Origin of the sequence: Streptomyces sp. NPDC015125 (assembly GCF_043080045.1) — a bacterium.
Classification (GTDB): Bacteria; Actinomycetota; Actinomycetes; order Streptomycetales; family Streptomycetaceae; genus Streptomyces.
The window spans coordinates 173015-229422 of the sequence record NZ_JBIBVF010000005.1 but is presented as its reverse complement, the minus strand read 5'-3'; the positions used below and the strand labels follow the sequence as shown (position 1 = coordinate 229422).

Annotated in this window: 51 protein-coding genes and 3 pseudogenes (1 of these 54 cut by a window edge); 32 read left to right on the top strand and 22 right to left on the bottom strand. The window is 70.4% G+C overall.

Translation table 11 applies throughout. The annotated features are described in order from the left end of the window. Window positions 1–26 precede the first annotated feature (26 nt). Window positions 27–260, bottom strand: coding sequence for a hypothetical protein (locus ACF088_RS15240; protein ID WP_392376239.1), 234 nt, complete (start codon window positions 258–260; stop codon window positions 27–29). Window positions 261–698: 438 nt separating this feature from the next. On the opposite strand from ACF088_RS15240, the gene ACF088_RS15235 reads away from it, so the two are divergent. Then, window positions 699–1541, top strand: a complete 843-nt coding sequence (locus ACF088_RS15235; RefSeq protein ID WP_392376238.1) for a GNAT family N-acetyltransferase — start codon at window positions 699–701, stop codon at window positions 1539–1541. Between the two features lie 54 nt (window positions 1542–1595). Here ACF088_RS15235 and ACF088_RS15230 read toward each other — a convergent pair whose 3' ends face one another. Then, a complete protein-coding gene (locus ACF088_RS15230) occupies window positions 1596–2294 on the bottom strand; it encodes an aspartate/glutamate racemase family protein (protein ID WP_392376237.1) in 699 nt (232 codons plus the stop codon). A 567-nt stretch (window positions 2295–2861) separates the two neighbouring features. Between ACF088_RS15230 and ACF088_RS15225 the strand changes: the two genes are divergently transcribed. Continuing rightward, a complete protein-coding gene (locus ACF088_RS15225) occupies window positions 2862–3623 on the top strand; it encodes a chitinase (RefSeq protein ID WP_392376236.1) in 762 nt (253 codons plus the stop codon). Window positions 3624–3881: 258 nt separating this feature from the next. On the opposite strand, the gene ACF088_RS15220 is transcribed toward ACF088_RS15225, so the two are convergent. Beyond that, complete coding sequence (locus tag ACF088_RS15220; RefSeq protein WP_392376235.1) at window positions 3882–4529, bottom strand: AAA family ATPase; 648 nt, start codon at window positions 4527–4529, stop codon at window positions 3882–3884. Between the two features lie 157 nt (window positions 4530–4686). Here ACF088_RS15220 and ACF088_RS15215 point away from each other — a divergent pair, with 157 nt between their 5' ends. The 4 genes and pseudogenes from ACF088_RS15215 to ACF088_RS15200 form a co-directional block, all read left to right on the top strand. Beyond that, entirely contained in the window at window positions 4687–5415 is a 729-nt protein-coding gene (locus ACF088_RS15215) for a Mut7-C RNAse domain-containing protein (protein ID WP_392376234.1), read from the top strand. Window positions 5416–6184: 769 nt separating this feature from the next. Continuing rightward, window positions 6185–7102, top strand: coding sequence for a hypothetical protein (locus ACF088_RS15210; RefSeq protein ID WP_392376233.1), 918 nt, complete (start codon window positions 6185–6187; stop codon window positions 7100–7102). A gap of 127 nt (window positions 7103–7229) precedes the next feature. Then, window positions 7230–7928 carry a class F sortase gene (locus tag ACF088_RS15205; protein ID WP_392376232.1) on the top strand — a complete coding sequence of 233 codons (699 nt, stop codon included), beginning with the start codon at window positions 7230–7232 and terminating at the stop codon, window positions 7926–7928. Window positions 7929–8611: 683 nt separating this feature from the next. After that, window positions 8612–9184, top strand: a pseudogene (locus tag ACF088_RS15200) (MFS transporter); the annotation flags it as partial. Window positions 9185–9338: 154 nt separating this feature from the next. Here the strand turns inward: ACF088_RS15200 and ACF088_RS15195 are convergent. Continuing rightward, window positions 9339–9995: a maleylpyruvate isomerase N-terminal domain-containing protein gene (locus ACF088_RS15195; protein WP_392376231.1), complete on the bottom strand. Its 657-nt coding sequence runs from the start codon at window positions 9993–9995 to the stop codon at window positions 9339–9341. A gap of 89 nt (window positions 9996–10084) precedes the next feature. Here ACF088_RS15195 and hemC point away from each other — a divergent pair, with 89 nt between their 5' ends. Next, the gene (gene hemC, locus ACF088_RS15190) at window positions 10085–11020 is read left to right on the top strand and encodes a hydroxymethylbilane synthase (RefSeq protein ID WP_392376230.1); all 936 of its coding nucleotides are present in this window, start codon (window positions 10085–10087) and stop codon (window positions 11018–11020) included. Between the two features lie 113 nt (window positions 11021–11133). On the opposite strand, the pseudogene ACF088_RS15185 reads toward hemC, so the two are convergent. After that, a pseudogene (locus tag ACF088_RS15185) lies at window positions 11134–11244 on the bottom strand (IS5/IS1182 family transposase); the annotation flags it as partial. 298 nt (window positions 11245–11542) lie between these two features. On the opposite strand from ACF088_RS15185, the gene ACF088_RS15180 reads away from it, so the two are divergent. Both ACF088_RS15180 and ACF088_RS15175 read left to right on the top strand, forming a co-directional pair. After that, complete coding sequence (locus ACF088_RS15180) at window positions 11543–12193, top strand: LysE family translocator (protein ID WP_392376229.1); 651 nt, start codon at window positions 11543–11545, stop codon at window positions 12191–12193. Between the two features lie 355 nt (window positions 12194–12548). Beyond that, window positions 12549–12707: a hypothetical protein gene (locus ACF088_RS15175; protein ID WP_392376228.1), complete on the top strand. Its 159-nt coding sequence runs from the start codon at window positions 12549–12551 to the stop codon at window positions 12705–12707. 83 nt (window positions 12708–12790) lie between these two features. Here the strand turns inward: ACF088_RS15175 and ACF088_RS15170 are convergent, their stop codons facing one another. From ACF088_RS15170 to ACF088_RS15160, 3 genes are all read right to left on the bottom strand, one after another. Next, window positions 12791–13132, bottom strand: coding sequence for an MmcQ/YjbR family DNA-binding protein (locus ACF088_RS15170; protein ID WP_392376354.1), 342 nt, complete (start codon window positions 13130–13132; stop codon window positions 12791–12793). A gap of 77 nt (window positions 13133–13209) precedes the next feature. Then, on the bottom strand, window positions 13210–13707 hold the full coding sequence (locus ACF088_RS15165) for a potassium channel family protein (protein WP_392376227.1): 498 nt from the start codon (window positions 13705–13707) through the stop codon (window positions 13210–13212). 132 nt (window positions 13708–13839) lie between these two features. Continuing rightward, the gene (locus tag ACF088_RS15160) at window positions 13840–14808 is read right to left on the bottom strand and encodes a trypsin-like serine peptidase (protein WP_392376226.1); all 969 of its coding nucleotides are present in this window, start codon (window positions 14806–14808) and stop codon (window positions 13840–13842) included. 476 nt (window positions 14809–15284) lie between these two features. On the opposite strand from ACF088_RS15160, the gene ACF088_RS15155 reads away from it, so the two are divergent. From ACF088_RS15155 to ACF088_RS15130, 6 genes and pseudogenes are all read left to right on the top strand, one after another. Continuing rightward, window positions 15285–15491, top strand: a complete 207-nt coding sequence (locus tag ACF088_RS15155) for an ArsR family transcriptional regulator (RefSeq protein ID WP_392376225.1) — start codon at window positions 15285–15287, stop codon at window positions 15489–15491. A 334-nt stretch (window positions 15492–15825) separates the two neighbouring features. Continuing rightward, complete coding sequence (locus ACF088_RS15150) at window positions 15826–17661, top strand: glycoside hydrolase family 15 protein (RefSeq protein WP_392376224.1); 1836 nt, start codon at window positions 15826–15828, stop codon at window positions 17659–17661. Window positions 17662–17894: 233 nt separating this feature from the next. Continuing rightward, window positions 17895–18794 (top strand): annotated as a pseudogene (locus ACF088_RS15145) (coagulation factor 5/8 type domain-containing protein); the annotation flags it as partial. A 191-nt stretch (window positions 18795–18985) separates the two neighbouring features. Further along, window positions 18986–20371 (top strand): purine-cytosine permease family protein, encoded by a 1386-nt coding sequence (locus ACF088_RS15140; RefSeq protein ID WP_392376223.1) that lies wholly within the window; start codon window positions 18986–18988, stop codon window positions 20369–20371. 524 nt (window positions 20372–20895) lie between these two features. Beyond that, a complete protein-coding gene (locus ACF088_RS15135; RefSeq protein WP_392376222.1) occupies window positions 20896–21993 on the top strand; it encodes a type II CAAX prenyl endopeptidase Rce1 family protein in 1098 nt (365 codons plus the stop codon). Window positions 21994–22542: 549 nt separating this feature from the next. Then, window positions 22543–22980 (top strand): ATP-binding protein, encoded by a 438-nt coding sequence (locus ACF088_RS15130; RefSeq protein WP_392376221.1) that lies wholly within the window; start codon window positions 22543–22545, stop codon window positions 22978–22980. A gap of 471 nt (window positions 22981–23451) precedes the next feature. On the opposite strand, the gene fabV is transcribed toward ACF088_RS15130, so the two are convergent. Together fabV and ACF088_RS15120 are read right to left on the bottom strand one after the other, a co-directional pair. Continuing rightward, on the bottom strand, window positions 23452–24660 hold the full coding sequence (gene fabV / locus ACF088_RS15125) for an enoyl-[acyl-carrier-protein] reductase FabV (RefSeq protein WP_392376220.1): 1209 nt from the start codon (window positions 24658–24660) through the stop codon (window positions 23452–23454). 539 nt (window positions 24661–25199) lie between these two features. Beyond that, window positions 25200–25766 carry a GNAT family N-acetyltransferase gene (locus ACF088_RS15120; RefSeq protein WP_392376353.1) on the bottom strand — a complete coding sequence of 189 codons (567 nt, stop codon included), beginning with the start codon at window positions 25764–25766 and terminating at the stop codon, window positions 25200–25202. A 171-nt stretch (window positions 25767–25937) separates the two neighbouring features. Between ACF088_RS15120 and ACF088_RS15115 the strand changes: the two genes are divergently transcribed. Next, entirely contained in the window at window positions 25938–26321 is a 384-nt protein-coding gene (locus ACF088_RS15115) for a DUF3662 domain-containing protein (RefSeq protein ID WP_392376219.1), read from the top strand. Between the two features lie 433 nt (window positions 26322–26754). Here ACF088_RS15115 and ACF088_RS15110 read toward each other — a convergent pair whose 3' ends face one another. After that, window positions 26755–27051: a hypothetical protein gene (locus ACF088_RS15110; RefSeq protein WP_392376218.1), complete on the bottom strand. Its 297-nt coding sequence runs from the start codon at window positions 27049–27051 to the stop codon at window positions 26755–26757. Window positions 27052–27682: 631 nt separating this feature from the next. Here ACF088_RS15110 and ACF088_RS15105 point away from each other — a divergent pair. The 8 genes from ACF088_RS15105 (at window position 27683) to ACF088_RS15070 (ending at window position 35887) form a co-directional block, all read left to right on the top strand. Then, window positions 27683–28294: a flavodoxin family protein gene (locus ACF088_RS15105; RefSeq protein WP_392376217.1), complete on the top strand. Its 612-nt coding sequence runs from the start codon at window positions 27683–27685 to the stop codon at window positions 28292–28294. Window positions 28295–29169: 875 nt separating this feature from the next. Next, window positions 29170–30174, top strand: a complete 1005-nt coding sequence (locus ACF088_RS15100; RefSeq protein ID WP_392376216.1) for a methyltransferase — start codon at window positions 29170–29172, stop codon at window positions 30172–30174. A gap of 28 nt (window positions 30175–30202) precedes the next feature. Next, on the top strand, window positions 30203–30853 hold the full coding sequence (locus ACF088_RS15095; RefSeq protein WP_392376215.1) for a thermostable hemolysin: 651 nt from the start codon (window positions 30203–30205) through the stop codon (window positions 30851–30853). Further along, window positions 30840–32411, top strand: coding sequence for an AMP-binding protein (locus tag ACF088_RS15090; protein WP_392376214.1), 1572 nt, complete (start codon window positions 30840–30842; stop codon window positions 32409–32411). The genes ACF088_RS15095 and ACF088_RS15090 overlap by 14 nt, the downstream gene beginning before the upstream one ends. Beyond that, window positions 32408–33349 (top strand): TauD/TfdA family dioxygenase, encoded by a 942-nt coding sequence (locus ACF088_RS15085; RefSeq protein WP_392376213.1) that lies wholly within the window; start codon window positions 32408–32410, stop codon window positions 33347–33349. The genes ACF088_RS15090 and ACF088_RS15085 overlap by 4 nt, the downstream gene beginning before the upstream one ends. Beyond that, a complete protein-coding gene (locus tag ACF088_RS15080; protein ID WP_392376212.1) occupies window positions 33346–34023 on the top strand; it encodes an O-methyltransferase in 678 nt (225 codons plus the stop codon). Before ACF088_RS15085 ends, ACF088_RS15080 begins: the two co-directional genes overlap by 4 nt. A 77-nt stretch (window positions 34024–34100) precedes the next feature. Continuing rightward, window positions 34101–34628, top strand: a complete 528-nt coding sequence (locus ACF088_RS15075) for a nuclear transport factor 2 family protein (RefSeq protein ID WP_392376211.1) — start codon at window positions 34101–34103, stop codon at window positions 34626–34628. Further along, the gene (locus tag ACF088_RS15070) at window positions 34625–35887 is read left to right on the top strand and encodes an amidohydrolase family protein (RefSeq protein ID WP_392376210.1); all 1263 of its coding nucleotides are present in this window, start codon (window positions 34625–34627) and stop codon (window positions 35885–35887) included. The genes ACF088_RS15075 and ACF088_RS15070 overlap by 4 nt, the downstream gene beginning before the upstream one ends. Before the next feature lie 10 nt (window positions 35888–35897). Here ACF088_RS15070 and ACF088_RS15065 read toward each other — a convergent pair whose 3' ends face one another. Then, window positions 35898–36407, bottom strand: a complete 510-nt coding sequence (locus ACF088_RS15065) for a MarR family winged helix-turn-helix transcriptional regulator (protein ID WP_176956618.1) — start codon at window positions 36405–36407, stop codon at window positions 35898–35900. Between the two features lie 331 nt (window positions 36408–36738). Here ACF088_RS15065 and ACF088_RS15060 point away from each other — a divergent pair, with 331 nt between their 5' ends. Next, the gene (locus ACF088_RS15060) at window positions 36739–37389 is read left to right on the top strand and encodes a hypothetical protein (RefSeq protein ID WP_392376209.1); all 651 of its coding nucleotides are present in this window, start codon (window positions 36739–36741) and stop codon (window positions 37387–37389) included. A gap of 116 nt (window positions 37390–37505) precedes the next feature. Here ACF088_RS15060 and ACF088_RS15055 read toward each other — a convergent pair whose 3' ends face one another. Next, entirely contained in the window at window positions 37506–38432 is a 927-nt protein-coding gene (locus ACF088_RS15055) for a CAP domain-containing protein (RefSeq protein ID WP_392376208.1), read from the bottom strand. 397 nt (window positions 38433–38829) lie between these two features. Here ACF088_RS15055 and ACF088_RS15050 point away from each other — a divergent pair, with 397 nt between their 5' ends. Next, the gene (locus ACF088_RS15050) at window positions 38830–40362 is read left to right on the top strand and encodes a sigma-70 family RNA polymerase sigma factor (RefSeq protein WP_392376207.1); all 1533 of its coding nucleotides are present in this window, start codon (window positions 38830–38832) and stop codon (window positions 40360–40362) included. A 54-nt stretch (window positions 40363–40416) separates the two neighbouring features. On the opposite strand, the gene ACF088_RS15045 is transcribed toward ACF088_RS15050, so the two are convergent. Continuing rightward, window positions 40417–41745, bottom strand: a complete 1329-nt coding sequence (locus tag ACF088_RS15045) for a M64 family metallopeptidase (RefSeq protein WP_392376206.1) — start codon at window positions 41743–41745, stop codon at window positions 40417–40419. A 504-nt stretch (window positions 41746–42249) separates the two neighbouring features. Between ACF088_RS15045 and ACF088_RS15040 the strand changes: the two genes are divergently transcribed. After that, the gene (locus ACF088_RS15040) at window positions 42250–42711 is read left to right on the top strand and encodes a lamin tail domain-containing protein (RefSeq protein ID WP_392376205.1); all 462 of its coding nucleotides are present in this window, start codon (window positions 42250–42252) and stop codon (window positions 42709–42711) included. 361 nt (window positions 42712–43072) lie between these two features. On the opposite strand, the gene ACF088_RS15035 is transcribed toward ACF088_RS15040, so the two are convergent. The 5 genes from ACF088_RS15035 to ACF088_RS15015 form a co-directional block, all read right to left on the bottom strand. After that, entirely contained in the window at window positions 43073–43438 is a 366-nt protein-coding gene (locus ACF088_RS15035) for a hypothetical protein (RefSeq protein WP_392376204.1), read from the bottom strand. A gap of 206 nt (window positions 43439–43644) precedes the next feature. Then, window positions 43645–44535 (bottom strand): AraC family transcriptional regulator, encoded by an 891-nt coding sequence (locus tag ACF088_RS15030; RefSeq protein ID WP_392376203.1) that lies wholly within the window; start codon window positions 44533–44535, stop codon window positions 43645–43647. Between the two features lie 560 nt (window positions 44536–45095). Then, complete coding sequence (locus tag ACF088_RS15025; RefSeq protein ID WP_392376202.1) at window positions 45096–46559, bottom strand: amino acid permease; 1464 nt, start codon at window positions 46557–46559, stop codon at window positions 45096–45098. A gap of 86 nt (window positions 46560–46645) precedes the next feature. Further along, entirely contained in the window at window positions 46646–47986 is a 1341-nt protein-coding gene (alr, locus tag ACF088_RS15020; protein ID WP_392376201.1) for an alanine racemase, read from the bottom strand. A 148-nt stretch (window positions 47987–48134) separates the two neighbouring features. Next, window positions 48135–49739, bottom strand: a complete 1605-nt coding sequence (locus ACF088_RS15015; protein ID WP_392376200.1) for a PucR family transcriptional regulator — start codon at window positions 49737–49739, stop codon at window positions 48135–48137. 399 nt (window positions 49740–50138) lie between these two features. Here ACF088_RS15015 and ACF088_RS15010 point away from each other — a divergent pair, with 399 nt between their 5' ends. The 4 genes from ACF088_RS15010 to ACF088_RS14995 all read left to right on the top strand — a co-directional run bounded on the left by ACF088_RS15010 (window position 50139) and on the right by ACF088_RS14995 (window position 53517). Continuing rightward, a complete protein-coding gene (locus ACF088_RS15010; protein ID WP_392376199.1) occupies window positions 50139–50477 on the top strand; it encodes a hypothetical protein in 339 nt (112 codons plus the stop codon). A 259-nt stretch (window positions 50478–50736) separates the two neighbouring features. Beyond that, window positions 50737–50859 carry a hypothetical protein gene (locus ACF088_RS15005; RefSeq protein ID WP_392376198.1) on the top strand — a complete coding sequence of 41 codons (123 nt, stop codon included), beginning with the start codon at window positions 50737–50739 and terminating at the stop codon, window positions 50857–50859. 28 nt (window positions 50860–50887) lie between these two features. Then, window positions 50888–52372 carry a cytochrome ubiquinol oxidase subunit I gene (locus ACF088_RS15000; protein WP_392376197.1) on the top strand — a complete coding sequence of 495 codons (1485 nt, stop codon included), beginning with the start codon at window positions 50888–50890 and terminating at the stop codon, window positions 52370–52372. Next, a complete protein-coding gene (locus tag ACF088_RS14995) occupies window positions 52372–53517 on the top strand; it encodes a cytochrome d ubiquinol oxidase subunit II (protein ID WP_392376196.1) in 1146 nt (381 codons plus the stop codon). The genes ACF088_RS15000 and ACF088_RS14995 overlap by 1 nt, the downstream gene beginning before the upstream one ends. A 195-nt stretch (window positions 53518–53712) precedes the next feature. Here ACF088_RS14995 and ACF088_RS14990 read toward each other — a convergent pair whose 3' ends face one another. The 3 genes from ACF088_RS14990 to ACF088_RS14980 form a co-directional block, all read right to left on the bottom strand. Further along, window positions 53713–54525, bottom strand: a complete 813-nt coding sequence (locus ACF088_RS14990) for an endo alpha-1,4 polygalactosaminidase (protein ID WP_392376352.1) — start codon at window positions 54523–54525, stop codon at window positions 53713–53715. Between the two features lie 232 nt (window positions 54526–54757). Beyond that, the gene (locus tag ACF088_RS14985; protein ID WP_392376195.1) at window positions 54758–55432 is read right to left on the bottom strand and encodes a hypothetical protein; all 675 of its coding nucleotides are present in this window, start codon (window positions 55430–55432) and stop codon (window positions 54758–54760) included. Window positions 55433–55654: 222 nt separating this feature from the next. Continuing rightward, a complete protein-coding gene (locus ACF088_RS14980; protein ID WP_392376194.1) occupies window positions 55655–56245 on the bottom strand; it encodes a TetR/AcrR family transcriptional regulator in 591 nt (196 codons plus the stop codon). A gap of 63 nt (window positions 56246–56308) precedes the next feature. Here ACF088_RS14980 and ACF088_RS14975 point away from each other — a divergent pair, with 63 nt between their 5' ends. Continuing rightward, window positions 56309–56408 carry the beginning of an alpha/beta fold hydrolase gene (locus ACF088_RS14975; protein ID WP_392376193.1) on the top strand. 656 nt of this gene lie beyond the right edge of the window, so 100 of the gene's 756 nt are visible here — the first part of the coding sequence; it begins with the start codon at window positions 56309–56311; the stop codon falls past the right edge of the window.

Genomic DNA, 56408 nt, shown 5'->3' with positions numbered 1-56408 from the left:
GGCTGGGCCGGGATCGGCTCTTCGGCTCAGAGGCTCCGCAGGTGGTTACGTTTGGGAGGTGTCCGTCGGTCCTCGGGCGCTGCGCGGCCCTCGCTGTCCCTGTTGCCGGCAGCGCCTTCGCTGTCCGTCTCGGCCTCGCTGACCTCGCCGCTTTCGGCGCGATCGGGCGCGGCGTCGGATGCGGATGGCAGCGTGGGGGAAGTCGTCTGACCTTCGAGTACGGCCATGGCGCGTTCGAGCGTCTCACCGGTGATCTGCATCCGGATCCTGGCCAATCGTTCTAACTCGCTACGCGACACCACGTCAGCCTACCTGCCGTGAGTTCAAACCTCGCTGCGACCCAATAATTTGTGGCGATAGGGGAGTTGGCGGACCTGTCCTTCCCAACCCGGATCGTCCTCAAAGTTCCTCACCCCACCCCCCCCACCCTGACCTCAACCCCCATTCCAACCCCCATTCCAACCCCCATTCCAACCCCCACCCGTACGGCCTGGTGCACGATTTCGCTGCTGGGGCAGTGCAGATGTCCACGGTTCCGTCCGGAGCGGCCTGCGTCCGGACGTCATGCGGCGGCGTAGTGCGGTCGGTCAACGCGGACGGGTAACGCCGTCGGGTGGACGCATTCGGGAAACGCTGTCTGGTGACGCGGTCGGTAATGCGGTGGCAGCGGTGTGCCTCCGACTGTTTGGATGCGCGGCGTGACTTCCTTGGAGCTGGACGATCGTAATCAACTGCTGGAACGCCTTGAGGGGTACTACGACGCAGCCCCCCGCTCCGGAGCCCGGGCCGAGGACTTCGGGGCGCTGACCTTGTTCGTCCGGGAGGGGCAGGGCTGGCCGTTCTATGCACGCCCGGCGTTGGGGTGGCAGGGAGAGGTGACTGCTGCCGAGGTGAACCGGGTGCGCGTCCGGCAGCGGGAGTTGGGTATTCCGGAGAGTTTCGAGTGGGTTGCCGAGACCGCGCCCGGGCTGCGGGCCGCGGTCGAGCAGTCGGGGCTTTCCGTGCACGCACATCCCTTGATGCTGCTGGGGCCGGACGTCCCGACCCCGGAGGTGCCCGAGGTGGCCGGCGGTGTGGTGCTGCGGACCGTCGGGCCGGACGATCCGGTGCTGCCCAGTGCGCTGACTGTCCCTCACCTGGCCTTCGCCGAGCCCGGGACCGGAGTCGGCGTGGCCGGGATGGCGGAACTGGCCGAGGCGGTGTGCGCCGGCGCCGGGGACGGGTCGGTGGAACGCTCGGCCGCACGCATCCGTGCCGGTCTGACATCCGTTGCCGCCGCGGTGGAGGGCGGCAGGGCGCTGTGTGCCGGTCAGCATCAGCCGGTCGGGAAGGTCAGCGAGATCGTCGGAGTGGGAACTCTGCCGGCCGCACGCCGTCGTGGCCTGGGGCTCGCGGTCACCGCGGCGCTGGTGGCCGATGCACGATCACGGGGCGTCGAGACCCTCTTTCTGTCCGCGGGCGACGATGATGTCGCTCGGATCTACGCCCGGCTCGGCTTCCGCTCCGTGGCCACCGCAATGATCGCCGAGCCCGTCGAGTAGCGGGTCACGGAGCTCCGTCATCCGTGCTGCTGTGCTGCGCGACGGCCGTACGGATTACGGGCCGTCGGCAAGCGCGTGCGTGACGGCTGCTTCGGCGTGCAGCCGGGTGGTCGGAAAGAGCGGAACCGGACTGTGCTCCGGCTCGATGAGCAGCTCGATCTCGGTGCAGCCCAGCACGATGCCCTCGGCCCCGGCGTCGACGAGATGGTTGATGACGGCCTGGAACGACTTCCGGGATTCCTCGCGGACGATGCCGAGGCACAGCTCCTCGTAGATCACGCGATGGACGGTGCTTCTCCCGGCGGCGTCCGGGACGAGCACGTCCAGCCCATGGCTTTCGAGCCGGCCGCGGTAGAAGTCCTGCTCCATGGTGAAAGCGGTGCCCAGCAGCCCGACGCGGCGCAGACCACTCGCACGTACGGCGTCCGCGGTGGTGTCGGCGAGATGCAGCAGCGGGACGGTCACGGCAGCGGAGACCTGGTCGGCGACCTTGTGCATGGTGTTGGTGCAGAGCAGCAGCATGTCCGCGCCGGCCGACTCCAGTGCCCTGGCGGCCTCGGCGAGTACCTCTGCGGCCTGCTCCCAGCGTCCTTCGACCTGCAGCCGTTCGATCTCTGCGAAATCCACGGAGTAGAGCACGCACTTCGAGGAGTGCAGACCGCCCAGCCGCTCGCGCGTCAACTGGTTCAGCAGCCGGTAGTACTCCGCCGTGGACTCCCAGCTCATGCCCCCGAGCAACCCGATTGTCTTCATCGGGCCACTTTCGCACAGGGCGTGTGTTGTTGCGTCGCCAGCACCTGGTCTGACGCCATGATGCCGGGGCGGGTTGGCCCGACTCGGGCCGTTCGCGGGGCGGCGGGGGGTTCGATCCGGGGGGAGTTGCCGCGCAGTCGTCAATAGTGAGCGCCGATGGATCGACGCATTGGTATGGACATGCTCAACATGCGCGCCATAACCTGGTGTTGGTCTAGACCGCGACCCTGGTGGTCACGGCCGCAGTCCTAGGTGCAGTTGAGGTTGCAGGGGAAGTTGCAGGTGTAGTTGCACGTGCAGTAGTTGTCGTCTCGCTCGCTCGCGCTCCGTGAGCTCGTCGTTGGATCGCCCGCACCCCGAGGCCCGCACTTCGGGGGCGGGGTCGAGGTGATTCCGGCGATACGGCGACACGTCGCCACGGCAGTACGGCAGTACGGCGACACGGCAATAGGGCAAGTGCGGTGGCACGGCAACTGGCGTAGTTCGTAGGGCACGTTGTTCGCGAGGTCATCCCCCCACGCCGTGGCCCCTCCTGTCCGGAGCCCGGCCGCGCGAAGGAGCGCCGTCATGAGATCACGTATGGTCGCGCTGCTGAGCGCCGCCACCGTAGCCGCGAGCCTGGCCGTAGTCGTTCCGGCGGTGCCTGCGGCAGCCGCAGTGGGGTGTTCCGACTGCGCCGCGGTCCGGGGCGGTTCTGACGTTCGCGACGAGGGATTCGTCGTCAGCGAGGCGCAGTTCAACCAGATGTTCCCGAACCGGAATGCGTTCTACACCTACAGTGGCCTGACCGCGGCTCTCAGCGCATATCCGGAGTTCGCGAACACCGGGAGCGACGCCGTGAAGCGACAGGAGGCCGCGGCATTCCTCGCTAACGTGAGTCACGAGACCGGTGGCCTCGTCTACGTCGTGGAGCAGAACACCGCGAACTACCCCCACTACTGTGACGCCGGCCAGCCGTACGGGTGCCCGGCAGGTCAGGCCGCCTATTACGGCCGCGGTCCGATACAGCTCAGCTGGAATTTCCACTACAAGGCGGCGGGTGATGCGCTCGGCATCGACCTGCTGCACAACCCCTCTCTGGTGGAGCAGGACGCCGGCATCGCCTGGAAGACCGCGCTTTGGTACTGGAACACGCAGACCGGGCCGGGCACCATGACCCCGCACCAGGCCATGGTCAGCGGCGCCGGGTTCGGTGAGACCATCCGCAGCATCAATGGCTCTCTTGAGTGCAACGGCGGCAACCCTGGTCAGGTGCAGAGCCGGATCAACAGCTACCAGGGCTTTGTGCAGATTTTGGGAACCACGCCTGGTGACAACTTGGGCTGCTGACGAGGTTGCGGTCGGGATCTCCACGGTCGGGATGCCAGCGGTCGGCATACCCATGGTCGGGGCGCGACACTGTGGGCCGCGCGCCCCGGGAATGTAGCGCTCCGTAGGGTCTTTGCTCGGTTCGGCCGGTGGCTTGGGCTGGCCGGTGGCTTGGCCCGACCGTAGCTTGGCTCGGCCACCGCTTCGTACGGCCACCGCTTCGTACGGCCATCGCTTCGTAAGGCCGTCGCTTCGCAAGGGCAGCGCTTCGTACGGCCGTCAGCGGCGGGCGTGGGCGGTGATGTCGGCGCTGAATTCGTCGGTCATTCCGGGGGTGACGGTCGGCCGGCACCAGGTGATGGCGGCGAGATGGCCCTCGGTGCTCGCCCCGAGCCGAGCGTGTGCGCCTGTACCCAAAGCCGATCGCCTCCAGGCCCCGCTCGAAAGACGTCTGGGCGGCCACCCGGGCGGCGTGCTCGATGCCGGCCGGGGCGCAGGAACGCCGGGTCGAGCGAGCGGATGGAGTTGGTCGCACACCAGCAGCCGTTCGTCCCGCTCCCGGAAACCGGGTAAGAGCTTCAGCAGCTCATGGGTGACGCCGTGCAGCCTGCCCGGCTGAGCGGCCTCACTGCGGACCGGCGCTGTCTCCTCGACCTCGTCGATGAAGACGAGGGCCCGCTCCAGCTCCGCGATCCGGGCGAACGCGCTGCGCACAGCCGCCGCCAGATTGCCCTCGTCGGCCGGACGGGAGGTAAGCAGCTCGACGAACGGCCAGCCGAGCTGGGCCGCGATACCCCGGGCGAAGGTGGCCGTGCCGGCCGGCGGACCGGACAGGGCGATCGCCCGCGGTGGCCGGACGCTGTGCCGGGCGGCTCGCTCCGGCTCCGCCGGCAGCGCACTCGCCGGTCCCCGGCCACGCCACGCCACGCCACGCCGAAGAGATCGCGATCCGCATCACCCAGCCGGCTCGGCCGGTGGCTCGGCACTGCAGGTTGGCGCGGCGCACCCGAGGCATGGTTATCCCTGCTGTGACCGGCCGGAATCCGCTGGCTGGCCAGTCCCGCCCGATGGCATGCTGTCCGACGTGAACGGACCCGAGATCCATCTACGCTTCGCCCCTGAGCTGCACCTTTTCGTTGCATCGGTGCACACCACCACCGCCCCCGCGCCAGTGGTGACCGATGGCTCATCGACGCTCGGCCATGTCGTCGAATCGCTTGGTGTCCCGCTCACCGAGGTCGGGCGACTCGTCGTGGACGGGGTTGAGGTTGCCGTCTCCCATGTGCCGGGGGCAGGCGAGAACGTCGAGGTGCACGCCGTCGAACGCCCGCAGCGGATCGCCGGCGCGCCCCTGAGGTTCCTGCTCGATGTGCACCTCGGCACCCTGGCGCGCAGGTTGCGGCTGCTCGGCGTCGACGCGGCATATACGAACGAGGACCCTGGTGATGCGGCACTGGCCGCGCTCTCGGCGAAGGAGCGACGGGTACTGCTCTCCCGGGACCGGGGGTTGCTGCGACGCCGGGAGATCTGGGCGGGGGCATTTGTCTACAGTGACCGGCCCGATGACCAACTCCAGGACGTCCTGGGCCGCTTCGCCCCCACGCTCGCCCCGTGGACACGCTGCACCGCCTGCAACGGCCGGCTGGCGGACGCTGACAAGAACTCGGTCCGGGAGCACCTTGAGCACGGCACTCAGCGTACGTATGACGTCTTCGCGCAATGCACTGCCTGCGGGCGCGTCTACTGGCGCGGGGCACACCATGCGCGGTTGGAGGCAATCGTGGAGAAGGCGCTCCGGGACAGCACGGCCTGAGGTGAGGTGAGGTGAGGGACGGAGTGGTGGCCTCGCCTTTTCATAGGACGCAGGAGACTGCCTGCCTGCCTGCCGGCTCGGCCAGTCGGCCGTACGACTTTCTCACGCGTACTGGGAGTGAGAGCTGTGACCGCCGTTTCCGATCGGCCTCCTTTTGCTCCGTCGGACGCCGGAACGATCCTTCCCTGCAGGGGAGTTGAGTTCCTCTCCTGTTCTTCGCGGAGTGCGGAGTGACGGGAGAAGCGACTGCATAAGTGACTGCACGGGCGACGCGCATGAGGCGACTGCACGAGGCGACTGCATGAGTGACGCATCCCTTGAGGGCTGCTGTGCGACCGCAGGACGCACGGCCCGTCAGCCGCGGCCGCATCGAGTGAGTGGCGCTCGCTCTCGAAAACCTCTCGTCCAACGCCGTCGTGCCGGGGCGTCACCACGGGTCTCACCGTGGGCGTCACCGCGGGCATCGCAGTCGTCGGCGTGTCGCGGAGAAGCCCGCTCGACGGGCTCGTTCGGGGCTGAATTATGGCGCCGTGGAGGGCCGCAAAAGCACCTCTAGCCCACTCGTTACGCGACACGCCGACGACGCGCGCCATCCAACGGGTGAATCCACTGCCTTCGGCCACCCGAAGAGCCCATGGCGTCCCTCGAATGCGACATTCTCCGGTGGTGCGAGGCTGCGATCCGGCTGACGGTGATCACGTCGCCACTGCGATCCGATGAGCCGGCAAAGAGTCAGCCTTCGCAGTCGCACCGAAAGGAACATGTCCCCATGCGCACTGCTCGCACCCTGTTCGCCTCAGCCGCCGTTACGGCGGTGCTCGCAATCTCCGCCCCCGCTGCGAACGCCATGATCACGGCGGACATTGCCTCGGACAGTACCTCTTCCGTCAGCAACAACGACCACGACAGGAACGGCGACCGCGACCACGGCCGCGGCGGCGACCGTGACCACGGCCGTGGCGGCTACGGTGACCGCGACCACGGCCGCGGTGGCTGGGGCCGTGACAACTGCCGCGACAACGGCCGCGGTGGTTTCGGCGACCGCGACCACGGCCGCGGTGGCAACGGACGCGACAACGGACGCGACAACGGCCGCGACAACGGCCGCGACAACGGCCGCGACAACGGCCGCGACAACGGCCGTGACAACGGGCGTGACAACGGGCGTGACAACGGCCGCGGCGGCTACGGTGACCGCGACCACGGCCGGGGCGGCTGGGGCCATGACAACTGCCGCGACGACCGGATGCCGAGCGGTGGTGTGCACACCGGCGGCGGCGCCATGGCGGCCAAGACCGTGCTGGGCGACTGGGACCAGACCAGCGGCTACGGCGACGACCACGACAAGGGCGGGCGCGGCGGCGACCGCGACCACGGCCGTGGCGGCGGCGACCGTGACCACGGCCGCGGTGGCGGCGACCGCGACCACGGCCGTGGCGGCGGTGACCACGACAAGGGCGGCTACGGCGGCCGCGACAAGGGTGGCTACGGCGACCGTGACCACGACGGTGGTGGCTACGGCGGCGGTGGCGAGTACCGCAGGCCGCACGGCGGCATCCACACCGGCGGTGGCGGCCTGGCGACCGGTGGCGGTATGGCTGCCGGCTCCGTGCTGATGCTCGGTGGTCTCGGTGCTGGTGCGTACATGCTGCGTCGTCGCAACACCTCGGGCGCTGCGGCGGCCTGATCCGGCTGCCCCATACGGGGGCCGCTGTGCTCGCGGCCACCGTTCCTTGTGAACGGTGGCCGCGGCGATTGCATCACCGGTGGCCCTCATGTCGCGCCGCCGCCCCGTTCATGAAAGGCACCTGCACATGACCGCCCAGCAGTCGCCCCAGCCGAATTCGAACCCCTCCCGGACCTCCACCGCGTCCCGCCCCGTCGGCCGCGGCCTGCTGTGGTCCGCGGGAGCGTTTCTGCTGGGCTCCCTCCTCGTCTACAACTCCGTGGACACCTCGGCAGACCCCAAACCGCAGTCCCAACCGGCCGTGGCATCCTCCGCCACCCCGAGTGCCTCCGCCGCCGCGGCGCTTCCTGATCTGACCCTGCCCCGGTCCGCCCCGAAGCGGGTGACGATCCCGCAGATCGCCGTGGATGCGCCCTTCACCCAGCTGACCATCGGCCCGACCGGGCAGCTCAACGCCCCGCCCCCGATGAACAAGAATCTCGTCGGTTGGTACAGAGATGGCGCGTCGCCCGGCGAGCGCGGCTCGGCGATCATCGCCGGTCACGTGGACACCAAGATCGGACCGGCGGTGTTCCTGCAACTGGAATCGCTCAAGCCCGGCAACTCGATCAACATCACCCGCGAGGACGGCATCATTGCGACCTTCAGGGTCGACACCGTCGAGACCTTCAGCAAGGCGAAGTTCCCCAACGACCGGGTCTACGCCGATGCCTCCACCGCGCAGCTCCGGGTGATCACCTGCGGTGGTGCATACGACAGGAAGGTCAAGGACTACGTCGACAACATTGTGGTCTTCGCCCACCTCGCCTCGTACCGACACGTCTGAGCCCTTCCGGGACGCCCCAGGAGACCGCTCCCAGGAACCGCTCGCAGAGACCGCTCCCAGGAGGCCTCTCCCGGTGGCCTCTCCGCCCCTCCCGGAGGTGCCCCAGGCGCCCCGGAACGAGCCCAGGCCGACCCTCTGGTCGGCCTGGGCTTTGTCATGGGCGGGAGGGCGCCGGCCTCGCGGGAACCCACGCCCCCGAGGGGCGGTGGGAGTGCGGCCCGACCCCTAGGAACTGCCGGTCTTCGGCGAACGGGGTAATGCCCCGAGCGCGCAACTTTTCCGGTTTCGCGTTGCCGGTCCGGACCCGGTACCCATGGCCATACCGGATCGCGCGCTCTGCCACCCCTGGCGGAGAACGGAGACGAGGAGAGGCGGGCACGGGGCGTGAGACATGAGGGATGAGGCGTGAGACATGAAGCGTGAGGCGTGAGGCGTGAGACATGGGGACAGCTCGCTGCTGTGGGGGCGGCGTCTGTAGGGGGCGGGCCTCTGTCCGCGGCCATGAAGCCGACGGCTGTCAGCCCGGGCGACACGCGGCGCCGTGACCTTCTATCGATACGGATTGCCCGGGGAAATAATGAACCGTCGGAGAAACCTATGGGTGAGCCGAGCCCACGCTGTGCCGATGCGCCATCATGAGCAACCCTATGAGCAACCCTTTTTCGCCCTGGTGACGGGATGAAATGAGCGCTGGACGCCAAGGGCCGTCGAAACCGGGAAGGGGCCGGAAGCCGGCCCGTGGAGGTACTCCCGCCACCGACCGCATGCTCCGCATTCTGCTGCGCCGCCGTAAACAGCCGCTGAGCGCCGAGGATGTGACGATCACCGATAGGCCCGCCGTACGCAAGGCGGTGTCGGCAGCGGCACTGGGCAACACCATGGAGTGGTTCGACTTCGGGGTCTACGCCTATCTGGCCGGCACCTTGGGCAAGGTGTTCTTCCCGTCGAGCTCCCCGGGGCCCAGGTCGTGTCGACCTTCGCCACCTTTGCTGCGGCATTTCTCGTCCGGCCGCTCGGTGGCTTGGTATTCGGTCCGCTCGGCGTCCGTATCGGCCGTAAAACGCGTCCTCGCCGCCACCATGATCATGATGGCGATCAGCACCTTCGCCGTCGGATTTCTGCCCACCTATAACAGCATCGGTTTCGCCGCGCCGATTCTGCTGCTGATCTGCCGTCTGGTCCAGGGGTTCCCCACCGGCGGGGAATACGCGGGAGCCACCACCTACATCGCCGAATACGCACCGGACACCCGCCGCGGATTCCTCGGCAGCTGGCTCGACGGCACCTTCGTCGGATATTCGTTCGGCTCCGGACTGGTGACCCTGACGAAGGGCCGGAGGCCCAGCGGGGTGACGGCGCCCGTCGCTCACCCGGCCGGCGCAATCGCCCGGGCCGTACCCTGTGCCCGAGTCATCCCCGAACGCTGCCGTACCAGCGCCAGGCGGTGCGGCGAGGGCGCCCCGGCAGTTCGGCGCGCCCGGTGGCCCACAGCAGGGTGCGCCAGGGATCGGCGGCCTCCGGGACATCCGGAAACAGCCGGGTGAGCACCCGTGCGCATACGTCGGCGGGCGGGTTCCAGGCGAGCTGGAGCCCCTCCGTCAGGTCGTGGGTGTGCACCAGCGTCTCCACGGTGCCCATTGCGGCGAAGCCCCCGGGGTCCGAGACCCCGAACACATGGTGGGCACGCACCCGCGGCGGCGTCGTACGTACCATGGCCACCAGCAGAGCGCCGCTCGCCTCCAGCACCTGCAGCAGCCCGGCCGGACCCGCTGCACGGTCGGCGTGCACGGCGTTCGAGGGACCGCCCGGCCGCCGGCTCTCCCACACAAACGGCACCGGGCCCTCCAACGGCGGCCTCCGGGGGCCCAGTTGGACGGCGTAGGCGAAGAGATCGTCGCTGAGGTGTTCCACGGTCTCCCAGCAGTCCCACTCCAGCGAGCCTGCCTTGCCGTCCCACGCGGCCGAGGGCGCCTCGCGCAGCACGGCCACCGCGAGCTGCACGGCGCGGTCGAGATCGTCCGCGGCGACAGCGGACGGCAGGGTGTCGGCTTCGGTCGATCGGGTCATGCGGGGACCGTACCGTGCGGTGCGGAAGTGCGGGCGGGCCGGGCCCGTTGGTGGCGGGCCGCGCGGACCTGACGGTCTATCGTGGGCGCATGTCCGTCCCTGAACTGATCCGTATCGTCTCCCGCGACTCGCCGATGGCCCTGGCCCAGGTGGAGCGCGTCCGCGCCGAACTCGGTGCCCTCCATCCCGGCATCGCCACCGAGGTCGTCCCGGTCAAGACGACCGGCGACCGCTGGATGGGCGCTCTGTCCCAGGTCGAGGGGAAGGGGGCGTTCACCAAGGAGGTCGACGCCGCCCTCCTGGCCGGTGAGGCGGACCTCGCGGTGCACTGCGTCAAGGACATCCCGGGTGACCGCCCGCTGCCGGCCGGCACCACCTTCGCCGCCTTCCTCGCACGCGATGACGTCCGGGACGCACTGATCCACCCCGGCGGGCTCACCCTCGACGAACTCCCCGAAGGCACCCGGATCGGTACCTCGTCGGTCCGCCGGATCGCCCAGCTCGCCGCCTCCCATCCGCACCTGCAGTGTGTGCCGATGCGCGGCAACGCCAACCGCCGTATGGAGAAGCTCGCGGCCGGCGAGGCGGACGCACTGCTGCTGGCCGTCTCCGGTCTCGAGCGCATCGGCCGTACGGACGTGATCACCCAGATCCTGTCGGTGGACGAGATGTGCCCGCCCATCGGCGCGGGCGTGCTGGCGCTGCAGTGCCGCGAGGACGATACCGACACCATCGATGCCGTCAGCGGCCTGGGCCACCCCCGGACCTTCCAGGAGACCACCGCCGAACGCATGCTGCTGCACGTGCTGCAGGGCCACTGCAACAGCCCGATCGCCGGCTACGCCAAGACCGACCGGCGTGGCGAACTGTCGCTGCGGGCCTGCGTGTTCACCCCGGACGGCAAGACGGTCCTCCATGCGCACGAATGGGCAGGCCCGCTCACCCCGGAGACGCTCGGCACGTCCGTGGCCGTCGCCCTGCTGCGTCAGGGCGCCCGCGAGCTGATCGACGGCATCGCGCACTGAAGCCCGTGCCCCGGGGCAGATGAGCGTCGGCCGATGACCGGCACTCGCCACCCGCTGCCCGAGGGGCGGACGGACGGCAGGCGCCCTGTCCACCCCCACGCCGGCCGTCGGCTCCCCGTGTGCAGCACGAACAGGATCCCCTGCAGGCATCCCCGGTCATCGAGTGGTGGACGGCCGAGCTTGCGAAGCCGTTGTTGCCGCGTCGGCAGCAACGGCTCGACCCGGCCTCACTGGTCGTCCGACACAAGCCCCGAGTGGGACACCAACGGCGTTCTCTTCCCCACGACCTCCTCAACGAGCGGCGGAAGAAACGGCCATGGGCCTCTCCTCCTCGCAGCCGGTGTTCTCATTGCCATGTCTTCCGCTGTGCGAGGGTCAACTCGTGCCGCGACTTCTCCGGTCTCGATCTTGGTGACAGTTTGCGTGGCGAGGTGACAGCTGTCGCGGCTCGACACACCGAGCTGCACGTGGCCGTGGGCTGCTAGGTTGCGTCCAGGCGAACGTGTGTACGGAGGTAGCGCTGTGATCGGGCCGGGAGCAATAGCGGGGATCGCGGTGGTGGAGCTCGGCATGGTGCTGACGCCGGGGCCGAACATGATCTACCTGGTCTCCCGCTCGATCGCCCAGGGCCGCCGAGCGGGGCTGATCTCGCTGGCCGGGGTCTTCCTCGGCTTCCTGGTCTACCTCTTCGCCGTGTCCGCCGGTATCGCCGCCGTCTTCGCGCTGGTGCCGGAGATCTACCTGGCGATCAAGCTGGCCGGAGCCGGCTACCTGCTCTGGCTGGCCTGGAAGGCCGTCCGGCCGGGCGGCCGATCCGCTGTCGCGGCCCAGGAGTTGACGCAGGACGGGGCCCGCAAGCTCTTCCTGATGGGCTTCCTCACCTGCCTGCTCAATCCCAAGGTGGCCATCCTCTACATCTCGCTGCTGCCGCAGTTCGTCGACCCGGCGCACGGCCATGTCGGCCTGCAGGGACTGCTGTTGGGGCTGACCCAGATCGCGGTGGGGGTCGCGGGCAACGCGTTCTTCATCGTGACGGCCGGCTCCGTCGCCGGGTTCTTCGCCCGGCACCCGCTCTGGCAGCGCCTGCACCGCTATGTGATGGGCACCGCGCTGGCGGGCTTCGCCGTCAGGATCGCCACCGAACGAACGGGCGCGGCGGTCGCCCTGCGCTGACTGCCGACTGCTGCCAGCAGACAGCTGGGCGCTGAGGGAACCCACCGCAGGTCAGCTGACCGATCGTCCGGGACGTCCCCGCGGGCCGGGGGGGCTTCGGTCCTTGACGCGAATCGTCCCCTCACCTGCTGTTGTGGGGTGAGTGAAGCGTGCAGGGGTCTCGGGCACTGGGATGATCTTTGCGTGCTCGCCGCGCTCATGACACGATGTCCAGCGCCCGCGCGGGGGAGCGGCGGACGAGTGGGGACAACCTCCCTTTGTGCACCGACTATGCAACTGTGGTGCTCCCTACTTCCCAGGCGGCGAGAAGCCATCAAGCCGCAGTCACAGAATCTCAAGGGAACGGGACACCGACATGACCACCTCCACACACAACTCCAGCCCTACCCCCATCTACGAAGAGCTCGTCGAGGAGCACGGAGACATCCTCGCCGAAGCCCGTGAGGCCGCCGAGCGTTCCCAGCAGACGGCGTCCCAGGCGCTGGACTGGAGCGACTTGCGCCGCCGCCATTGAGGGGCGGCCTTGCCGACGGCCCTCGTCCGATGAAATGCGATGCGATGAGCCGTGCGGCGTTGGCTTGGCCATGCCCCGTCGGATCAGTCCGTCCGGGGAAAGGCATCCACGAGCCGCGTGGGAGCTGCTTGCTTCCAGGAGTCCACGAGGATGTCCCGCAGTTCGTCGATGTCCTCCAATTCCGCCAGCCGTACCCTCACCCAGGCGGAGCCGGCTTCGTGCGGCGGCACCCAGAACTTCGCCGGTTCCGCGGCCATCAACTCTTCCCGCTCATGCCTCGGGCATCGCACGGCGAACGATGTCTCATCGTCGGGAATCGTGAGGAACATCTTTCCGGCGACCCGGAATGTCGGCATTTCCCAGGCAACCTTCTCCACCGTCTCGGGCAGGGAAAGGGCGATACGGCGGACATCAGCGGAATCCATCACGGCCACCAGCTTAGACAAGCAACCGCCCGCTGAGACACGCAAGGAGCCAAGGCAAGGACCGCAACGCTCCTCGGTCAAGAGGGGGAGTGGGAACCTTTGTCCCGGATCAGGTTCTCCACGTGGTCGAAGCGTGCGTGCAGCGTATGCAGTTCCGAGCGGAGCGCCTCCGCGTCCTCGCGTGCGTAATTCCCCACCGCCTTGCCCACCCGCAGCACGTCCTGCTCCGCGCGTCCGACGAACCAGGTGGCGAGGGCTGCCGTGATGACCCCGAACGCCGTAATGGCGCTGAGCATCAAGAGGGAAGCGATGACGCGGCCCCACAGCGTGACCGGAAAGAAATCCCCGTAACCGACTGTGGTCGCCGTCTCGATCGACCACCACAAAGCCCTCGGGTAGGACGTGATATTGGCGTGCGGCGCACCGGATTCGGCGACCACGACCAGAGCGGCACCCCCGAGAAGTACCGCGGTCATGACCAGCGTGACCCAGAGCGCCGCTTGTGCATGAAGCCGGCGCCACGATTCATTGCCGAAGAGGCGGTTCAGCACGGACAAGAGAAACGACGGCACCAACGGGCGTCACCTTCCACTGCGGGTCTGGTGGGAAACCAGCCATGAGCCATCGCTGACATTAACGCCGACAGCAAGGCCGACAGCAAGGCCGACATTAACAGGGCTCAAGGAAATGCCCGGAGATGTCCACGTTCACTTCGACGGCGGATCCTGGCGCGGTGCGGCAGGAGTATCGCCGCGGACCGCGTGCGCATAGAGCGCCAGTGTGTCGGTCGTGAAGTATGAGCTGTAGGAGACGTCCGGGAAATCGCCGCCGGTGTGGTAGCCGCCGATGACGCCGATCAGGGCGTAGCCCGTGAAGTCCCGTACCAGGAACGGCCCGCCGGAGGTGCCGCCGATATAGCCCGCGCAGGAAATCTCCAGGAAGTCTCCGGGGGCGGCCGGGTCGGTGCTGGTGTAGCGATGCGTGGAGGAGGTGCAGTCCAGGGGCTTGGGGTGGCTGGTGTCGCTGTTGCCGGGGTAGCCGATGAGCCGCACCTTCCGGTGGTCGTACCCCGGGTACGGGAGCAGGTCGAAGCCGCCCGTCACGTCCTCCACCTCCCACCCGTCGTTCCTCGCCCCCAGCCGCACCACCGCGTAGTCCCAGCGGGCCCCCGCGTTGGTGCCGAGGTCGTAGTACCGCTGGTCGAGGTAGAAGCGGTCGACGGGGTAGATCCCGTGTGGTGTGAGCCCGTCGTGGTATTGCGGCACGAACGAGAAGTGTCGTTTCGGGTTGGGGGAGCGCAGGCAGTGTGCGGCACTGACCACGAGGTCGCGATGCGGGCTGCGCACGACGGTGCCGCCGCAGAACCGGCCGGTGTTGCTGCCGTCCGTCCAGAAGAAGGTCCCCACCTGGGGGAGGCCGTCGAACGGGTGGCTCGGCGGAGTGGGGTCCGCTGCCGGGCGGGGTGCCTTTGCGCTCCTGGTGACGACGGCGGGCTTTGCGGCCCGCATCCGCTGCGCGGTCCAGTAGGTGTCCGCCGACGCGGCTGGGTGAGCGGGGCCGTCCGGCGCACCCGCTGCGTGTGCGAGGGACCCGGGCGGGAGGGCGAGCGACACTCCGACAAGCAGGGTGGTGAGCAGGAGGGTGAGGCGGCTGTGTGCAGCAGTCGGTCTGCTCATGATCCGGGTCCTTCCCAGGGCACGGGCGTACGGGACGGGGGCAGGTGCGAGACGAGCGGGATGAGCGGGATGAGCGTGCCATCGTCCTACGGCGGAAGGGTGCAGAGCGAGAGGCCGGGCCGGAAAATCCTGGTGGTGGGGGGAGAGAGGGACACCGGGGGGAGGGGGCCGGTAGCGGGCGGCCCCGCAGTTACGGGGGTACCAAGACCCGGGCCTCCACACCGCGTTGAGGCCGAGGCCGGCCCGGGAGCCGCGACACCGCGCCCAGCCGCGAGGTGACGGTGGGAGGACCCTTCGGGACCGGAAGGAGGCCGGCTGCACGAGAGCTGCTGGGAGTTCGACGCACCGTACGAGCAGGACATCCGGCTACGGGGGCGCGCCGTGCTGCTTCTGCCCACGTTCCACTGGACCGGCCGCCCCCTCCTCTCCCCCTGCCCGATCGGCCCCTGACCCTGACGTACCCGGCCGGTCCGGGGGTGCCGCTTGCGCCGGCCGCGGCGGATGGCACGGACGACGCGCTCGCCGCGGTGCTCGGCCGCACGCGTGTCGAGCTCCTGCTCCTGCTCGCGGAGGAGCACACCACCAGCGACCTCGCCCGGCGGCTGACCGTCAGCGATGCCACCGTGTCCGCCCACACCACCGCACTGCGCGGGTCGGGCCTGATCGCCACGGTCCGGGCCTGATCGCCACGGTCCGGGCGGGGCGCGCGGTCCTGCACCGGCGTACCGCCCTCGGGAGCCTGCTGGTGCGGCGCCGGCATGGAACACGCGGTGGGTACGACTGACCGGAGGCACCCCGGGCAGCTCTGGGCAGTTCTGGGCCGTTCCGGGCAGTCAACGTATCCAGAACCGGTCCGGTGGCTGCCGCAGCGACCTCGCCGACTCCCGCCGTGAACATCGATCACGCACAGTGACGCGACCGGGGCCTGCCTCGGGCGCGCACCGCTCGCTCGCCGCCCGCAATGGCGCGGAGGTAACCTGAATCAACTGCTCCTGCAGCCCCGCCCGGGGAGGTCGCATGACCGCCGCTGTGAGCCTCCGCCCCAGCAAGGCGGACGCACTCCGCTACACCCCCATCGCCGAGCACGGCCTGATCGGGGACATGCGTACGGCCGCACTCGTCGGCACCAACGGCACAATCGACTGGTACTGCTGCACACGATTCGATGCACCCAGTGTCTTCGCGGCGATCCTCGACGCCGACCGCGGCGGCGCCTTCGAGCTGGCCCCGGACGTACCCGCCCGGACGAAGCAGTTCTACTTCCCCGACACCAACATCCTGATCACGCGGTTCTTCGCGGACCACGGTGTCGGCGAGGTCCAGGACTTCATGCCGATCGTCGACGACTCACACGAGGCGGACCGCCACCGGCTGATCCGGCGGGTGCTCTGTGTGCGGGGGGCGCTGCCGTTCACCGCCCGGGTGGCCCCACGCTTCGACTACGGGCGCAGCACGCACACCGTGAGTACGCGGCATGGCCAGACCGTATTCGACTCCCCGGATCTCTCTTTGGCGCTGACCTCCAGCGTTCCGGTGGAGATCGACGGCCCGGACGCCACTTCCTCGTTCATGCTGGGCGAGGGGGAGTCCGCGGTTTTCGCGCTCGACCGGATCGGCGGCGGGGTGGAGCCGAGGGCCTGTCCGCTGATGGAGGCGGAAGAACTGTTCGGTGCGACGGTCCGGTATTGGCGCACCTGGCTGTCGCGCTCCCGCTACCGAGGGCGCTGGCGGGAGATGGTGCACCGCTCCGCACTCACTCTCAAGCTCCTCACGTACGCCCCGACCGGCGCCATCGTGGCCGCTCCCACGACCAGCCTGCCCGAACAGATCGGCGGCGAGCGCAACTGGGACTACCGCTATGCCTGGGTGAGGGACGCCGCATTCTGCATCTACGCACTACTCAGACTGGGCTTCACCGACGAGGCCAAAGCCTTTGTGCACTTCCTGTCCGAGAACATCGGCCTCAACAACGGTTCCGACGGTCCGCTGCAGATCATGTACGGCATCGACGGCCGCAGCGAACTCCCCGAGGAAGAACTCCTCCACCTGGAGGGCCATTTGGGCTCCTCGCCCGTCCGTATCGGCAACGGGGCCGTCAACCAGCTCCAACTGGACATCTACGGTGCCCTCATCGACTCCCTCTACCTCTACGACAAATGGGGTCAGCCGCTGTCCAGCGACCACTGGGCCACCGTCGGCACCCTGGTCAACTGGGTGTGCGACAACTGGGACCAGCCGGACGAAGGCATTTGGGAGACGCGCGGCAAAGCCCAGCGCTTTCTGTACTCGCAGCTGATGTGCTGGGTGGCGATCGAGCGCGCGATGCGGATCGCCATGCACCGGGGCCTGCCGGCGGATATGCCCCGTTGGGCCCATGCCCGCGATGCGATCTACCAGCGGATCATGGAGTGTGGCTGGTCCAGCGGGCGAAAGGCATTCGTCCAGCACGAGGGCGACGATGTCCTCGATGCGTCCGTCCTGATGATGCCGCTGGCCAAGTTCATCTCTCCCACCGACCCGAAATGGCTCTCCACTCTCGATGCGTTGGGCGAGGAGCTGGTGTCCGACTCCCTGGTCTACCGCTATGACCCCCGCCGCAGCCCGGACGGGCTACGGGGCGAGGAGGGCACCTTCTCGGTCTGCTCGTTCTGGTATGTCGAGGCGCTGTCCCGCGCCGGCCGGGTGGACGAGGCCCGGCTCGCCTTCGAGAAGATGCTCACCTACGGCAACCACCTCGGCCTGTACGCCGAAGAAATCGGCCACACCGGCGAACAGATCGGCAACTTCCCCCAGGCCTTCACCCATCTCGGCCTCATCAGCGCCGCATTCAACCTCGACCGGGCCCTGGGCTGACGCACCGCACAGCCCCGCAGGGGGCGGGCGGCGGGCGGTGCGCACGGGAGCGACACGGGCGCCTCAGGACTTGGACGTCCCCTCAGGACCTGAGACGTCGGCGCAGGACCAGGACATCGGCTCAGGACCTGGGGCGCCGGCTCAGGTCCGGGCGGCCGGGGCGGCCGGGGCGGCCGGGGTGGCCGGGTTCGCGCTGCTCCTCGCCCCACCACAGGTGCGGCGCGAGGTACGGGTTCTATGTGGCCAAGCCCGGTGTCGACGCGGCGACCCTCAACGCCGCGCTGGCACAGGGCCTGAACGTGCTTCTCACGCCCGGGATTTATCACGTCGACCGGCCGGTCGAAGTCCGGCGCGCGAACACCGTGGTCCTGGGGCTGGGGTATGCGACCCTCGTTCCGGACAACGGTGTGACGGCGTTGAAGGTCGCCGACGTCGACGGTGTGCGGCTCGCCGGATTCCTGATCGATGCCGGCCCGGTCAACTCCACCACGCTGCTGGAGGTCGGCCCCGAGGGCGCTTCCGCAAGCCACGCCGCCAATCCGACCACGGTTCAGGACGTCTTCCTCCGGATCGGCGGGGCGGGCGCCGGGAAGGCGACCACCAGCATGGTGATCAACAGCAACCACACCATCGTCGATCACACCTGGGTCTGGCGCGCCGACCACGGGGACGGTGTGGGCTGGGAGACCAACCGGGCCGATTACGGGGTCCGGGTCAATGGCGACGACGTCCTGGCGACCGGGCTCTTCGTCGAGCACTTCAACAAGTACGACGTGGAGTGGCGCGGCGAGCGGGGACGCACGGTCTTCTTCCAGAACGAGAAGGCGTACGACGCACCCAACCAGGCCGCGGTACAGAACGGCAGCACCAAGGGGTACGCCGCGTACAAGATCGCTGACGAGGTGACCACGCACGAAGGGTGGGGCCTGGGCAGCTACTGCTACTACAACGTGGATCCCACCGTCCGCCAGGACCACGGCTTCGAGGCCCCGGAGAAGCCGGGCGTGAAGCTCCACGGTCTGCTCGTGGTCTCCCTCGGCGGCAAGGGGCAGTACGAGCACGTGATCAACGGCGTCGGCGCCCCCACCTCGGGTACCTCGACGGTGCCGTCGACGGTGGTGTCCTATCCCTGATCCCTGATCCCTGAACCTGAGGTCCCTCAGGCCCCTCAGGTCCCTCAGGTCATCCTGATCACCGACAGCCCTCTGGGGCGGCCCATACCTCCGTTCGGCCATGGCCGGAGGCGCCGTGCCAGGGGGCCGTGACGGGCGGGCCGGCGGTCCGGCCTACCGTAGGGCGGCGCATCTGTTGAGCCTGGAGAGTCATGACCATCGAAGAATCCGCCTTCCGAGGGCGGATGCCTGCCCGGACCGGTGACCTGGCGGTCGAGCGGCACGGTATCGAGCCGGTGCCCGAAAGCAACCGCTACGGGAAATCTGCCCGCCTTTTCACCGTATGGTTCGCCCCCAACCTCACGATGACCGGAGTGTTCTCCGGCACCGTGGGCATCTCCCTGGGGCTGGACTTCTGGACGGCCCTGACGGCCATGGTGCTCGGCACGATCGTCGGCGCGGTGCCCGCCGCATACCTCGGCACCTGGGGCAGCCAGACCGGGACCGGTCAGCTACCGCTGTCACGGCTGGCCTTCGGGCGTGGTGTGGCACTGCCCGGCATCATGCAGTGGCTCTCCTCCGTCGCCTGGGATGCGCTGATCGGCCTCTTCGGCGGTGAGGCGCTGGCCCAGCTGCTCGGCTGGCCGTTCTGGCTGGGCGCGCTGGTGGTCCTGCTGCTCCAGGGAGCCGTCGGCGTCTTCGGCTACGAGGTGCTCCATCAGCTCCAAACGGTGATGACCTTCGTGCTGGGCGCCGCATTCCTGATCCTGAGCGTCAAGCTGCTGTCCGGGGTGCCGCTTCCCGTATCGAGCTCCGCACACGGCGCGGATCGTCTGGGTGCCTTCGTCCTGACCAGCACCATCGCGCTCAGTCTGGCCATCTCGTGGGCCCCCTACGCGTCGGACTTCAGCCGCTACCTGCCCCGTGCGACGTCCCGGCCCAGGATGTTCTGGTACTCCGTGCTCGGCATGGTGCTCTCGTTCGCCTGGGTCCAGGCGCTGGGGCTGTGGGGAGCCGAGCTGTTCACCGATCAGACCGCCGCCGGGGTGCACGGACTGCTGGGCGGCGGGGTCCTCGGCGCCTTCGGCCTGCTGGCCATTGCGGCCGCGGCGGTGTGCAGCAACGCCATGAACGACTACAGCGGCTCCCTGGCGCTCCAGACGGCCGGCATCCGGATACCCCGGCCGCTCGCCGCGGCGGCAGCGGCGGTACTCGGCTTTCTACTGGTGCTGTGGATGCACGCCGCGGACACCGCGGTGCGCTTCCAGAACCTGCTGTTGTTCGTGGGTTACTGGATCCCCGGTTTCGTGGGCATCGTGCTCGTCGACGCGAGGCTGCGCGCCAAGGCCCGTCGTGGCGCGCCGATCGACGTCGCTGCCGAGTTCGCCCGTCCGCAGCCGTGGTGGCCCGCGTGCCTCGCTTTTGTCGTCGCGTTCGCCGCAGCCGTGCCCTTCATGGACACGACCCTGTTCGTCGGCCCGGTCGCGGCCGCACTGCATGGCGCCGATCTCGCGTACTACATCGCATTCATCGTTTCCGTTGCCATCTATGCCCCTTTGAGGCTTTTTGCGAGTGCGCGTACGGCTCGCAAGGGGTAGTAGCCGGCCGTAGCTGCGCCGGGCGCGGGCGGGCGAATGAGCCGGGCCCATGCCCGTCCGGGTGCCGCCGGGCAGCACCGTACGGAGGGCACCGAGCGCACGGAGGGCGCGGAGTGCACGAAGGGTGTGGAGGGCATGGCGCCGTTCTCCTCCGCTGCCGTCATCGGTCCGCTCTGCCCTTCGCGTACGGCTGCTGGGCCGAGGGATGTAGTCCCCGGCCGCGGCAGGTCATGCCGCAGGAGGGTTTGAGGAGCCGTTCGTGTCCAGCGCGCCGTCGGACGGCTTCATGGTCGATGCCGCGGGCACACGTAGCTCTCGAAGAGCTTGCGGGGTGCGGCGGTCCGGTGCCCGCCCGGTGCCCGGTGTCGGGGTGAGGAACCCCACCACCTGCCCGGTTCGATGCGCAGGGACCATTCCGGCGCACGTACCAGGGCGTATCAGGGCGCACCCGGATGCACCCGGATGTCCTCGGACGCACCTGGATGCACTCGGACGCCCTCCCGCCGAACGTGAAGGGAGAGCCGATGGCTACGACGTACGGCACGACGCCGGCTCGGGGCTCTGCGAGGCGGGCCTGGGGGCGAGCGCTCCTGGGCGGCGCGGTGATGGCGTGTGCACTGGGAGCGGGGAATGCGCTGGGGGAGGCGCTCGCCAGGGTGCTCGGTGCCGACGGCTTGGTGCGGCAGCTGTTGCCTGCCGCGCTGGTGAGCGCCTTGGCCGTCCCCACCGTTATGGGGTTGCGGGCCGTCCGGTCGGCACGGTGCGGTCCGCTGGGGCTCGGGCCCCTTTCCTCCGCGCCACTCGGCTTTTTCCGCGGCCTGGCCGTCACCCTCTCCTGTGCTGCCGCCGTGCTCGGGGCCGGGACGGCGCTCGGGTGGGTCCGCTGGGCCGGCCTGGACCCGGCAGCCCTTGCCTCGTTCCTGGTGAGCAATGCCGTGGTGGCCGTGCTGCTGGAGGCGCTGCCCGAGGAGGCGACGCTGCGCGGCTATGCCTGGGCCTCGTTGCGCGACCGGCTCGGCGGAGTGGTCTCCGCCCTGGGGGTGACGGCGGTTTTCCTGCTGGTGCCGGCGGCATCCACTGTGGTGCAGGCCGGGGTGTCCCCACTGGTGGGCGTGGCGTCCGCGCCGATGGGTCTCACCCCCGAGGGGCAGGATCCGGTCGCCTACCTGGTGTTGCTCTCGGTCTTCGGGCTCACGCTGGTGGCCGCCCGTACGGCGCCGGGGTCCGCGCCGCTGTGGGCGGCGATCGGTACCCATGTGGCCTTCCTGAGCGTCAACCGAGTGGTGTTCGAGGGGGTGCAGCGTGGCGCGGGCTGGTCGGCGACGGTCGCCCCGACCCATGCCGCGGTGCTCGAACTGGGGTATCTGGCGGCCACGGCGATGGTCTTCATCGGGGCAAGGCTGGTGTCGTCCCGGATGAAGACGCGGACGCATCGGCGAGGGCAGCCGTCCGCGGCGACCACACACAGCGTGGGCAACTGGACCGGGGCCGGGCCACTGCTCGTCCCGGCCGGACGGGGGCGGCCGCCCTCCGGCGCCGAGCGGGTGTGGCCGTCACACGTCGGCCGGGAGTGGCCGTCACATGGCCGAGGGGCGCGCGTCATTCGACGCGGTGAAGCATGAGGGGTTATAGAGGCTATAGGAGTTTATGTCCGCATTTGTTCGCATGGAGGTAGCGGCGATCTGCCGGTCGATGCCGAGCCCGGCGCGGCAGCCCGCGGCGGGCTCGGCGAGCAATGCGGAAGACTCTTCTTCCCCTGCATGCAAGGGCAGAAGAGATCGGCTTTTACCCATCGGCCCATCAAGCAAACAGGGGTAATGTCCGATTGTTTGCGGCGGATGCGGGCACGCGACTGTCCGGAGGATGATGACGGTGGTTCCGCTTCTGCCGGTGCTGCTTCTTGCGCTGATCATTTCGGCGCTGGAGGTGCACGGCAGGCCTCATGGTCATAGTGGTGACCGTCCTCGCCGTCCAGTTGCCGAGGTGGCGTGAGGTGTTCCACACCGCTCCGCTTTTCCTTGTCCGCTCGGGACGGGTGCGGGGCTGGCTTTTCACCGTCGGGGCGAACAAACCATTTCGTCCGACCTCGGAAAATTGTGGTTGGCAGCCGGGGGAGAGGGAACTCTTTCCGGCCTGAAGGCAAGACGACGCGATATGAGGTGAGCTTTATCATGAGCACCGCCGAGGCTCCTCGCACCATGACGGCGTCGCCGGTGCTGGAGCTTCAACTCGACTGCCGGTCCGAGGCTGTGGGGCCCGCACGGCGCCTTGCCGCCACCTTCCTGGAGCAAATGGAGCCCGCCACGGAGAAGGAGGCGAGGGAGGCGGTGATCCTGGTCGTCTCCGAGCTGGTGACCAATGCGGTGCGGCACGCAGGCGGAAAGACTTGCACGCTGCGGTTGAGGGCGGGCCCGGAGTCGGTGGTGGTCGACGTGGGCGATTCCAGCCCGGTTCTCCCTCGCCCCCGCACTCCGGATGTCACCGGTGAGGGCGGCGGTTTTGGATGGTCCATGGTCTGCCGCATCGCGAGCGCCGTGGAGATCACGAAAGAGCCGGCCGGTAAAACCGTGACCGCGGTCATTCCCCGCCGGGGGCGCGGCTCAGCGTGACCGGCCAGGCCGTGGCCGATGAGCCACGGCCTGAGCGCACAGCGGTGTGCCGCGGCGGACGCCGGGTTGACCGATCGGCCCCCGGAGATGTGGTGGATAGCGCCACGGCTGGACCGCCCGATTGTCCCTATGAGGAACCGGCCGCCTCGGCGGCGAATGGTTCGCCGCCAGAATTCCTTGACGAGGGAATCGAATGCGTCGCGCAAGCCGGGAACTGCCCCGCGTAGCCCGCGCTCAGGACTCGCCCGTCAGCAGCAAAAGTGACCTTGTCGCGGCGGAATATCCGCGTGAAGCGTGCACCCTCTCGTCCACCCGGCGAAGTCGCCTTTCCCGTCAGCTCTCATCAGGTCCCATCAGGGAGGACGGGGGCGGCTACACCAAACCCACCCCACCACAAGAATTCCGGTCGGTGGTGGCGGTGGTGTCGGAGGTGCCGGTGTCTCGGTGATGTCCGTGGTCTCCCGGGGCCAGTCAGGAAATGGCGTTCGGCCAGGGAACCTGAATCGCGGTCGGGGCCGTGTAGTCGATGCCTGGTACCGCGAAACCGTAGAGGCGCTGGACCTCGGCGTGGAACCAGTCGAGGTCGGCGAGGCGGGTGATGGTCTCGGTGGTGGCCGACTCCCACCTTTCGGTGACGGCGGCCTGGACCGCGCTGTTGAGTTCCCAGCCGTCGAGACGGACCCTGCCGTCCTCATCGGTTTCGAGCGGCCGGACGCCCGTCAGTTGGTCCCACAGGCCGGCCAGCTGCGCAATCGGCGGTACCATCCCCTCGCCGAGCGCGCCACGCAGCAGGCCGAGGTAGAGGGCGATGCCGGGGATGGCGGTGGAGGACTGGGTGATGGCCGCGCCGTTGACGGAGGTCACCGCGCGGCCGCCGACCAGCTTGTCGAGGCGCTCGTCGAGCGCCCTGGCGGTGGCTTCGAGGTGGGACTTGGCGGCGCCGATGGTGCCCTGACGGTAGATCCCGTCCGTCAGGGGGGAGCCGATGTACGACAAGGCGGCCGTGGTGAATCCGTCGGCGAGCAGACCACGGTCGGCGAGGTGGTCGACCCACCGTTCCCAGTCCGCGCCACCCATCACCGCCACGGTCTGCTCGATGTCGTCCCCCTCGGCCGGCGGGGTCTCCACCTCCTTGACCTCCGGAGTTCCGTCACCGTCGAAGACCAGGGTCTTGGTGCGGTACGGCTCGCCGATGGGCTTGAGGACCGAGGCGTAGGCGGCACCGGTCTCCGGGTCCGTGCGCCGTGGTGCGGCAACCGAGTAGATCAGGTGGTCCAGCCGCCCGAAACGCTGTCGGAGGAGATCGGAGACCTGCTCCTTCATCTCGTCGGAGAACGCGTCGCCGTTGAGGAACACCATCTCCTGGCCGTGCCGGCGGGCGAGTTCAGCGGTGGCGGCGGTGCGGTACCAGCCGGCCGTGGCGGTGCGGCGCTCGGTGGGGGCCTTCTCGAAGCAGACGCCGATGCCGCGGATCCCCGTATGGGCGAGGCCGGCGATCGTCGCGGCCAGCCCGTAGCCGGCCGAGGAGCCGACGACGAGCGCCACCGGAGCGTCGTCCGATACATGGCTGGGCGAGGGGGCGGCCTGCCACATCTCCTGCACCAGGCGCTCGCAGCCGGCCGGATGGGAGTCGAGGAAGAGGAATCCGCGGCTGCGCGGGGTGATGACACGTTCGCTCATGACGCACGTCCTTCAGTTCGTCCGGTTCATCTAGTTCGTCGCGGAGGTGGAGCGGCCGCCACCGGAGCGCGTACCGTGTCCGCAAGTCTGCGCCTCCATACCTCCCCATGATCGTCTCGGCGGGCACAGTGTTGGTGGGGTGGTTTTGGAGGTTTTCCCCGGGGTGTTCCGCGCACGAATGACGCCGCACCCCACCCCGGCCCGGCGATACGGCGATACGGGTGTCTCGACTCGGTGCGGTCGAAGGCTTCGTCGGCGTGAGGGTGTGGGGGTGAGCCGGTGCCGGACGCTCACGCCGCCTCATGGGGTCGGTCACCACCGCACCACGTCCTGGCCCCGGACGATGAGGCAGCAGGGGCACCCGGGCGGCTGAGCCTTACGGAAAGGCCGGGGGTTTCGAGGGCAGACGACTTCGAGGGCAGACGTCCGGCGGGTCACCGGTCGTCTTGCGGAACTCCCGGTGACCGACCATGAATCTTCCGCGTTCCCGCTGTTTGGACGCTACGTACCCCGTCCGAGCGCTCCCTCGTCGGCGGAGATCACCAGAGCTTGTCGATCTCGCCCGGGTGCAACTCGATGCGGGAGTGCGGGAAGGCGGAGCGGTGACGACGGCTCCGGAGGGAGAAGAAGTCGGCCATGGTGACCTTGTCGAAGCCGGGGCGGTCACTGGGGAACGGGGCCAGGGGCGTCCCGCCGATCAGTACCGCGCCGGGGAGATGGTGCCAGCCCGCGCCTTCGTAGAAGGGCCGGAGCGGGCGGTCGCAAGTGAAGAGACCGAGGTCCGGGCCGCTTGCTGCCATTGCCTCGTGGGCGGCCGTGACCAGACGGCGGCCGTGGCCCTGACCGCGGGCGGAGCCACGGGTCACCACCGTGCTCAGCCCCGCGGCCCGGTAGCGCTCGCCGTCATGGACGATCTGCTTGGTGAGGATGTCCAGTGCGGCGAGCACTGTGGCACCGTCGACGAGCAGCATCGACACCGGCTGCAAGGCCGGGTCGTGGGCGAACGTACCGGGCGCCGAAGGGGAGTTCGGGGGCCAGGCCTCGTCTCGCAGCTCCGCCACCTGCGTACGCAGTGCGGGCGGGACACCGGGTTCCGGGAATGTCATGATCGGCACCCGTCCATTGTGGCTGTCCGTGCAAGGGGGGCCAAGGGATTTCCCTGTGGCCGGACGGCCGGCCCGCCGCCTCGCCTCTTGCGGGTCTCCGACGAGCCAGGACCGGCCTCATGCCGGCATACGCACCCCGCCCCGGGGCAGACGATCTCCATGGGATGGCTGATGCGTTGGGAACGTGTGGTGGAGGAGTACGAGAGCGCGCTACTGGCCAAGATTTTCCGGAACGACCCGGTTCAGCTCTTCGACGCGCTGCGGCGGGAGTGCGATGAGCGTGCGGTCGTCTGCAGCCAGAGCCGCGTCCTCGTGCCCAATGACTACACCGTCGAGCTTGCACCACGGGTGCACGATGAACTGGCCGCACGCGGCGGGCAGGTGGGACGGCACCTGACCGATGTGCTGGCCCGGCACGCCGCCGAGCGTGGATATGAATGGGCGGGCCCCCTCACCGTCCATGTCACCCTCGGCGATGTGCCGAACGGACGGTATCGCCTATCGAGCGCGGCCCTCGCGCACATTCCCGCCGGTGCCGCCGGCCCCCGGGGGTGACCTGGAGCCGGGTTTCGCCGAGCCGGCGGGCCCGGCTCGGCGACTCCGCGTCCCGCAGGGCTCGGGACCCGTCCCGGCCCGGGCGGAACGGACTGGCCAACGGCGCCGCCGGGAGGCGCCGGCCGCCCCGGTGCATCGCACGCCCTACGTAGACCACGTCGGCGTGCTCCGGGGCGTCCCGGTGGCCCTTGAGACGACGACCGTCGTACGTGTCATGCCTTCATTCCCCCCGGCGTGAGCGGCCGTCCCCCTCCTGGCCGCCCGACTGTCCGTCCTGGCCGCCCGGCCGTCCCCCTCGTGACCGGCCGGGCGGCCGTCCCCCTCGTGGCCGGGCGGCCGCCCCCCCCGTGCCCGCGGCCTTGCGCGGGACGGACCGCCCGGTTCGGGTCCGCTGTCTGCGACTACCCGTGAGCTGCCGGAATCGGCGGAGGGTTTACAGGGGCCGGGCCCACAGGTCCCACTGGAGGCCCGAGCCGTCGCAGAAGGGGTCGGCCCACTTGCCGCTGCTGACCAGGTCGGTGCCCGCCGCCTGACAGCCGCTGAGGGTCCAGAACTTCTTGCCGGTCCACACGGTTCCGGGCGGGCCGTCCATCGGCTTGGCCTGGAGGTGGAAGGCGGCCGGTGCGGCCTCGGTTCCGCCGGCGGCGTGTGCCTGAGCGGCGCCGCCCAGTCCGACGACCGTGAGCGCGGCGGCAGCGAGCGCAGTGGTGAGGATTCGCCTGTTACGCACGTGATGTCCTTTCCCCGTAGCGGCGGGCCCCTTGCGGGCCCGTCACCCTGCATACGGATGAGGCCGCTTCGCGGTATGACACGGTATGGTGTGACGCGCGTCACATCGCGGTGCAAGGGGGGGTATGTTCGCCCCTCCTCGCGGGTGAGGCCCCCTTCTTGCGGGTGAGGCCCTCTTCTCGTGAGTGGGGCCCCTTCGCGTGGGCGAGGTCAACCTCCCCTCCTGGTGGGCACCTCGCCTCGCTCTTCCCGTCCCGGTGGTGCCGAAGTGGCCCGGCCGTGAATCCATTTGACGAGGCGTCACCGGTCCGGCCCAGGGCTGCCGGCATCCCCCATGCGCGCCTGGTCGCCAGGTGTGCCCTGGTGTCCGATTTCGCCGCCCGGTTGAAGGTGCCGATACGCCAGTCGCGGTGACGGGGTGTCCGGTGCCTCGCACAGGGGGTGGGGAGCGCAGAAGCGGAGGTGGCCGGGTGAACTATTCCGACCTGCCGGTTTACCTGTTCTTTTCAGGGTGTTGTCCGGAGGCGCTTGCCTTGGGAGTGCGGGCATGGATAGCGTAACCAGCACCTAAAGCTTTCTGAACAGCTTTAGTGAAAGCTAAACATCGTATTGATCCCGGGTGGGGGAGAAGCATGCAGATCAAGGTTGCGGTGGCGTACCACAGTGGATACGGCCACACCGCAAAGCAGGCGGCGGCCGTCGCGGCCGGTGCGGAGAAGGTTCCCGACACTCAGGTACGCCTGGTCTCCCTCGCCGAGCTGAACGACGAACTGTGGGAGGTGCTGCAGGAGTCCGACGCCCTGATCTTCGGCACGCCGACCTACATGGGCGGCAGCAGCGCCGTCTTCCGCGCGTTCGTCGAGGCCACCAGTCAGGTCTGGGGCGACAACATGCGCTGGAAGAACAAGATCGCGGGTGGCTTCACCAACAGCGGCAACATGGCGGGCGACAAGCTCAACGCGCTGATCGACATCACGCTGTTCGCCGCCCAGCACGGCATGATCTGGGTCGGTCTCGCGGAGTACGGCGGCTGGAACACCTCCTCCGGTAGCCCCGAGGACCTCAACCGGCTCGGCAGCTGGCTGGGCGCCATGTCGCAGTCCAACAACGACGAGTCGGCCGAGGTCACCCCGTGCGCCAGCGATCTGCGTACCGCCGAGGCGCTGGGCCGCCGGATCGCCGAGACCGCCCACGTTCACCGGGCCGGCCGGGCAGCCGTCGGGTTCGACGAGGTCTCCGCCTGACCGTCCACGACGCGTACTGAGGCTGCTGCGCCGGGGAGGGGGACCCGATGAACGGCCGTCAGGTGAACCTGGCGCTGTACGCGGACGCGCAGTCCGAGGGTGACCCGCGACCCAGCGTGCAGCCGTCACGCCGGTATCGGGGCGGCTGCCGCACGGGGGTGTGGTGGCTCATGCCACGCCGGCCCCGACAACGACGGTCCGGCGAAGGGAAAGGCGCGCGGAAGCGACCATGCCGTCAGCCGCTCGGTTCCCGAGGGGACGGTCGCGGATCCCGTGGCGGTCCTCGATCTCCGCTCAGGGGCGGCCCTGGGCGCTTCCCGTCCGGGTGCGTCCGGGGCCGGCCGGGCCCGGCGCGTTCCGGGAGACCGTGACGGGGCCCGCGGCACCGCTCCGTCACGCCTGATCACCCGGCCCCGCACCGCACCTTTCCCACCGATTGCACCCCCCGCTGAAAACACTGCCGCCGGGCCCCGCACCGGCCTCGCACACGAAGTCGGCGGGCAAGAGCCGGGCCCGATACGAGGGTTCCGCGATGTCCGGGCGGCGGATCGCCGGTGGCGTTTCCGGCCGGGGTGCGGTGTCGTCAAGGGGCGCCACGGCCGGGCCCGAAAACGGAAACACCACCCGGTGGGCCCGTCCACCGGTGTGCAGTACCACGGCCGCCACGGCGCGGAGTACCTCGCCGCGCCCGCGTGGCACGGCCGGAGCCGGTTCGCCCCCGGGCGTATCCACTCCCCGGCCGGCCGGCTGAAGCTCGTCCCCGTTCGGCAGTCCCATCACCTTCACCGGGCCCGCGGGCCGCCGCGAGCACGGCATGTCCTGGCCGCGTACCGTCCGCGCGGCCGTTGTCACCTGCCATCCCGAGGAGATCAGCCATGTTCAAGACCACCACCGACGCCGAGCTGGCGGGCAACCCGATCGACGAGGTGATCGGGTCCACCATCCGCTACGCGGCACTCACCTCCGCCGCCAAGCTCGGCATCTTCACCGCCTTGGAGGAGGACGGTCCCCAGACCCTCGACGAGCTGGCCAAGGCCATCGGCGCGAGCACGGACGGCACCCGGGCGGTGGCCGATGTCGCCGCCGTCCTGGGCTGGCTCACCCTGGAGGACGGGCGCTACCGCAACGGCCCGCTCGCCGAACGCTGGCTGGGCAAGGACGCCGAGTACGACTTCACCCCGGCGCTGCTGTGGGCCTACGAACTCACCAACGTCATGTGGGATCTGCCGCAGGCCGTGCGGGACGGCAAGCCCGCCCGGTCGCTGTGGGAGCGCTGGGCCGGCAACCCCGAGGCCGGGCGGGACTTCTCCGCGTACATGCGGGTCAAGTCGCGCCTGACGGTGCAGTCCATCGTCGATGCGGTACCGCTGCCGGAAGGGGCGCGGCGCCTGTTGGACCTGGGCGGTTCGCACGGTCTGCACTCCATGGCCATGTGCGAACGGCACCCCGGACTCTCCGCGACCATCGTCGACCTGCCCGAGGCGCTCGCCGACACCGGAGCCGCGATCGAGAGGGCGGGGCTTGCCGACCGGATCAGCCTCCAGCGCGGCAGCTTCCTCAGCGGCGACCTCGGCACCGGATATGACGTGGTCTTCCTCTTCGAGATCGTGCACAACCACACCGACGAGGAGAACCGGGACCTGATCGCGCGGGCCGCGAAGGCGCTGCGGCCCGGTGGCCGGATCGTGGTGCTGGAGGACGTCCGCGGCGAGCAGCTCGACGAGCACAATGCGGCGTTCTCCCTGGCGATGTACGCCTGCTCCGGCGACCGCACCTACAGCCTGCCGGAGATCTCCGGGTGGCTCACCGGGGCGGGCCTGAAGACCGTCGAGCGGATCGCACTGCCCTCATCCGTCTCTCTGGTCGTCGGCACCAAGTAGAGCCGGCAGCCGGGGAAGGGGGAGCACCGTGCAGATCGATCTGGCACACCGGGCGACCAGCTCATGGCTGGACGCCGCGGACCTCGCTCGTGAGGTGTACGCCCAGGCATATGGCGCCGAGGTGGCGCCCCGGCCCGACTCGTTCATCGTCGCCCGTCCGGCCTGCGGCGGGGCGGCGGAGCCCTGCCCGCCACTGGCCTGCGCGGGGCTCACCTTCGGCAGGGAGCAGGAACTGTTCTCCGAGCGGTATCTCGACACCGGAGTCGAGGCCGCCGTACTGGCCCACCTCGGGGTCACGGTGGACCGCAGGCGGGTGGTGGAGGTGGGGGCACTGGCCACCCGCCGCGTCTCGGTCGGCCGCGAACTGATCAGAGCCACACCGATCATCTCCTGGTGCCTGGGCATGGAGTACATCCTGTGCACCGTCACCCGGAGCCTGATCACCACGCTGGGCCGTACCGGCATCTGCTTCGTGCCGTTCGGGCCCGCCGACCCCGGTCGGCTGTCTCCGGACGAGGCGGCGCGCTGGGGCTCGTACTACGACCACCAGCCGCAGGTCGGCGTCATCGCGCTGAACGCCCTGGACCGGCTGTTCTCCGACACCACCGGGCGTTACTCGGTCACCGATCTCCAACTGAGCATCAGCGCCATGGAGGTGGCCGGGCATGCGGGCCATTAGGGAGAGCCTGGTCAGGTTCGGTGAGTCGGCCCGCCCGATGGTCGAGGTACTGGGGGAGGACGGCGTCGCGGCACGGACCCTCAGCTACCAGGAGGTCACGCGCCGGGCCGCGGACCTCGCCGACCGGATCGGCCACGGGGACGGCCGGCCACTGCGCATCGGTGTGGTCTGCGGCAACACCCCCGAATTCGTGGTCGCCGACCTTGCGGTGATCGCCGCACACGCCATCGAGGTGCCGGTCCCGCTCGCCTTCTCCGCCGAACAGGCCGCCGGCCTCCTGGAGGAGACCGATCTGTGCCTGGCGGACGCGGCCGGTCAGGAGCGCCTGACGCAGTGGGGGAGAGACCGGGTCCTGGGCCCGCACTGCACGGTGCTGCCGCTGTCCACGGACGAGCCCGTGCCGTCCGCGCCGTTGGTGCTGCCGCCGGCCGACGCCGGCCGGGCGGACTGGGAGTGCAAGGTCATCCACACCTCCGGCACCACCTCGCGCCCCAAAGGCGTGCGGATCCGGGCGGGGGCGCTGAACGAACTGCTGGCCTCGCTACGGTCGGTGATGCCCCGTGGGGCCTTCGCCCGCTATCTCTCCCTCGTTCCGTTCAGCCTGCTCATCGAGCAGGTCACCGGCCTCTACATGGTGCTGCTCGACGGCGGAACGCTCGTCCTGATGCCGCCGGGCAAGGCCTTGGTCGGCACCGCTGCGGAGGCCCCCGCGGACGCCCTGCCGTATGTGGCGGCGTCCCGGCCGACCGCGATGGTCGCCACACCCGCGCTCGTCGATGCCTTCGCCACCGCCGCGGACGAGGCCGCGGACGGCGGACGGGCGGTGGCACCGGCCCTGTTCGGAACTCCCGACGCGCCGCTCATCTGCTGCGGCGGTGCGCCCGTGCACCCCGAGCTGCTGCGCCGCCTGGAGGAGCACGGCCTCCCCGTGCACGAGGGGTACGGCCTCTCCGAGAACAGCTCCGTGGTGAGCTGGAACACCCCGGCCGCCCGCCGCCTGGGCACCGTGGGCCGCCCGCTGCCGCACGTCCGCGTCCAGATCGCCGACGACGGCGAACTCCTGGTCAGCAGCACCTCGCTGTTCGCCGGCTACACCCGCGACGACCCCTCCAGCCTCGTCCTCACCGCCGACGGCTGGCTCCGCACCGGAGACCTGGCCCACCTCGACGAGGAGGGGTTCCTCAGCATCACCGGACGCAAGAAGAACGTCATCATCACCGCGGCGGGCCGCAACGTGGCTCCCGAGTGGGTCGAGGCACAATACGCCCAACTCCCGTTCGTCCGCGCCGTCGCGGTGGTCGGCGACGGGCTCACCGTCCTCCACGGACTCTTCCTCGTCGACGAGTCCACCGACCTCGCGGCGGCCGAGGCGGCCGTCCGGGAGTTCGGCGAGGTGCACCTCTCCGAGGTGGAGCGGGTCGCCGTTCCGCACCTCGTGGTGGCCGGCGAGCGCTTCTACCGCAGGTTCTTCACCGTCACCGGCAGGCCCATGCGGGCAGCCATCCGCACCGCTCTGACCGAGGGAACGCTGCACGACCACCAAGGAGCTGACGCATGACCACGATCGCTGACGTCCGGCCCTACGGCGCCGCCACCGGCCGGCTCGTGCAACCGGCCGGGGACCGCACGCTGCGTGCACTGGACCCCGCATGGGTCACCGGGCTGCTCGCCGACGCCGGCTTCCTGCTCTTCCGCGGTTTCCACACCGACCTGGCGGAGTTCACCTCGTTCGTGAAGGCGCACTCCAGCCGGATCACCCTCGACCCGGCGCGCTCCTTCCACGGCGGTGAGGTCGCGCAGAAGGTCGACGCGGGCACCGGCGCCGTCGGCCTCCACCTGGAGAACGGCAACAGCCCCTTCGGCCCCGACCTGACCTGGTTCCTGTGCGAGAAGGCCGCCGCCAGGGGCTCGCAGACCACGGTCTGCGACGGCTACCGGGTCTGGGACGCGGCCGGCGACACGGCCCGCGCGGTCTTCGGCATCAAGGACATCATGTACAGCCGCCGGGTGGCGGAGCCCCAGTGGAAGGCGTTCGTCTGCCACCAGACCGAGGGCCGCAAGAAGCTCGACGACATCACCTTCGCCGATATGAAGGAGCTGGTGGGCAGGAACGTGTCCACCACCCTCCAGCTCCATGACGACGGTTCCCTCCACTACGCGTTCCGCACCGGCGCCGCCCGTGCCACGCTCTTCGGCAGCCGGCTCGCCTGGGCCAACAGCATCTTCGGCCCCTCGTACAACTACGAGGCCCCGCGCATCACCTTCGCCGACGGCACCGGGATTCCCGAGGAACTGCTCGCCGAATTCCGCCGGCTCACCACCGAACTGACCGAGGAACTCGACTGGCAGGACGGTGACCTGGCGCTGATCGACAACACCCGGGTGATGCACGGCCGGCGCGAGATCCTCGACACCGACCGGACCATCTACAACGCACAGAGCTACCTCGACCCCGCGCTGCCGGCCGCCGTGCGGGACGGGAGGGCACAGCGATGACCACCCCACCCACCGGGCTCGACGACGCGCGGGTGGGCGCCGTCCTGGACGAGATCGCCCGCACCGCCGAGCACAACGATCCGGACGTGATGAAGCGCGCCTACGCCACCGCGGCCGACTGGCCGCAGCCGCCCACCGCCCAGCAGGCGGCCGAGCTGTGCGCCCGGGCAGCGCTGCCCGTGCACCCGCAGGTCGGCACGTTCCTGTATCAGCTCGTACGGAGCCTGCGGCCGGCCCTCGTGGTGGAGTTCGGTACCTCCTTCGGCGCTTCGACGCTCTATGCGGCGGCGGCGCTGCGCGACAATGGCGGTGGCCGCATCATCGGTTCGGAGCTGCACCCCGGCAAGGCCGACCGGGCGCGCGGCCACCTGACGCGCGCGGGGCTCGATGCCTACGCCGAGATCAGGACCGGCGACGCCCGCGACCAGCTCGCCGCGCTTCCCGGTCCGGTCGACCTGGTGCTGCTGGACGGATGGAAGGAGCTCTATCTGCCGGTCCTCAAGGTGCTCGAACCCGCACTGCGGGCCGGCTCCCTGGTCGTCTCCGACAACCTGCCGATGCTGCCGCCCGAGTTCACCGACCACGTCCGCACCGCCGGAAACGGCTACCTCTCCCAGCAGCTTCCGCTGGGCGACGGCATCGAATTCTCCCTCCGCCTGCAGGACGCAGCATGACGCGCCGCCGGCCCGGCTGCACGCTCGGGCCGGCCGGCCGCGCCACCCCGTACGCACGGAAAGGGCACTGAACACCCGTGAACCCCCGAACCCCCCGCCGTACCCTGCTCCGGGCCGGCCTCGCCACCCTGCCCCTGGCGGCAGTGACACCGGCCGCACACGCCGCCGAGCGGACCGGCCGGCTCACCGCCGCCGATGTCTCCCGCTGGACCGACGCCTATCTGGAGGCCTGGCGGACCAAGAACGACACCGCCGCGGTCCGGCTCTTCACCCCGGACGCCGTCTACGAGGCGGTGCCCGGCATCCCGGCGCAGACCTTCCGCGGGCGCGACGCCATCGGCCGCTACTGGCGCGACATCACCGCAGGCCAGAGCGAGATGAGCGGCCGTCACGGCACCCCCGTCGTCACCGGAAACCGGGCGGCCGTCGAACTCTGGGTCACCCTCAAGGCCCCCGCCATCAACCCGGACGGCGACCACTGGGTCACCTTCCTGGAGTCCAACATCCTGCTCTTCGCCCCCGATGGCCGCTGCCGGCGCAACACCGAATACTGGAACCTCCAGCTGGGCCGCCTGGCACCGCCCCAGGGGTGGGGCACTGCATGAGCACCGCTCGTTCGCTCATCACCGGGGGCCGTGTCCTCACCATGGACCCGGCCCTCGGTGAACTGCCGTCCGCCGACATCCTGGTGGAGGACGGCCGGATCACCGCCGTACGCCCCGGCATCGACGTCTCGGGGGTGGACGAGCGGATCGATGCCCACGGGTGCCTGGTGCTCCCCGGCTTCGTCGACACCCACCGGCACATGTGGCAGGCGGCGCTGCGCGGCAGCGGCGCCGACCAGACCCTCGACCAGTACTTCGCGACCGTCCTGCACACCCTGGCACCCCGGCTCACCGCCGACGACCTCCACCTGGGGAACCTGCTGAGTGCGCTGGGCGCCCTGGACGCGGGGGTGACCACCGTCCAGGACATCTCCAACATCGCCAAGCCGACCGAGGAGCACACCGACGCGCTGCTCGATGCGCTCACCGACTCCGGGCTGCGCAGTGTCTTCGCCTACGGACACGGCACGGCACAGGACGCCCACCGGGTCCGTACCCGTCGGCTGCACGCCAAGGACAGCCTGGTGACCATGGCGCTCAACGCCGAGGCCGGCAGCGACGAGACCATCCGGCGCGGCTGGGGCCTGGCCCGGGAACTGGACCTGCCGACCGCCCTGCACGTCCGGGGCGGCAGCACGGTCTCCCGGCTGCGCCGCCTCGGCGTACTGCGGCCCGGAGCGGTGTTCATCCACGGCACCGGGATGGACGCCGGTGAGCTGCAGCTGATCCATGACAGCGGTGGGGCACTGTCGGTCGCGCCCGCCATCGAAATGACCATGGGCCATGGGCTGCCCCCGTTCGCCGAGGCGGCGGCCGCCGGCCTGCGGCCCAGCCTCAGCGTGGACGTCGAAGTCGCCGCGCCCAGCGATATGTTCACGCAGCTGCGGGCCGCCTTCCAGATCGCGCGCTTCGCGGCCCTGCAAGGCCATGCGGGCCCGGACGCACCCCTGCTCACGGCCCGGGAGGTCCTGGAGTTCGCCACGCTCGGCGGCGCCGAGGCGCTCGGGATGGCGGACCGCATCGGCTCGCTGGCCCCGGGCAAGCAGGCGGATCTGATCGTGCTGCGCACCGACCGGCCCGGTGTGGCGCCGGTGTACGACGCCACCGCGGCCGTCGTGTCGTCGATGGATCGCGCAGACGTCGACACCGTGATGGTCGGCGGGCGGATCGCCAAGCGGCGGGGGCAGCTGGTGTACGCCGGACTGCCGCGGCTGCTGGCACGGGCACAGGACCTGCGCGACCGGCTGGCCGACCGCTGACGCCCTTGCGTCAGCGGCGGATCAGCACGCCCTCCTCGATGGCGGCGAGCGCGATCCGCAGCTGCTCGCTGAGGGCCTTCGCGGTGCGTTCCGGAATGCGGTCGACGAGCCGGGCGTGCACGGCGGTGGTGGCGCGCACCGCCGCTTCGGCGGTCTCCACCCCGCTCGGCGTGAGCTGCACCCAGCTGCTGCGCGCATCGTCCTCGGCCGCCGCGCGGGTGACATAGCCGGCGGCCACCAAGCGCTTGATGATGTTGCTGGTGCCCCCGGAGGACAGCAGGAGCGCGTGCGTGAGCTCGGTCGGCTTGAGGCGGTAGGGAGCGCCGATCCGTCGCAGGGTGGCGAGCACTCCGTACTCGGCCTGGGTCAGCCCCAGCTTCTCCAGTTCGGCGCTTGCGGCGACGTCGAATGCCGAAACCAACAGGGCGGTGCGTTTGGCGAGTTCCAGTGGGAGACCGGCGATTTCGGGCAGCTCGTGTCCCCATGCCGAGATGATCTCGTCTACGTGGTCAGGCTCCACCGCGAACCGCCTTCCCTCTTCCTCATAGCTCAGGTCAAAGATATCCCACCGCCCGGACAGGCACGTTCTGACCTGGGGAGACTGTGTGGTCGCCAGATGTGGACACTGTGAAAAGCTTTCCAGTTACCTTTTAATATAGCTTTTCCCAATGCTTTCTCTCTATGCTTCTCCCATGTTTCAGCGTGCGACGAGGCGTGCCCTGGCCATGACGGCGGTCCTGGCTCTCGCTCTGACCGGCGCCTCCGCCTGCGCCGGCCGCGCCGGGGACACGGCCCCACAAGAGAGCGCGATGGCGGAAACCCGTCGCTCCGGGGAGGAAGGAACCATCGGAATGGCAGAGTTCAGCGCCGCACCGGACCGGCTGCCGTCGTGCTTCCGCGGCGTCCGGAGCGCCACCGCGTACCGCCTGCCCGGTTCCCCGGGGCGCGGCCGTCTGGTCACCACGGGCAGTGGTCCGCACGGCGTCGTCTTCGCCCCCATCTCCTGGGGTGATGCCTGTGAATGGGCGGCCGAGGCCAAGCGGCTCGCGGCCGGCGGCTACCACGTCGTCACCTTCGACTGGGGAGGGGACCGCCGCCGGACCGTGGCCGACGCGACCCGGTTGCTGCGGTCGCGCGGCACCACGAGTGTGGCGTGGGTGGGCGGTTGCCTGGGTGGCACGCTCATGCTCGGCATGCTCACGGACCGCGCCGCCCGCCCAGCCGGAGTCGCCGGCATCAGCCCGCTGGCCTCACTGGGCGGCTACGCCGCCGGGAGCGGTACGTCCTACGACGGCGAACTGCTGCTCCTGGGGACCGCCGACGACCCGCTCTCCGACGAAGGAAAGCTGCGCGAGGTCGCCCACGGCTTCCCGAAGGCCGAGGTCACGGTCCTGCCCGGTACCCTCCACGCCGCCGAGATCTTCGCCGGTCCGCACGGTGACGCGGCCCGCCGCAGCCTGGACGGCTTCCTCGGGCGCACCTTCGCCCCGGCGGGCGGCTGACCCGCAGGGCCGCGGGCTGCGAGCAGTCCGGCCCGGCCCCCGGCCCGGACTGCTCGAACCCCGGCACCGCCCCGGCCGCAGAAGCGGCGGGGCGGCGCCGAGGCGTCCCGGGCCGGTCAGGAGCGGGTGGCGAAGTCCTGGGTCCACCACGGGCCGTTGGCGCTGAGGTTCACGCCCACTCCGGTGGATTTGTAGGAGCAGTTGAGGATGTTGTCGCGATGGCCCGGGCTGTCCATCCAGCCCTTCATCGCCGTCGACGGATCCTTGGGGCTCTTGAAGATGTTCTCGGCCCAACTGCTCCACGGGAAACCGGCTTTGGTCATCCGGGTTCCCGGGTCCACGCCTTCCGGGGTGTTGTGCTCGTAGTAGTTGCGGGCGGCCATGTCGTCCGAGTGCGCCTGCGCCGCGGCCTGCAGCCGGGGGTCGACGGTGAGCGGACCGCAACCGTGTTGCGCCCGCTGGGCGTTGACCAGCTCGACGACCTTCTGCGCGAACGCCGCGGCGGTGCCCGTCGCGGCCCGGCTTCCGGCCGGGGCGGCGGCCCCCGTTCCCGACTCGGGGCGGGCCGCGCGGGGCGTTGCGCTCTTGGCCGTGTCCGCGCTGCGGCCCGTGCGTGAGGTGTGCGGCCGGGGCGCGGAGTGCCGCTTGTCGTGCCGTTTCGCCTCGGACGGGGAGGCCGAGGGCTGGTGGCTCTTGGCCGGGCGCGAGGCGGTCGGCGCCGGGGGAGTGGAGGTGGTGGCGGTCGGGGCCGCCGGCGCGGACTGGTCTGCCGCGAGCGCCTGGTCGGTTCCGGAGTCGGGCCGTATCAGCGCCACGCCCGAGCCGCCCACGACGATCACCGAGGCCACCGCCAGCAGTGTCGCCTTCCGCCGGGGGTGCGTGCCGCCGCGGTGCTGACCGCCGCTCCGTCCGTGCCGGCCCCCCGAGCGGCCGCCGGGGCCGGACGGGCCGGAACGCCGCGGTGCGGCGGAGCCGTTCGCCCGGCGGCCGCCCTCCGTCGGGGCTTCGTCGTGGAACTCCGTCTGCAGGTGGTCGTTGTTCATGGTTCCGTTTCCTGTGGGGGCTGGGGAGCTGCCGGCCCGGCGGTGCCGCGTGGCGCGTGGTCCGTGGGGGCCGGCACATGGGAGATCCCGGGAGCGGGACCCGATAACGAAAAGCTCGCAAGAATTTCTTCGCGGCCCCTCGGCGGTCACGCCGCAACCCTTCAGCGGTCACGCCGCACCCCTTCAGCAGCGGCGCCGCAACCCCTCAGTGGTCACGTCGAGGGGCGGCTGCCCCGGCGGCTGGCCGGGCCGCCGGCACCCGGACTGAGCCGCGCGCGTGGCCCGGGGCGCGGCCGCTTCCCGGATCCGCGTAGGTTTTTCTGTTATTGCGATGGGCTCGCGGGGTCACCTGAGTGCGGGGGCTACGAGTACGCACGAATGAACAGGGTGAATGGGCGTGAAGCAGGAAAACGGGACGGCTGCTGTCGAGGCCGCCAAGGCCGGGGACGAGCATGCCCGGGAGGAGCTCATCGCCTCCTACCTGCCACTGATCTACAACGTCGTGGGGCGCGCACTGGACGGCCATGCGGACGTCGACGACGTGGTGCAGGAGACCATGCTGCGCGTCTTGGAGTCGCTGTCGGACCTGCGGGAGCCGGCCTCCTTCCGCTCCTGGCTGGTGGCGATCGCCATGAACCAGGTGCGCCGCCGGTGGACCGCCGACCGCAAGACCCCCGTTGTCGGCTGGGACCAGGCGCCGGAACGGGCCGACCGCTCCGCCGATTTCGTGGACCTGACCATCCTGAAACTGGGACTGTCCGGCCAGCGTCGTGAAGTGGCCGCGGCCACCCGGTGGCTGGACGAGGGGGACCGGTCACTGCTGTCCCTGTGGTGGCTGGAGGCCGCCGGGGAGATCACCAGGCCGGAGCTGGTCGCCGCCGTCGGCATCGACTCACGCCACGCGGCGGTCCGGGTGCAGCGGATGAAGGAGCAGCTGGAGGCCGGACGCGTGGTGGTCCGTGCGCTCTCGGCGAGTCCGCCATGTCCCGATCTGGCCCAGGTGACCGCCACCTGGGACAAAGAACCCTGCGCCCTCTGGCGCAAACGCATATCCCGCCATGCCCGCCGGTGCGCGGCCTGCTCCGGACACTGGAACGACCTCCTGCCCGCCGAAGGACTGCTGGCCGGCCTCGCCCTGCTGCCCCTGCCTGCGCACCTCGCTCCGCCGGCCGCCCTGGCCCCCACCGCCGCGACGGCGTCGGCCACCGCGGCGCCTGCGCACCACGTGTCCGGAGCGTCCGGAGCGTCCGGAGCGTCCGGAGTGCCCCCGCTGCCGAAGCGGCTGCTGCCCCGGCCCCGCCGGGTGAAGAAGGGCACCGCCGTGACGGGTACCGCCACGCTCGCCGTGGCCGTCACCGCAGCCTTGTGGTGGTCGCTCGGTACGCCGCCGGGCGAACGGAAGGACGAACGGACGGACGAGCCGAAGGCGGCCCGTACCGTGACCACACCCCCGCCGACGCCAGACGCCACACCCACCCCCACCCCGTCCCCGTCGCGGACCGCCACCGCGTCGCCCACCCCGTCCGCCCGGCCGACCCCCACCCCGCCCAGCCTGGAAGAACAGGCCACCTCGCTCATCAACCTCCGGCGGGCCAGGGCCGGCTGCGGGCCGCTGCACATCGACCGGAGACTGCACACCGCGGCGCGGCGCCACTCCGCCGACATGGCGGCACGTCAGTACTACGAGCACGACACCCCGGACGGTACCGGCCCCGACGAGCGGATCACCGCCGCCGGGTATCAGTGGAGCAGCTGGGGCGAGAACCTCGACCGGGGTCCGCGCACCGCCGCCGCGGCGGTGAACGACTGGATGGGCGACGCCATGCACCGCAACAACCTGCTCGACTGCAAGTTCACCTCAGTCGGCATCGGTGTCGTCCAGGGAGCGGGCGGGCCCTGGTGGACCCAGGACCTCGCGGCACCGCGCTGACCTGCGCACTCTGGGGCACCGGCTGCTCGTCCGGTGTGCGTGGCCAGTTGGTGGTCAGGGGGTGACCCGCCAGCTCAGCGCCCCGGAGAGCTGCTTGCGCAGCGCCGGGTCACGGACCGCGGCCGTACGGTCGGTGGCCCTGGCCGTGACCGTATGGGTGCGGCGGTCGGCCGGGACGCCGAGGGCCCGCACCACGACCGTGTGCCTGCCCCGTGCGGACTTGCGCTCGCGGCCGTCGACATACCACGTCACCTTCGCGGAGTCGGGTGCACCGACATGGAGACGCGCCGTGCGGGATATGGCGCGGTCGGTGGCCACGGGGCTGCTCAGCACGCTCGCGTAGCGGTAGAAGCCCGCGATCATCCCCTCACGGCCGGGGGTGTTGAACTCCCGGCCGAGCGTCCTCATGATCGAATTCTCGGTGGGGCGGTTGAGTCCGTACTGGTAGTAGCCGCCGCCCTCGAAGGCGCCGACCGCCCCGCCGTCCGGCGATTGCTGGCCGATCCAGCGGTACCACTTCTGTTGCTGAGCGGTCAGCTGGTCGGCGGAGAGCGTGGTGAGGTTGGCCTCGGCGGGTTCGGGGCCGGAGTAGGTGCCGGACTGGCCGTAGTCGTACTCGTCGGCGAGCTTGCCGAGCGAGTGGCCGGTCTCGTGCACCGCGATCTGGTCGGACCGGTCGTTGTCGGAGGAGGCGGTGGCGATCCCGTCGTAACCGGCCTGGGAGGAGATGTCGTTGTACCCCGCACCGCCGTATTTGGTGGAGTTGGCGAGCACCACGACGAGGTCGGCGGCGGGGGCCTTGGCGGCGTACGACTCGACCTTGCCGGTGTCGACGCACAGCAGCCGCTCGGTGCCGTCGCAGAAGAAGGCGGAGTCGAGGGCGGTGTCGCGGACCACGTCCTGTGTCGGGTCCCCGGAGACGCCGGACTCGTTGGAGACGGCGTCGACGGCCCAGACGTTGAACAGCCCGGCGTACGAGGCGTAGGGCTCGACGGCGGAGATCTTGGCCCACTTGGCGCGGACGTCTGCGTGGAAGTCCTCCTGCCGGTCGGCGGTGTAGCCGTCCCCGATGAAGACCACGTCGAGCTTGGTGCCGACCGGACCGTTCTGCACGATCGAGGTGACGTCGCCGTCGCCGGCGATCGCGGCCTTGTCGGAAGGGGAGACCGGTTTCGAGGCCGGGACGGTGGTGTGCCGGGGGTGACCGCCGGCTCCGGTGAAGTACTCGACCTGCTGGGTGCGGTGCCCGTGCGGGGACGGGGCGGCGCCCTGGGCCGTGGCCGCGGCGGCCGTCGCCGCCAGCGCCACCGCGGCGAGGCCGGCGGTCACCGCGGTGCGTAGGGAAAGGCGTCTGCGGATGTCTGTGGAGGTGCGTGAGCGCATGGGGGGTCCCTCCCGAAGCCCGTCACAGAAGCGGCGGGCTGAGCTGAATTCAGGCGCGCTCAACGTAGAGGCTCCAGGGGCCGCAGGCAACGAATGATGCCGAAGTGACGTGACGGTCACATGAGTTGAGGGTGCGGCGAGCGTGGCAACGCTTCTGCCTCCTTGGTGGATCTCTTGATCACATGGGCAGGGGCCGGCAGTCCGACTCAAGCCACCCGACGTGAGCCCGAGCTCTTGGCAGCAGGGGAATGCGCGACAGGTCACCATGCGAGCCCGACGGTCCGCAGGCCGGATACGTGTAGGGGGCGTTGTGGGGGACCTGGTGGGCGCGGGGGCGTACGCGCCTGGCGTGGTGTGGTTGTGCATATGTCCGCGTTTTGTCACACCAAAATGGATTTCCCCCACCAAGGGGTGACGGGCGGTCAATCTTTGGGGGCCCGGTCAAACCGGCCGGGCGTCCGGTTTTTGGGCGCCCGCACAAGGGCGCCCCTTGCAGGAGGTTCGATGTTTCTTCACGCTTCGCGTGTTGCCATGGCTGTCCTGGGCTCCGCGGCCCTGGCAGCCACCGCAGCCCTTCCGGCCAGTGCGGCCGGCCACCATGCTCCGCACGCCACGCGGTCCGCGGTGGTGCTCGGGGCGATCCAGTACGACAGCCCCGGACGGGACGACCGCTCGAACCGGAGCCTGAACGCGGAGTGGGTCACGGTCAAGAACACCGGCCGCACACCCGTCAACATCAAGGGCTGGAGCCTGTCCGACAAGAGCGGGCACGCCTACCGTTTCGGCAACGTGCGTCTGAACGGCCACAGCCAGGTCCGCGTCCACACCGGCATCGGCCGCGACAACCGCAATGACGTCTACCAGGACCGCCGGAACTACGTCTGGGACAACAACAAGGACGCTGCGACCCTGCGCAGCGACCGCCACCGTGTCGTCGACACCGTGGCGTGGGGGCGCCGTCGCTGACCCCGCACGGACGTGACCGGTGAGGGGACACCCCTCCCTCACCGGCCGGAGCTTCTGCCACCCGGTGCGCCACAGACAGCCTGTCTGTGGCGCACCGCCGTGTGCATGCGGGAGCCGCCGAACGCTGCGCGGCTCGGACCTTGCCGATCAGCTTTCCGCAGCACATGCCCCGCCTCGCTCATCTCCTGCGCCTGGGCGGCGTCGGCCAGTGCGACGATCTCGACGACGGGTACGGCGAGCCTCCTCTCGACGGTGGCGCCGCTGTTCCCTGCCGTGGCTCAGCCGGTTGCCAGGCGCTCGGAACTGCGGCTGACCGGCCCTCCCGTGGCCGGCCGTAAACTGCCCCACCCGGTCCCCGTGTTCAGCGGGTTCCGTTGTCCTCGTGCGCTACGAGCGCATCGTAAAGCGGCCAGCCGTCCAGCTCCTGCTCCTTGGCAGGGGCCGGCAAGTGGCCCTGTGAGGCCAGCTCGTCGAAGATCCGGCGGACCACGCCCGGCTCGTGCAGATTGAGCACGCCGCGGTTGCGGGCGCCGACCGCGCCGGAGTGCAAGAGGCCGTCAGGGACGAGACGCCCCGGCCGGTCACGGAAGACGATCCGCACGGTTGCCCGAGTGGCGTCGTGATGGAGCGAGAGAATCTCGCGGCATTCGGGGTGCTTGTGGCGGACCGACCACAGCCAGGTTTCCTCGCCGATGACCAGACGACGAAGGTGATGGTCTTTCCTCATGTGTCCGAGAGTACGGGGCCGCAGGCCGCAGGCCGCAGGCCGCAGGCCGCGGGCCGCATGGCGTGATGCGCAGGCCGCAGGCCCCAGGCACAACGAGGTGGCGCGGTCCCGCGCGGAAGACCGCGCCGCCCCGTACCCGCCGCCGAGGGAGGGGCCCGGCACCTCTGGTGGTGCAGATCCGCGGCGCCCACGGGCGCCGCGCCGGGTCACGGTCGGTTCCCCCGTGCTTGGTTGCGGAAGACCGCCGGAGTTTCGCCGGCCCGCTGCCGGAAGAACTTGGTGAACACCGTGGCATCCGGGAAACCGAGCCGGTCGCCGATGGCGGTAGCGGTGAGGCCGGTGTGCACCAGCAGGCGCTTGGCCTCCAGGAGGACCCGGTCGTCGATATAGCGTTTGGCGCCGCACCCGGCGGCGGTGTGGGTCGCGCGGGTGAGCGTGCGGACGCTGTAGCCCAGCTGCCTGGCGTAGTCGTCCACCCGGTGGGTGCGGGCGAAGTCACGCTCCACGGCCCGCTGAAAACTCCGGAAGGCGGCACCGCCCGCCTCCTCGCGGCCCTGGGCGCCGCGCACCTGGGCCAGCCGCAGGACGAGGACGGCGAGCAGATGGCGCACCACCTCGATATGTACCTCCAGGGGCAGGCCGGCCAGCTGCCGGTACTCGCCCTCCAGCAGCTCCAGGACCCGGCGTACGGCATCCCCCTCCGCGCCCTGAGGGGCCAGTGGCAGCGCCCCGTCGTGCTGATCGATGCGGGCGGCATCCGCGGTGACGGGGCTCAGGAAGCCCGGCAGGAAGAGGACGATGCTGCCCTCGGCCAGGGTGAGGTCGGAGCGGTACTGACTGATCTGGCCGGGGCGCACCCACAGCCAGCTGCCCGGGGTCAGCTCGTGCTCGGTGAAGTCGACGGAGCAGCGCAGGGTGCCGGTGCGCACCGCGATCAGCTCGTGGAAGGCCAGGCGCTTGGTGGCGTAGGGGTCGGTGTCATGCCGCCGTGCGCGGGCGAGCAGATCGCCGAAGCCGAGGACCTCCGCGCCGGGCGGGGCTCCCGCGGAGGCCCTGAAGGGGACCTCGGTGATGTCAGCGGGTCCGTTTCCGTCCATAACGTCTTCCTCAGCGTGCCGCTTCGAAGGGGTGGCTCGCGCCCAGCGTGAGGGAGGAAAGAGCCGGTCAGGCAGCATGCGGGCTTACCGGGAGCAAATCCGGCGTGACGACGCGGTGACCGAAAATTTCGGTGCACCCTCATCTGCTGCCTGCTGCCTGCTGCCTGCTGCCTGCTGCCTGCTGCCTGTTGCCTGCTGCCCGCTGCCCGCTGCCCGCCGGCTTTGCGTGCCCACCGGCCTTGACCTGTCGCGCACCGGCGCGACGGGCTCTTCCGGCCTTGTGCCGGTGTCGCACGGACCGTTGCGCCGTCCGATGAACCGAGGGAGCCGACCGCTGTGCGACTGATCGTGGGAATGACGGGAGCGACGGCGTCATCCACCGACCCGACGAGCAGGGGGCAAGGAGCGCCGCCCCAAGCGGCGGGACGGCATGCGCGCCGCCCGAGCGGTCAAGCCCACCGTCCGACCCCGGCACCCGCCCACGAAGCAGCACCCATGGCATACGACGACTTCCGTAGCTTCTTGGCGTCGGCAAGGAGGGCCACCTGCTGCGCATCAGTTCAGGTGAGCCGTGACGGCTCCGGCCTCTCCTCGTCGGGCGGTACCGCGCTCCGGGGTCCTGCGGTCCGGGTACGCCGGGTGAAGTGATAGCCGGCCACGAGGATCGCCGCCCATACCGGGGCCACGTACAGCGCGATTCTGGTCTCGGCGTCGAAGGCGAGCAGGACGAGGACGAGGCCGAGGAAGGCGAGGACGAAGTAGTTCGATGCCGGCGCCAGCGGCATACGGAAGGCGACCGGCCCCAGCCGACCGGCGCGGACCGCCGCCCGGTAGCGCAGATGGGCGCAGACGATGATTCCCCAGGTGAAGACGGCGGCGATGGTCGCCACGCTCGTCACGTACGCGAAGGCCTCCTTCGGGACGAAGTAGTTCGCGGCCACGCCCAGCAGCATGACGGCCATGGACGCGAGAATGCCCGCGGCGGGGACGCCCTGGCGGCTGACCTTTCCGAACACGGCCGGCGCGTGCCGGTCCCGGGCCAGGGTGAGCAGCATGCGGCCGGTGGAGAACACCCCGCTGTTGCAGGAGGAAAGCGCCGCGGTCAGCACGACCATGTTCACCACACCCGCGGCCGCGGGCACCCCGACCTCGGCGAAGACGAGCACGAACGGGCTGGTGTCCGGGTCGAGTTGATTCCAGGGGACCAGCGCCATGACCGCGGTGAGGGCGCCCAGGTAGAACAGTGCGATCCGCCAGATCACCCGGCGCACGGCGGAGGGCAGGGTCCTTTCCGGGTCCTTGCTCTCCCCGGCGGTCACACCGAGCAGTTCGACTCCGACGAAGGCGAAGACGACGACCTGGAGGGCGAGCAGCGGTCCGGCCGTGCCGTGGGGGAAGAAACCACCGTGCGTCCAGATGTTGCTCAGTGACGCGGTGTTCCCCAGGGGACCGAAGCCGAAGACCAGGATGGCCGCGGCCATGATCAGCAGGATGACGATGGTGAGCACCTTGATGATGGCGAACCAGAACTCGAACTCCCCGAACAGCCGGACCGCCAGGAGATTGACGAGGCCGAGGACCGCCAGGGCGATGAGGCCGGGCAGCCACTGGGGCACACCGGGCCACCAGTAGCGGACGTAGATCCCGGCCGCGGTCAGCTCCGCGGTACCGGTGACGACCCACATCAGCCAGTAGCTCCAGCCGGTGGCGAACCCGGCCCATGTGCCGATGAACTCCTCGGCGTAGGTGGCGAACGACCCGGACACGGGCCGGTACACCAGAAGCTCACCGAGGGCCCGCATCACGAAGAAGACGACCACGCCCGCCAGCGCGTAGGTGAGCAGCAGCCCCGGACCGGCCTCGTGGAGGGCTTGGGCGGAACCGAGGAAGAGTCCTACGCCGATCGTTCCTCCGATGGCGATCATCTGGATGTGACGGGGCTGCAGACCCCGGTGGAGGTGTGCGGCACCGGGGTCGTCGTGGCCGGTGGGACGTGGCGGGGACGCTGGAGGCCGGTACGTCATGGTGGGGCCCTCTCGTCGGGGCGGAGGTGAGGCAAGGGGCGGACCGTGTCGGTGGTCCAACGGGCGGAACGGCGGTCGGTGTCGGTTCAGCGGGCGTCGGAAACCGTGCCGCCGGTATAGGTGCGCGGAACGCGGGCGCCGATACGGGTGACGATTTCGTGCGAGATGGTGTGGGCGGCCCGGGCCCAGTCCTGCGCGCCCGGTTCCCCGCGGTCGCCGGGCCCGAAGAGCACGACCTCGTCTCCGGGGGCGGCGGGCACATCGCCGAGATCGAGGACGAACTGGTCCATGCACACGGTGCCCGCCACCTTGTGCCGTCGGCCGGCGACGAGCACCGGACCGGCCTGTGACGCATGCCGGGGAACGCCGTCCGCATAGCCGACGGGGACCAGGCCGAGCGTGGTCTCGCGGGGGGTGCGATAGCGGTGCCCGTAGGAGACGCCGTGCCCGGCGGGTACCCGCTTGACGGAGGCGAGCCGTGCGGTGAGGGTCATCGCCGGGCGCAGCCCCAGCTCCGCCGGTCCGGCCAGGCCGGGCACCGGGCTCAGCCCGTAGACGGCGAGCCCGGGACGTACGAGGTCGAAGTGTGCCTCCGGAAGGGTCAGTGTGGCGGCCGAGTTGGACAGGTGCAGGACTTCGGGGGTGAGCCCGGCCCGCCGGGCGAGCTCGGCAGCGCTGCGGAAGTCCGCCAACTGCCGGTCACAGCCGGGGTGCCCGGGCTCATCGGCCCGCGCAAGATGCGACCACACGCCGACGACACGGACGGACCCGGCTGCTTCGGCGCGCGCCGCCGTCTCCACCAGCGCCGGCCAGTCGCCCGCCGTGGCGCCGCCGCGCCCGAGCCCGGTCTCCGCCTCGAGGTGCAGCCGCGCAGGCCGGCCCACGGCGTGCGCCGCCCGGACCGCCGCCCGCACCGCCCAGTCGGCACCGGCCGACAGTTCGACCCCGGCGGCCACCGCGGAATTCCAGTCGTCACCCGGCGTCAGCAGCCAGGCGAGCAGCCGGCCGGGGACACCGGCCGCGCGCAGTGCCAGCGCCTCCCGCATCCCGGCGACGCCGATCCAGGTGGCGCCACCCGCGAGCGCCGCCCGGGCGGCCGCGACCATGCCGTGCCCGTAGCCGTCGGCCTTGACCACGGCCATCACCTCGGCGGAGCCCGCCGCATCGCACAGCCGGCTGACGTTGGCGCGGATCGCCGCGAGATCAATGCGGGCCTGGGCGTGCGGTGTTCCGGCCCGGTACGGCTCCCCACCGTGGTGGTCGAACGCCGAGCCGCCGGCCGGGGGGACCTCTGGGGGTGCGGCCGGGTCGGGACCTCCGGCCGCTGCGCCGGGGCCGGCCGGCGGCCGTACGTCCGCGACGGCGGTCGCTGCCGCTCCGTGTCCGGCTACGGCGATCTCGGTCTCGCGGGGAATGCCGAATGTCATGCCACCGTCCTTCCATGGGATCCATTGGTGCCCGGTGAGCTGCGGGTGGAGCCATGGTTTCGGCGGGGGAACGGGCCGTCATCGTTCGATCGGCACTGTCTCGGGGCGCTCGGCAGTGGGACCGGGACAACGGGAGGCGGCCGGCGGCTCAGCCCGAATGGGCCTCGGCGTCGGTCTCCCCGCCGTATTGGCGGGCGGTGAGCTGGAGCAGCAGCGCGGTACGGACCTGGGGATCGTCCAGTGGCAGCGCCACGACGTCCTGGAGGCGGCGCATCCGGTGCCGCAGGGTGTTGGGGTGGATGCGCAGGCGGGCCGCGGCGGCCCGTGGGTCGCCCATCTCCTGCAGCCAGGCATGAAGAGTTGTCACACCACTCGTGCCGTACGCATGGTCGTGGTCCACCAGTTGCTGCAGCGGTCCGACGGCGGTGATCCGTGCCGCCGCGGCGGAGCGTGCGACATGGCGGAGCACGACCGTGGCCCACACCTCGTCGTGGACGGCCCGGGTGCTCGCGATCAGGCCCGTCCGGAGCAGGTCGAGAGTGTCGTCGGCCTGCTCACGCGAGCGGGCGAGCCCGGGGACCGACGCCGCCAGTCCGCCGACCGCGACCAGGGGGGCGGGCTGCCCGGCGGCTCCGCAGAGGGTCTCCAGCCACGCCGGCCCCCCGTCGGTGGGCCAGGTGGCCATCTCCGCCGGAACGATCCCGTACACCACTCCGCCGATGACTGCCGCGGGGGACCGAAGGCGAGACCCACGGAACCGGGACATACGCTCCCATACCGTTAGTCGCTGTCGCTCCGCCTCGCCGTCGTCCTCGCAGCGCACCCCTACAGCGATCACCCGCCAGGGGCCGGCGGCGAGTCCCAGGCGCCGCGCCGCGTCCGCCGATCCCTCCTGGCCGTGCAGCACCGTGGCGACCATGTCGGTCAGGACGAGGCGCTCCACATCCGCGCCGGCCCGCCGACGCAGCAAATGCAGGGCGGCCACCGCCGCGGTGTCGGCGAATGCCTCGGCCCGCTCGGCGGGCACCGGTCCCGGCACGATCGCCCAGATCGAGCCGAGCACATCCCCGCCGGCGTGTACCGGTACCACCAGCCGGGGCTTGGTCCCTTCCACCACCGCGGGTACATAGAACGGTTCGGTGTCCTGGGCGATCTTGTGAAAGACGCCGTGCCGCCGGAAGTGGGCGTTCACCTCGTCGGGGACGTGGCGTCCCATGATCGTCGCGACCCGCGCCTCATCGCCGCGCTCCTGACGGGCGGAGTAGGCAAGGACACGTGAGCTGCGGTCCTCGATGGTGACCGGCGCATCGATCACGGCGGCGATCGCGTCGGCCAGCCCGAAGAGATCACCCGCCTCGGTGCCGACCGCCCTCGTGCCGGAGTCCGCGTAACCCTCGCTGTCGAGCACCGCGCGCAGCAGGGACACCACCTGCGCCCAGCCCGCCTGCTGCTCGACCTGCACCAAGGGCAGCCCCGCGGCGCTCGCGGCCGTGACCACCGTTTCGTCGACCGCCGCCGGGGCCTTGAGCAGCAGAGCGCCGGCCGACCGCGCGGCGCACGACGCCAGCAGCCGCAGGGCCTGCGAGCGATCCGTGAGATTCACTCCGAGGACGAGGTCCCCCGGGCGCAGATCGAAACCGCCGTCCGGCTCGGCAATCACCACATCGCCCACCGGCACCGCGGTGCCTCCGGGGGCGCGCACCCCCGACAGCACGGCCGGCCCGACGGAGCCGAGAAGCCGTTGCAGACTCATCACCGGTCATCACCCGCTCACCGTTCCGCCCACCATCGTGCACCACGGAATCCGCACCTCCGCACGCGGCCTCTCCCGAGCGGACAGCCCTTGGGCGTCACCGCCCCCGGAACCGGTCCGGCAACCGGGCTCTCGCACCACTGCACCGGCGATTCCCGCACCGAAACTGACGGTCATTGCCGCATGACGGTCGGTGCGCGGCCGCCGACGCGGTCGGCAGGCGTGGTCGGCAGGCGCGGTCGGCAGGCGTCGTCGGCAGGCATCGTCACCCACGGACATCAGGGGGATTCCACGGAAATCACCTTCCGGTGGCGGGAATTGAACGACGGCGGCGGCCGCTCCGTATCTCTCCATATCCGTGCCCCGTGGGGCACCGGTCCACGATGTGAGGAGGGCACCATGACTGACCCTGGTATCCCGCAGCTCCAGGCCTTGCCGGAGGGAGACGCCGAAGTATCCCTGGTGATTCGTCTGCAGTGGGAGGACGTTGCCGCGCTCGGTCAGGACGCCGCCCGGCTGGCTGCCCGTTGGAAGCGCCCGGTGACCCTGGACGAGGCCGCCAGCCAGCGGCTGCGCATCCGCCCGCCTGCCCCCCATGCCAAGACAGTGGCACAGGAGCGGGCGCAGCCCGCCGTGGCGTCCACCACGGTGTCGCCCCTGCCGTCCCGCTCTCCTCAGGAGCAGGCTCGCCAAGCGATAGAGAAGATCAACGGCACCGCCGCTCATGAGACGGCGTAGCGCGGCGCCGCACTGAGGAGAGCGGCGAAGAGAAGAGTCCTGGTCCCCTGGGGCAGGGGGTGCGGCGGTCCTGAACTGCCGCACCCCCTGCCCTTCTCCGTGCCCCGGCTGGGCCGACCGAGCGAAGATCATCGGCCCAACGGCTCAAAGCGGGCCCGCGGTGCGTGCTGCCCGGGCCCGTCGGTGCTTCTGTGACGAGCCGGGCGCGACCGGCGCTGAGCCCGCGGGACGGGGCCGAGCACCGAGGAGGCAGGGCATCGTGAACTCCACCGCCGGTGCGGCACGAGAGCCGAGGCCGGCGCAGGCACGGGACGTCCCGCCCGGCGGACCGGGCCGGGGGCGTGACCCGCCCGTCGGCGACCCCGAGGCGGCCCGCTCCTGAACGTCCCGAGCAGCAAAGGCACGGAGGCATGCACACCACGGTCACACTGCTGGCGGACGCTCCTGCCCAACTGCTCCCGGCCAGGCAGCTGATGGCGTTCACCCTGGCGTCCCACATCATCCTGGTGCCGCTCGGCGTGGCGCTGCCGCTGATCACCCTGGTGATGCACCACCGCGGCCTCCGCCGGAACGACCCCGTGGCACTGCTCCTCGCCCGACGCTGGTCGGCGGTCATGGCGGTGCAGTTCGCGGTCGGTGTCGTCACCGGTACCGTGCTGTCCTTCGAGTTCGGGCTGCTCTGGCCCGGCCTGATGGGCACATGGGGCGGCGTCTTCGGCATCGGATTCGGCGTCGAGGCCTGGGCGTTCTTCCTCGAAGCGGTGCTCATCGCCATCTACCTCTACGGCTGGCGGAGGCTGAAGCCCCGCACCCACTTCCTGCTCGGCCTGCCCCTCCCGGCCGCCGCCCTGCTCGGCGCGTTCGGAATCCTGGCGGCCAACTCGTGGATGAACACCCCCCAAGGCTTCACCCTCGATGCCGACGGCAAGCCGGTGGACGTCCACATCTGGTCGGCGATCTTCACCCCCATGTTCGGCCCCCAGTACTGGCACTTCGTCGTGGCGATGCTGGTCACCGCGGGATACGTCGTCGCAGGCGTCTACGCCGTCGGCTGGCTGCGCGGCCGTCGCGACCGCTATCACCGGCTCGGCTTCACCGTTCCCTTCACCCTCGCCGCGGTGTTCACCCCGGTGCAGCTGCTGCTCGGCGACTCCATCGCCCGGTCGGTCTTCCACAAGCAGCCGGTGAAGTTCGCCGCGACGGAGATCGTCTGGCGGACCGGCACCCACGTACCGGAGTACATTTTCGGCCGTCTGCACCCCGACGGCACCGTCTCCGGCGGCATCAAGATCCCCCAATTCGATTCCGTGCTGGCCGGGTTCAGACCCGGGACCAAGGTGACCGGACTGACCTCCGTCCCGGCGAGCGACCGGCCGACGGCGGCCCAGGCCACCATCGCCCACGCGGCCTTCGACCTCATGGCCGTGATCGGCTCGCTGCTGCTCCTCCTCGCCCTCTGGTACGGCTGGTGCCGGCTGCGGCGCCGCCGGCTGCCCCGGTCACCGTGGTTCTTCCGCGGTGCGGCGTGCGCCGGTGTCGCCTCCGTCGTCGCCGTCGAATGCGGCTGGGTCACCGCCGAAGTGGGACGCCAGCCCTGGATCGTCTACCAGCACATGCGGATCGCCGAGGCGGTGACGGCGACCCGGTCCACCAGTCTGTGGATCATGCTCGGCCTGGTGATGGTGGTCTATGTGTTCATCTTCGGCTCGCTGCTCGCCGTGCTGCTCAAGATGCGTACCGGCTGGCGGCTCGCCGACGCGCGACCCGCGGCGGGGGAGCGGCACGAGGGACCGGAGACCGACACCCCCTACGGTCCGCGCGCGCCGGTGCCGGCCGGCGGCCCGCCGCCGTCCGGTGGAACGGGACCGGAACCGGCCGAGGACGGCCGACCGTGATGGCCGCCGTCATCGCCGTGGCGATGCTGCTCGCCGTGGCCGCCTACGCCTGCGCCGGCGGCACCGACTACGGAGCCGGGTTCTGGGACCTGACCGCCGGCGGCGCGGAGCGCGGCAAGCGCCCCAGATGGCTGATCGACCATGCCATGGCCCCCGTGTGGGAGGTCAACAACGTCTGGCTGGTCTTCCTCTTCGTCATCATGTGGACCGGGTTCCCGATCCTCTTCCAGACCGTGTTCTCCGCGATGTGGCTCCCCCTGGCCCTGGCCGCCATCGGGCTGGTCCTGCGCGGTGCCGGATTCGCCCTGCGCAAGCCCGTCCACCGCATCGCGGGGCGACGCCTCTACGGTGCGGTCTTCGCCCTCTCCTCGTTGCTCACCCCGTTCTTCCTCGGCGCGGCCGTCGGCGGTATCGCCTCGGGACGGGCGGTACCGGGAACGGAGGCATCGGCTCATGCCTGGGCCAACCCGACCTCCATCCTCTTCGGACTGATCGCCATCGTGTCGACGGCCTTCCTCGGCGCCGTGTTCCTGGCCGCGGACGCCGCCCGCTTCGGGGCGCCCGACCTCGTCGGCTACTTCCGGCGGCGGGCGCTGGGCAGCCTCGTCGCGCTCGCCGTACTCGCGGCGATCATGCTGACCGTCACCCGGAGCGACGCCCCGCACGTCTGGCACGGACTCACCCACGGCGTCGGCCTCGGCCTCGTCATCCTGGCCGGAGTCTGTTCCCTCGCCACCGGGTGGCTCCTGTTGCGCCGGTCCGGAGCCTGGTCCCGGCTCACCGCCGTCGGCGTCGTCGCCGCGGCGGTCATCGCCTGGGGAGCGGCCCAACGTCCCTATCTCATCCCCACCTCGCTGACCGTGGCCGAGGGCGCCGGTGCTCCCAGCAGCCTGCGGTGGGTAGGCCTGGTCACCCTTGTGGCCGTGGTGCTCGTCTGCCCGGCCGTGGCGTTCCTGTACTGGCTGGACACCCACGGCGAGCTGGAACCGCTCTCCGGCGCCGACCTGCAACGGAACGGACCGGGCCGCGATGATCCGCCCGGGCCGGGCCGCGCCGAGCCGTCTCGGGGACAGGGCGGCGCCACCGATCCGGTCCGCGACAAGCCGTCAGGTCCGGGCCGCGGTGAACCGACCGAGCGCAACTGAACCACCGGCGCCGCCCACCGACCACCGCCCACCGGCGCCGCCCACCGCCCACCGGCTCCCGACCATCGCCCACCGCCCACCGGCTCCCCGGTGCCCTGGGCCGTGCCCGCGGCAGGCCGTTGCCCGTCTCTGGTGCCGGGCTGTTCCGGGGACCTGAACGGGTCGAAGTGGGCGACGTCGTCGCGCGGCACGCCGTCAGCAGTGCTCCGCGACATGGTCCTCGGCACCGGCGGAGCGGACATCGCGATCGCGCAGGGAGATGGAGAGGGCCTTCCCCCAGGCGCGGCAGGCCGCGGTGAAATCCTTCGCCTCGTATTCGATGACGAAGATCTTGTCGGCATAGGCCTCGGCGAACTCTTTGCACTCGTGGTAGCGGGTGCACTCCTCGACGACGGCGAAGTCGAAGCCGATGTGACGGCGTTGCGGCAGCAGGTCGGTGGTGTTCTTCTGGGCGATGGCCAGGTGCTGCTGGTGGGCGCGGCGGGCCAGGAGTTGGGCGAAGGCCGCGGCATCCGCGGCGGTGAGCCTGCCGCCGGACCGCTCGTAGGAGTCGAGGTTGTCGGGTTCCACGGCGTCAAAACCGGCCTTGGCGCAGCCGTCGATCCAGGGACCAACGACGTCGATGAGCGCCCGTCGCTTGGCGCCGGTGGAGATGTCGAGCAAGGGCTCGTCCCAGTCCTCGTCGATGACGGGCTTTCCCCGCCCGTCCCGCAACAGCAGCTCGGGGTGACGGTCCTGCCAGAGGCCGGTCGCGTCGGGCTGCGCCTGGAACGCGTTGACGTAGCAGATGTTGTAGAGACCGGGGGCCGGCTGGGCCGTGCGGTCGCGGGACACGGCCCGGGTCCCGGCGGGCGGGGGATAGGCGCCGCCGAGCTGATAGTCGAAGACGGCGTTCGCCGTCGGTGGCCGCACCGCGGTGGGGACCGCCGCCCCGCCGGACGGGGCCGGTGTCCCGGAACCGGCGGCGTGCGGAGCGCGGGCGGCGGAGCACGCCGTGCTCAGCGCCATGACCAGGACGAAGGCGCCGACGGCGAGGGGGCGTGAAAAGTGCACAGGCGGAGCCTACGGGCGGGTGCCGCGCGCAGCGCCGGTGACGGCGTCCTCAGGAACAAGTGTGCCTCCCGGCTCGTTCCCACGAGCCGGGAGGCACGGTGGCCGACGGCTGCGGTCGTCCGTCCCGTGCCCGAAGGCGCGGGGCGGCCCCCCGGCGCAACCGTGCGGCGGCTCCGTCGTGGTCAGCTCAGCGCTTGACCACGAACGCCTGGCCCTTCTTCGCCTCGGCAGAGCAGGAGTTCTTCTCCGCCGTGGTCATCTTGCGCGTCTTGACGGTCACCGCATTGCTCTGCCCATCCGTTCCGTTGGGCGCGGGCCCGGTGACGGTGTCCGGCACGAACCAGAAGTAGTGACCCCACTTCGGGCTGTCGTAGTGCGTCTGCCAGGTACCGGAGACGGTCTGCATGACCTGGGCGCGGGAGATCCAGCCCACCTCGCCGGGCTTCACCGTCATGTTCAGGGAGCTGTTCTCGGTGTGCGAGCTCGACCAGGTGTGGCTGTAGGTCGCGGTGACACTCAGGTCGATGAGGCCGGCGATGTTTCCGCCCGCGGTGACGGAGACGCCGGCGGAGTCCGTGGAACCCACCGTGTCCGCCCAGCCCATCGACTGGGTGGCATCCGAAGTGCTGCAGTTGTAGAGGGAGTTGGAGACCTGACGGAAGTCCCCGAGGTACGCCTTGCCGAGAGTCGGCTCGTTGAAGCTGCACTTGCCTTCGCCGGAAGCGCAGTCGGCTTTGAGCTGCTCCCGGGTGGGCCCGTCGTCCGCGGCAGCCGGTATCGCCATCGCCGCGACCAGACCCAGTGACGCCGTGGACAGCGCCAGCAGCCGGCTTCCGTGGCGGATCGTTCTGCTCTTTGTCATCGTGCTGTTGCCTCTCGCCCAGCCATGTGGAAGCAACGCGTCCATGTGAGGGGTGCGTCGCTGTTGCGTATGAGACTGGTGTGAAATCTGTTGCAACTACACCAAGAGTTGGCAAAGTTGTAGTTGATAGCGAAACAGACCCTTTACAGCGGACCGAAACGGAGGCAGCATCACCTCCCGCCGTGGCCCGCAGCGTCGACCGCCTCCACCTCCGCCTCCGCTTCAGTCGACGCCGCGCGCCCCGTTGAGGACGGTGCGCACGGTCCGCGCCACGAAGTCCTTCTCGAGCGGGAGCCGGCGCAGCACGACGCGTACCCACACGGCCCCGGCCAGCAGGTCCATCAGCAGCATGGGATCGGTGTCCGCCGCGATGTCGCCGCGTGCGACGGCCCGGTCGAAAACCGCCTGCTCGCGGGCGATCCGGTCGGCGAAGAAGTCCTTGACGTGCAAGGCGAGTTCGGGGCTGTGGGTGACGGCGCCCAGTACGGCGACGGCAATGTCGGAGGCGGGCCGCGTGGTGAGGAGGGTCGTCATCGTGCGCAGGAGGGCCTCCAGGTCCCCTTCGAGGCTGCCGGTGTCGGGAGGTGTGAGCTCCAGTTGGCGTGCGCCGATGAGTGCGGCGCCGAGGAGGGCTCCTTTGGACGGCCACCAGCGGTAGATCGTGGTCTTGTTGACGCCGGATCGCTGGGCGACTCCCTCGATCGTCAGCCCCTCGTAGCCCTTTTCCGCCAGCAGCTCCAGTGTGGCGTCGAAGATCTCCCGCGCTTTCCGTGGGCCGCCGCCGCGCCGTGTCCCGTTCCGCTCCTCGCTCATGAGAGGAGAGTAGCAGCGAAAAACAACGCAACGTTGCGTTGCATTTGAGGTAGCGTGCCGGGCATGGAATCCAAGGAAGCCGGTCTGCCCCTCGTTTTTGTGCACGGCATGCGGGTGAGCGGCACGATGTGGCGCCCCGTGATCCGCGCCATCGGACAGCGTC

Coding starts and splice junctions, on each gene's coding strand:
- ACF088_RS15240 (WP_392376239.1), bottom strand. CDS start 260: ATGCAGATCACCGGTGAGACGCTCGAACGCGCCATGGCCGTACTCGAA.
- ACF088_RS15230 (WP_392376237.1), bottom strand. CDS start 2,294: ATGAAGACAATCGGGTTGCTCGGGGGCATGAGCTGGGAGTCCACGGCG.
- ACF088_RS15225 (WP_392376236.1), top strand. CDS start 2,862: ATGAGATCACGTATGGTCGCGCTGCTGAGCGCCGCCACCGTAGCCGCG.
- ACF088_RS15210 (WP_392376233.1), top strand. CDS start 6,185: ATGCGCACTGCTCGCACCCTGTTCGCCTCAGCCGCCGTTACGGCGGTG.
- ACF088_RS15205 (WP_392376232.1), top strand. CDS start 7,230: ATGACCGCCCAGCAGTCGCCCCAGCCGAATTCGAACCCCTCCCGGACC.
- ACF088_RS15195 (WP_392376231.1), bottom strand. CDS start 9,995: ATGACCCGATCGACCGAAGCCGACACCCTGCCGTCCGCTGTCGCCGCG.
- hemC (WP_392376230.1), top strand. CDS start 10,085: ATGTCCGTCCCTGAACTGATCCGTATCGTCTCCCGCGACTCGCCGATG.
- ACF088_RS15175 (WP_392376228.1), top strand. CDS start 12,549: ATGACCACCTCCACACACAACTCCAGCCCTACCCCCATCTACGAAGAG.
- ACF088_RS15170 (WP_392376354.1), bottom strand. CDS start 13,132: ATGGATTCCGCTGATGTCCGCCGTATCGCCCTTTCCCTGCCCGAGACG.
- ACF088_RS15160 (WP_392376226.1), bottom strand. CDS start 14,808: ATGAGCAGACCGACTGCTGCACACAGCCGCCTCACCCTCCTGCTCACC.
- ACF088_RS15150 (WP_392376224.1), top strand. CDS start 15,826: ATGACCGCCGCTGTGAGCCTCCGCCCCAGCAAGGCGGACGCACTCCGC.
- ACF088_RS15140 (WP_392376223.1), top strand. CDS start 18,986: ATGACCATCGAAGAATCCGCCTTCCGAGGGCGGATGCCTGCCCGGACC.
- ACF088_RS15135 (WP_392376222.1), top strand. CDS start 20,896: ATGGCTACGACGTACGGCACGACGCCGGCTCGGGGCTCTGCGAGGCGG.
- ACF088_RS15130 (WP_392376221.1), top strand. CDS start 22,543: ATGAGCACCGCCGAGGCTCCTCGCACCATGACGGCGTCGCCGGTGCTG.
- fabV (WP_392376220.1), bottom strand. CDS start 24,660: ATGAGCGAACGTGTCATCACCCCGCGCAGCCGCGGATTCCTCTTCCTC.
- ACF088_RS15120 (WP_392376353.1), bottom strand. CDS start 25,766: ATGACATTCCCGGAACCCGGTGTCCCGCCCGCACTGCGTACGCAGGTG.
- ACF088_RS15115 (WP_392376219.1), top strand. CDS start 25,938: ATGCGTTGGGAACGTGTGGTGGAGGAGTACGAGAGCGCGCTACTGGCC.
- ACF088_RS15105 (WP_392376217.1), top strand. CDS start 27,683: ATGCAGATCAAGGTTGCGGTGGCGTACCACAGTGGATACGGCCACACC.
- ACF088_RS15100 (WP_392376216.1), top strand. CDS start 29,170: ATGTTCAAGACCACCACCGACGCCGAGCTGGCGGGCAACCCGATCGAC.
- ACF088_RS15090 (WP_392376214.1), top strand. CDS start 30,840: ATGCGGGCCATTAGGGAGAGCCTGGTCAGGTTCGGTGAGTCGGCCCGC.
- ACF088_RS15085 (WP_392376213.1), top strand. CDS start 32,408: ATGACCACGATCGCTGACGTCCGGCCCTACGGCGCCGCCACCGGCCGG.
- ACF088_RS15080 (WP_392376212.1), top strand. CDS start 33,346: ATGACCACCCCACCCACCGGGCTCGACGACGCGCGGGTGGGCGCCGTC.
- ACF088_RS15070 (WP_392376210.1), top strand. CDS start 34,625: ATGAGCACCGCTCGTTCGCTCATCACCGGGGGCCGTGTCCTCACCATG.
- ACF088_RS15060 (WP_392376209.1), top strand. CDS start 36,739: ATGGCAGAGTTCAGCGCCGCACCGGACCGGCTGCCGTCGTGCTTCCGC.
- ACF088_RS15055 (WP_392376208.1), bottom strand. CDS start 38,432: ATGAACAACGACCACCTGCAGACGGAGTTCCACGACGAAGCCCCGACG.
- ACF088_RS15045 (WP_392376206.1), bottom strand. CDS start 41,745: ATGCGCTCACGCACCTCCACAGACATCCGCAGACGCCTTTCCCTACGC.
- ACF088_RS15040 (WP_392376205.1), top strand. CDS start 42,250: ATGTTTCTTCACGCTTCGCGTGTTGCCATGGCTGTCCTGGGCTCCGCG.
- ACF088_RS15035 (WP_392376204.1), bottom strand. CDS start 43,438: ATGAGGAAAGACCATCACCTTCGTCGTCTGGTCATCGGCGAGGAAACC.
- ACF088_RS15030 (WP_392376203.1), bottom strand. CDS start 44,535: ATGGACGGAAACGGACCCGCTGACATCACCGAGGTCCCCTTCAGGGCC.
- ACF088_RS15025 (WP_392376202.1), bottom strand. CDS start 46,559: ATGACGTACCGGCCTCCAGCGTCCCCGCCACGTCCCACCGGCCACGAC.
- alr (WP_392376201.1), bottom strand. CDS start 47,986: ATGACATTCGGCATTCCCCGCGAGACCGAGATCGCCGTAGCCGGACAC.
- ACF088_RS15015 (WP_392376200.1), bottom strand. CDS start 49,739: ATGAGTCTGCAACGGCTTCTCGGCTCCGTCGGGCCGGCCGTGCTGTCG.
- ACF088_RS15010 (WP_392376199.1), top strand. CDS start 50,139: ATGACTGACCCTGGTATCCCGCAGCTCCAGGCCTTGCCGGAGGGAGAC.
- ACF088_RS15000 (WP_392376197.1), top strand. CDS start 50,888: ATGCACACCACGGTCACACTGCTGGCGGACGCTCCTGCCCAACTGCTC.
- ACF088_RS14995 (WP_392376196.1), top strand. CDS start 52,372: ATGGCCGCCGTCATCGCCGTGGCGATGCTGCTCGCCGTGGCCGCCTAC.
- ACF088_RS14990 (WP_392376352.1), bottom strand. CDS start 54,525: ATGGCGCTGAGCACGGCGTGCTCCGCCGCCCGCGCTCCGCACGCCGCC.
- ACF088_RS14985 (WP_392376195.1), bottom strand. CDS start 55,432: ATGACAAAGAGCAGAACGATCCGCCACGGAAGCCGGCTGCTGGCGCTG.
- ACF088_RS14980 (WP_392376194.1), bottom strand. CDS start 56,245: ATGAGCGAGGAGCGGAACGGGACACGGCGCGGCGGCGGCCCACGGAAA.